Origin of the sequence: Idiomarina sp. ST20R2A10 (genome assembly GCF_051842345.1) — a bacterium.
Classification (GTDB): domain Bacteria; phylum Pseudomonadota; class Gammaproteobacteria; order Enterobacterales; family Alteromonadaceae; genus Idiomarina; species Idiomarina loihiensis.
Genome location: NZ_JBNIEY010000013.1, coordinates 1 through 57671 on the forward strand (window position 1 = coordinate 1; position 57671 = coordinate 57671).

General features: G+C 46.4%; 56 protein-coding genes, 1 tRNA gene and 1 riboswitch (1 of these 58 running past the window's edge). Of the genes, 37 read left to right on the top strand and 20 right to left on the bottom strand.

What is annotated here, in order from left to right:
• Positions 1-197: 197 nt before the first annotated feature.
• A complete protein-coding gene (locus ACP7H9_RS13290) occupies positions 198-539 on the bottom strand; it encodes a hypothetical protein (protein WP_166649039.1) in 342 nt (113 codons plus the stop codon).
• Between the two features lie 125 nt (positions 540-664).
• A riboswitch (yybP-ykoY riboswitch) is annotated at positions 665-802 on the top strand.
• Between the two features lie 38 nt (positions 803-840).
• On the opposite strand from ACP7H9_RS13290, the gene ACP7H9_RS13295 reads away from it, so the two are divergent.
• Positions 841-1398: a manganese efflux pump MntP gene (locus tag ACP7H9_RS13295; RefSeq protein WP_439222893.1), complete on the top strand. Its 558-nt coding sequence runs from the start codon at positions 841-843 to the stop codon at positions 1396-1398.
• 38 nt (positions 1399-1436) lie between these two features.
• Here the strand turns inward: ACP7H9_RS13295 and ACP7H9_RS13300 are convergent, their stop codons facing one another.
• Genes ACP7H9_RS13300 through ACP7H9_RS13320 form a run of 5 tightly spaced genes read right to left on the bottom strand, consistent with a single transcriptional unit; the run spans position 1437 to position 6074 of the window.
• Positions 1437-2822 carry an ATP-binding protein gene (locus ACP7H9_RS13300; RefSeq protein WP_110014391.1) on the bottom strand — a complete coding sequence of 462 codons (1386 nt, stop codon included), beginning with the start codon at positions 2820-2822 and terminating at the stop codon, positions 1437-1439.
• Positions 2819-3484, bottom strand: coding sequence for a response regulator (locus tag ACP7H9_RS13305; protein ID WP_110014390.1), 666 nt, complete (start codon positions 3482-3484; stop codon positions 2819-2821). Before ACP7H9_RS13305 ends, ACP7H9_RS13300 begins: the two co-directional genes overlap by 4 nt.
• Positions 3465-5048 (bottom strand): phosphoethanolamine transferase, encoded by a 1584-nt coding sequence (locus tag ACP7H9_RS13310; protein ID WP_110014389.1) that lies wholly within the window; start codon positions 5046-5048, stop codon positions 3465-3467. The genes ACP7H9_RS13305 and ACP7H9_RS13310 overlap by 20 nt, the downstream gene beginning before the upstream one ends.
• Positions 5029-5724 carry a phosphatase PAP2 family protein gene (locus ACP7H9_RS13315; RefSeq protein ID WP_110014388.1) on the bottom strand — a complete coding sequence of 232 codons (696 nt, stop codon included), beginning with the start codon at positions 5722-5724 and terminating at the stop codon, positions 5029-5031. The genes ACP7H9_RS13310 and ACP7H9_RS13315 overlap by 20 nt, the downstream gene beginning before the upstream one ends.
• Positions 5712-6074 carry a diacylglycerol kinase gene (locus ACP7H9_RS13320; RefSeq protein ID WP_110014387.1) on the bottom strand — a complete coding sequence of 121 codons (363 nt, stop codon included), beginning with the start codon at positions 6072-6074 and terminating at the stop codon, positions 5712-5714. The genes ACP7H9_RS13315 and ACP7H9_RS13320 overlap by 13 nt, the downstream gene beginning before the upstream one ends.
• A gap of 109 nt (positions 6075-6183) precedes the next feature.
• On the opposite strand from ACP7H9_RS13320, the gene ACP7H9_RS13325 reads away from it, so the two are divergent.
• The 6 genes from ACP7H9_RS13325 (at position 6184) to ACP7H9_RS13350 (ending at position 14828) form a co-directional block, all read left to right on the top strand.
• Positions 6184-8160 carry an LTA synthase family protein gene (locus ACP7H9_RS13325; protein WP_110014386.1) on the top strand — a complete coding sequence of 659 codons (1977 nt, stop codon included), beginning with the start codon at positions 6184-6186 and terminating at the stop codon, positions 8158-8160.
• Positions 8161-8240: 80 nt separating this feature from the next.
• Positions 8241-8741: a cytochrome b/b6 domain-containing protein gene (locus ACP7H9_RS13330; RefSeq protein ID WP_110014385.1), complete on the top strand. Its 501-nt coding sequence runs from the start codon at positions 8241-8243 to the stop codon at positions 8739-8741.
• A 475-nt stretch (positions 8742-9216) separates the two neighbouring features.
• The gene (locus tag ACP7H9_RS13335) at positions 9217-9777 is read left to right on the top strand and encodes a tyrosine-type recombinase/integrase (RefSeq protein ID WP_110014384.1); all 561 of its coding nucleotides are present in this window, start codon (positions 9217-9219) and stop codon (positions 9775-9777) included.
• A gap of 122 nt (positions 9778-9899) precedes the next feature.
• Positions 9900-10277, top strand: coding sequence for a hypothetical protein (locus ACP7H9_RS13340; protein WP_110014383.1), 378 nt, complete (start codon positions 9900-9902; stop codon positions 10275-10277).
• 2 nt (positions 10278-10279) lie between these two features.
• Positions 10280-10621 (top strand): LytR/AlgR family response regulator transcription factor, encoded by a 342-nt coding sequence (locus ACP7H9_RS13345; RefSeq protein ID WP_110014382.1) that lies wholly within the window; start codon positions 10280-10282, stop codon positions 10619-10621.
• Between the two features lie 517 nt (positions 10622-11138).
• The gene (locus ACP7H9_RS13350; RefSeq protein WP_439222894.1) at positions 11139-14828 is read left to right on the top strand and encodes an SIR2 family protein; all 3690 of its coding nucleotides are present in this window, start codon (positions 11139-11141) and stop codon (positions 14826-14828) included.
• 133 nt (positions 14829-14961) lie between these two features.
• On the opposite strand, the gene ACP7H9_RS13355 is transcribed toward ACP7H9_RS13350, so the two are convergent.
• Entirely contained in the window at positions 14962-15492 is a 531-nt protein-coding gene (locus ACP7H9_RS13355) for a hypothetical protein (protein ID WP_317503978.1), read from the bottom strand.
• A gap of 47 nt (positions 15493-15539) precedes the next feature.
• Positions 15540-15746 (bottom strand): AlpA family transcriptional regulator, encoded by a 207-nt coding sequence (locus ACP7H9_RS13360; protein ID WP_414019067.1) that lies wholly within the window; start codon positions 15744-15746, stop codon positions 15540-15542.
• Positions 15747-15876: 130 nt separating this feature from the next.
• On the opposite strand from ACP7H9_RS13360, the gene radC reads away from it, so the two are divergent.
• Positions 15877-16350, top strand: coding sequence for a RadC family protein (gene radC / locus ACP7H9_RS13365; protein ID WP_053953340.1), 474 nt, complete (start codon positions 15877-15879; stop codon positions 16348-16350).
• 88 nt (positions 16351-16438) lie between these two features.
• On the opposite strand, the gene ACP7H9_RS13370 is transcribed toward radC, so the two are convergent.
• Positions 16439-17110: a YagK/YfjJ domain-containing protein gene (locus ACP7H9_RS13370; RefSeq protein ID WP_166635839.1), complete on the bottom strand. Its 672-nt coding sequence runs from the start codon at positions 17108-17110 to the stop codon at positions 16439-16441.
• A gap of 57 nt (positions 17111-17167) precedes the next feature.
• On the opposite strand from ACP7H9_RS13370, the gene ACP7H9_RS13375 reads away from it, so the two are divergent.
• Positions 17168-17347, top strand: a complete 180-nt coding sequence (locus ACP7H9_RS13375; protein ID WP_133566303.1) for a hypothetical protein — start codon at positions 17168-17170, stop codon at positions 17345-17347.
• Between the two features lie 247 nt (positions 17348-17594).
• On the opposite strand, the gene ACP7H9_RS13380 is transcribed toward ACP7H9_RS13375, so the two are convergent.
• A complete protein-coding gene (locus tag ACP7H9_RS13380) occupies positions 17595-19085 on the bottom strand; it encodes a YfjI family protein (protein ID WP_110014355.1) in 1491 nt (496 codons plus the stop codon).
• Positions 19075-19317 carry an AlpA family phage regulatory protein gene (locus ACP7H9_RS13385; RefSeq protein ID WP_110014354.1) on the bottom strand — a complete coding sequence of 81 codons (243 nt, stop codon included), beginning with the start codon at positions 19315-19317 and terminating at the stop codon, positions 19075-19077. Before ACP7H9_RS13385 ends, ACP7H9_RS13380 begins: the two co-directional genes overlap by 11 nt.
• 77 nt (positions 19318-19394) lie before the next feature.
• Between ACP7H9_RS13385 and ACP7H9_RS13390 the strand changes: the two genes are divergently transcribed.
• Complete coding sequence (locus ACP7H9_RS13390; RefSeq protein ID WP_110014353.1) at positions 19395-20876, top strand: hypothetical protein; 1482 nt, start codon at positions 19395-19397, stop codon at positions 20874-20876.
• Between the two features lie 27 nt (positions 20877-20903).
• Here the strand turns inward: ACP7H9_RS13390 and ACP7H9_RS13395 are convergent, their stop codons facing one another.
• The 5 genes from ACP7H9_RS13395 to ACP7H9_RS13415 form a co-directional block, all read right to left on the bottom strand.
• Complete coding sequence (locus tag ACP7H9_RS13395; protein WP_166635837.1) at positions 20904-22145, bottom strand: integrase domain-containing protein; 1242 nt, start codon at positions 22143-22145, stop codon at positions 20904-20906.
• Between the two features lie 165 nt (positions 22146-22310).
• Positions 22311-22386 (bottom strand) — tRNA-Phe (locus tag ACP7H9_RS13400).
• A gap of 103 nt (positions 22387-22489) precedes the next feature.
• Positions 22490-24400 carry a biosynthetic arginine decarboxylase gene (gene speA / locus ACP7H9_RS13405; protein WP_011234464.1) on the bottom strand — a complete coding sequence of 637 codons (1911 nt, stop codon included), beginning with the start codon at positions 24398-24400 and terminating at the stop codon, positions 22490-22492.
• A gap of 1 nt (position 24401) precedes the next feature.
• Positions 24402-25316 (bottom strand): agmatinase, encoded by a 915-nt coding sequence (speB, locus tag ACP7H9_RS13410; protein WP_011234463.1) that lies wholly within the window; start codon positions 25314-25316, stop codon positions 24402-24404.
• A gap of 18 nt (positions 25317-25334) precedes the next feature.
• On the bottom strand, positions 25335-26369 hold the full coding sequence (locus ACP7H9_RS13415) for an ATP-dependent 6-phosphofructokinase (RefSeq protein WP_011234462.1): 1035 nt from the start codon (positions 26367-26369) through the stop codon (positions 25335-25337).
• Positions 26370-26440: 71 nt separating this feature from the next.
• On the opposite strand from ACP7H9_RS13415, the gene ACP7H9_RS13420 reads away from it, so the two are divergent.
• Complete coding sequence (locus tag ACP7H9_RS13420) at positions 26441-27511, top strand: Ldh family oxidoreductase (RefSeq protein WP_011234461.1); 1071 nt, start codon at positions 26441-26443, stop codon at positions 27509-27511.
• On the opposite strand, the gene pdxH is transcribed toward ACP7H9_RS13420, so the two are convergent.
• The 3 genes from pdxH to ACP7H9_RS13435 are packed head-to-tail and all read right to left on the bottom strand — an operon-like array spanning position 27492 to position 31378.
• The gene (pdxH, locus tag ACP7H9_RS13425; RefSeq protein ID WP_011234460.1) at positions 27492-28130 is read right to left on the bottom strand and encodes a pyridoxamine 5'-phosphate oxidase; all 639 of its coding nucleotides are present in this window, start codon (positions 28128-28130) and stop codon (positions 27492-27494) included. The two genes, ACP7H9_RS13420 and pdxH, sit on opposite strands and share 20 nt — an antisense overlap.
• A 17-nt stretch (positions 28131-28147) precedes the next feature.
• Positions 28148-29710, bottom strand: coding sequence for a response regulator (locus ACP7H9_RS13430; protein WP_011234459.1), 1563 nt, complete (start codon positions 29708-29710; stop codon positions 28148-28150).
• 15 nt (positions 29711-29725) lie between these two features.
• Entirely contained in the window at positions 29726-31378 is a 1653-nt protein-coding gene (locus ACP7H9_RS13435; RefSeq protein ID WP_011234458.1) for an amidohydrolase, read from the bottom strand.
• A gap of 201 nt (positions 31379-31579) precedes the next feature.
• Between ACP7H9_RS13435 and ACP7H9_RS13440 the strand changes: the two genes are divergently transcribed.
• From ACP7H9_RS13440 to glnB, 22 genes are all read left to right on the top strand, one after another.
• The gene (locus tag ACP7H9_RS13440; protein ID WP_011234457.1) at positions 31580-32203 is read left to right on the top strand and encodes a LuxR C-terminal-related transcriptional regulator; all 624 of its coding nucleotides are present in this window, start codon (positions 31580-31582) and stop codon (positions 32201-32203) included.
• 10 nt (positions 32204-32213) lie between these two features.
• Positions 32214-32741 (top strand): DUF1285 domain-containing protein, encoded by a 528-nt coding sequence (locus ACP7H9_RS13445; RefSeq protein WP_011234456.1) that lies wholly within the window; start codon positions 32214-32216, stop codon positions 32739-32741.
• A gap of 21 nt (positions 32742-32762) precedes the next feature.
• Positions 32763-34199, top strand: a complete 1437-nt coding sequence (locus ACP7H9_RS13450) for a sigma-54 dependent transcriptional regulator (protein WP_011234455.1) — start codon at positions 32763-32765, stop codon at positions 34197-34199.
• 119 nt (positions 34200-34318) lie between these two features.
• Positions 34319-35326 (top strand): sensor histidine kinase, encoded by a 1008-nt coding sequence (locus tag ACP7H9_RS13455; protein ID WP_011234454.1) that lies wholly within the window; start codon positions 34319-34321, stop codon positions 35324-35326.
• Positions 35319-36680: a sigma-54-dependent transcriptional regulator gene (locus ACP7H9_RS13460; RefSeq protein WP_439222895.1), complete on the top strand. Its 1362-nt coding sequence runs from the start codon at positions 35319-35321 to the stop codon at positions 36678-36680. The genes ACP7H9_RS13455 and ACP7H9_RS13460 overlap by 8 nt, the downstream gene beginning before the upstream one ends.
• A gap of 147 nt (positions 36681-36827) precedes the next feature.
• On the top strand, positions 36828-37160 hold the full coding sequence (gene fliE / locus ACP7H9_RS13465) for a flagellar hook-basal body complex protein FliE (protein WP_110014340.1): 333 nt from the start codon (positions 36828-36830) through the stop codon (positions 37158-37160).
• Positions 37161-37207: 47 nt separating this feature from the next.
• Positions 37208-38899, top strand: a complete 1692-nt coding sequence (gene fliF / locus ACP7H9_RS13470) for a flagellar basal-body MS-ring/collar protein FliF (protein ID WP_439222898.1) — start codon at positions 37208-37210, stop codon at positions 38897-38899.
• Positions 38892-39938 carry a flagellar motor switch protein FliG gene (fliG, locus tag ACP7H9_RS13475; protein WP_011234450.1) on the top strand — a complete coding sequence of 349 codons (1047 nt, stop codon included), beginning with the start codon at positions 38892-38894 and terminating at the stop codon, positions 39936-39938. Before fliF ends, fliG begins: the two co-directional genes overlap by 8 nt.
• Positions 39939-39952: 14 nt before the next feature.
• A complete protein-coding gene (gene fliH, locus ACP7H9_RS13480; RefSeq protein ID WP_114982350.1) occupies positions 39953-40702 on the top strand; it encodes a flagellar assembly protein FliH in 750 nt (249 codons plus the stop codon).
• 3 nt (positions 40703-40705) lie between these two features.
• The gene (gene fliI / locus ACP7H9_RS13485) at positions 40706-42055 is read left to right on the top strand and encodes a flagellar protein export ATPase FliI (RefSeq protein WP_110014337.1); all 1350 of its coding nucleotides are present in this window, start codon (positions 40706-40708) and stop codon (positions 42053-42055) included.
• A gap of 3 nt (positions 42056-42058) precedes the next feature.
• On the top strand, positions 42059-42502 hold the full coding sequence (gene fliJ / locus ACP7H9_RS13490; protein ID WP_114982349.1) for a flagellar export protein FliJ: 444 nt from the start codon (positions 42059-42061) through the stop codon (positions 42500-42502).
• Between the two features lie 124 nt (positions 42503-42626).
• Positions 42627-44393 (top strand): flagellar hook-length control protein FliK, encoded by a 1767-nt coding sequence (locus ACP7H9_RS13495; protein ID WP_439222896.1) that lies wholly within the window; start codon positions 42627-42629, stop codon positions 44391-44393.
• A 68-nt stretch (positions 44394-44461) separates the two neighbouring features.
• Entirely contained in the window at positions 44462-45004 is a 543-nt protein-coding gene (fliL, locus tag ACP7H9_RS13500; protein ID WP_439222897.1) for a flagellar basal body-associated protein FliL, read from the top strand.
• 16 nt (positions 45005-45020) lie between these two features.
• Positions 45021-46085, top strand: a complete 1065-nt coding sequence (fliM, locus tag ACP7H9_RS13505; RefSeq protein WP_016341320.1) for a flagellar motor switch protein FliM — start codon at positions 45021-45023, stop codon at positions 46083-46085.
• A 31-nt stretch (positions 46086-46116) separates the two neighbouring features.
• A complete protein-coding gene (fliN, locus tag ACP7H9_RS13510; RefSeq protein ID WP_011234443.1) occupies positions 46117-46572 on the top strand; it encodes a flagellar motor switch protein FliN in 456 nt (151 codons plus the stop codon).
• Positions 46547-46897, top strand: coding sequence for a flagellar biosynthetic protein FliO (fliO, locus tag ACP7H9_RS13515; RefSeq protein WP_227016386.1), 351 nt, complete (start codon positions 46547-46549; stop codon positions 46895-46897). Before fliN ends, fliO begins: the two co-directional genes overlap by 26 nt.
• On the top strand, positions 46894-47640 hold the full coding sequence (gene fliP, locus ACP7H9_RS13520) for a flagellar type III secretion system pore protein FliP (RefSeq protein WP_011234441.1): 747 nt from the start codon (positions 46894-46896) through the stop codon (positions 47638-47640). Before fliO ends, fliP begins: the two co-directional genes overlap by 4 nt.
• An 8-nt stretch (positions 47641-47648) precedes the next feature.
• The gene (fliQ, locus tag ACP7H9_RS13525; RefSeq protein WP_011234440.1) at positions 47649-47918 is read left to right on the top strand and encodes a flagellar biosynthesis protein FliQ; all 270 of its coding nucleotides are present in this window, start codon (positions 47649-47651) and stop codon (positions 47916-47918) included.
• Positions 47918-48703, top strand: a complete 786-nt coding sequence (gene fliR, locus ACP7H9_RS13530) for a flagellar biosynthetic protein FliR (RefSeq protein ID WP_011234439.1) — start codon at positions 47918-47920, stop codon at positions 48701-48703. The genes fliQ and fliR overlap by 1 nt, the downstream gene beginning before the upstream one ends.
• Before the next feature lie 30 nt (positions 48704-48733).
• The gene (flhB, locus tag ACP7H9_RS13535; protein WP_011234438.1) at positions 48734-49861 is read left to right on the top strand and encodes a flagellar biosynthesis protein FlhB; all 1128 of its coding nucleotides are present in this window, start codon (positions 48734-48736) and stop codon (positions 49859-49861) included.
• A gap of 115 nt (positions 49862-49976) precedes the next feature.
• The gene (locus tag ACP7H9_RS13540; protein WP_114982347.1) at positions 49977-51608 is read left to right on the top strand and encodes an NAD+ synthase; all 1632 of its coding nucleotides are present in this window, start codon (positions 49977-49979) and stop codon (positions 51606-51608) included.
• 11 nt (positions 51609-51619) lie between these two features.
• Positions 51620-51958 (top strand): nitrogen regulatory protein P-II, encoded by a 339-nt coding sequence (gene glnB / locus ACP7H9_RS13545; protein WP_011234436.1) that lies wholly within the window; start codon positions 51620-51622, stop codon positions 51956-51958.
• Between the two features lie 26 nt (positions 51959-51984).
• On the opposite strand, the gene ACP7H9_RS13550 is transcribed toward glnB, so the two are convergent.
• Positions 51985-52755, bottom strand: coding sequence for an outer membrane protein assembly factor BamD (locus ACP7H9_RS13550; protein WP_114982346.1), 771 nt, complete (start codon positions 52753-52755; stop codon positions 51985-51987).
• 111 nt (positions 52756-52866) lie between these two features.
• Between ACP7H9_RS13550 and rluD the strand changes: the two genes are divergently transcribed.
• The 4 genes from rluD to pssA form a co-directional block, all read left to right on the top strand.
• A complete protein-coding gene (rluD, locus tag ACP7H9_RS13555; protein WP_011234434.1) occupies positions 52867-53835 on the top strand; it encodes a 23S rRNA pseudouridine(1911/1915/1917) synthase RluD in 969 nt (322 codons plus the stop codon).
• The gene (gene pgeF / locus ACP7H9_RS13560; protein WP_114982345.1) at positions 53813-54526 is read left to right on the top strand and encodes a peptidoglycan editing factor PgeF; all 714 of its coding nucleotides are present in this window, start codon (positions 53813-53815) and stop codon (positions 54524-54526) included. The genes rluD and pgeF overlap by 23 nt, the downstream gene beginning before the upstream one ends.
• A gap of 72 nt (positions 54527-54598) precedes the next feature.
• Positions 54599-57172, top strand: a complete 2574-nt coding sequence (clpB, locus tag ACP7H9_RS13565) for an ATP-dependent chaperone ClpB (protein WP_114982344.1) — start codon at positions 54599-54601, stop codon at positions 57170-57172.
• An 88-nt stretch (positions 57173-57260) separates the two neighbouring features.
• Positions 57261-57671 carry the beginning of a CDP-diacylglycerol--serine O-phosphatidyltransferase gene (gene pssA, locus ACP7H9_RS13570; RefSeq protein ID WP_011234431.1) on the top strand. Its footprint extends 417 nt past the window's final position, so the window shows 411 of its 828 coding nt (coding positions 1-411); the start codon lies at positions 57261-57263; the stop codon falls past the right edge of the window.

The window sequence follows — 57671 nt, forward strand, 5'->3', positions numbered from 1 at the left end:
CTGGGGTGTTGCTGCACAGTTTGTTGCCATTGCTCGGGCAACTGTTGTGCATTGGCGTAGCTTGAACTTATTGCCAGGCTGGCGGCAACAAACAAGCGTTTGCTATGTGTCGAAAATGGACCCATAGAGAGACTCCTCGGTCATTTTACTGCGTTAATAATTCGAATTGATCCGCTGCGTTGCAACGTTTAAAACAGTTATGAGGAGATTGGAGGCCGAAATAGCGGTAAAGATAAAGGGTTAGAATAAACTTCAATATAACCAGAGCGAGACGTTTTGAAACGAGGGAGCGCCATAGCTTTTTCTGATTTCATTGCATAAAGATGGAATGAACCGTGGCAGTGACAGCAATGATGACAATCAAAACTGATATCGCCATTAAGAGGAAGCTCCTCCTTATCAATATGAGATTCGTCGTGCTCAAAGCTGAGGTGCTGTTCGGAGGAAGACTGGTGAGACTGGTGCACGTCTGCGACTGCCTGACTAATTTGAGTCAGAACCGCAAACAAAATCACTATGATAAACCCCAGTCTGAACATTATAGCCCTTGGTTTGTAAAGCTATTAAACGATAACGTAATTAATATGGGTTTACAAGAATCTACTTGAGTTCCCAATGTTAGAGGCTGAGCAAAGTTTGTGAAATCTTAGGTTGATTGGTAATATAGCTCATCTTTGGGGAGTAGCCTGTTTCCATAGTTGGAAGCGTTCGTGTCAACATAATTGGCCACATGCCATGGTGCGAACACCTCTCGGTTGGCGAGACCATCGATATATCCATGCTGAAGGTTGGGCGTGTGGGTATATCGTGGACTCAGAATGCACAGCCGGAGATAACTCAATGAACCTAATTGCTCTTCTTTTACTTGCTTTTTCTATGTCAACGGACGCTTTTTCTGCGGCTGTCGGTAAAGGGGCAAGTCTTAACCGTCCTCGTTTTTTCGAAGCACTAAGAATGGGCGTGATTTTCGGGACGATTGAAGCAATAACCCCTGTTATTGGTTGGTTGGTCGGTAAATCAGCAGCCTCTTATGTTGAAGTCTGGGATCATTGGGTAGCCTTCTTTTTATTGCTGGCCCTTGGTTTACATATGGTTTATGAAGGCTTTAGACCCGGCGGAGAAGAGGTAGACAAACCCTCCAGACAATCGTTTTTTAAAGTTTCTCTTACGGCGTTAGGCACCAGCATTGATGCCATGACAGTTGGTGTAGGCCTGGCCTTTATTGATGTGAATATTTGGCTTGCCGCGGTGCTTATCGGTTTAGCTACAACCCTTATGGTTACTTTGGGAGTGATGTTAGGGCGCTTTGTTGGAGCGGTAATAGGTCATTGGGCAGAAATGTTCGGCGGGATTACTTTAATTGGAGTGGGTTTTTGGATCTTGTTAAGCCACATATAAGAAAAGAGTTTATTAGGATAACGCTATAATTTCACTGTCTAATCTGAATTTGGTAGCTCTATCTGCACTTCAAACCCAGATGGCTGGATATTGTTAAATGATATCTTGCCATGGTGCAATTGTATTATTTTCGAGGTGATGGACAGCCCCAGACCAGAGCCGGCGATATTAGTGTGTTCGCGGAATCGATAAAAACGCTCTCCCATTTGTTCAGTTATTTCGGCGGGCACACCGCTGCCTTGATCTCTTATCTTGATAATAATGCTTGCCGATGTATCAACCGCTTCTATTTGTATAGTGGAGTCTGCCGGTGAAAATTTCATTGCGTTGGATAAGAGGTTGGTCAATGCGCTGACTATTAACGCGTTATTGCACGTTATTTTTATTGTGGGAACACCGATTTGCCATTGGTAGTCCTCGACTTGATTGATGGGTAGGCTATCAATCGCTAAGGAAACCAAGGTTTTAATTTCAATTTCATCAAAGTCGGCAGAATTATCCAAACTATCCAGTCGATTTAAACGCAAGAGTTGATTAACTAAATGCGACATCCGCTCTACGGCATGAAAAATAGCTTTACCGGACTGTTTAGAATCCTCCAGAGATTCAGCATGAATAATATTTTCCGCATGTACCTGAATGGCGCTTAACGGTGTGCGCAATTCATGTGACGCATCAGCAATAAAGCGCTTTTCCCGCTCTGAAAACATCTTAATTTGATGTAATAGTTTATTAATTGCCTGTTTTATCGGGATCAACTCTTTGGGCAGGTCGGACTCAATTGGAGACAGGTTATTTAACGCTCTGGCTCTTAAGTCTAAGGCAAATCTGTTAACGGGTTTCAGTACAAGATAAATAATGAAGAGTATAATTAGGCTGATAGGAACCCACATCAATAATAGCGGGTATAGTTGTTCTGAAGCCAGGTAGCCACTTAGCTCACTGCGTACATCCTGTCGTTGAAAAGTGCGCACCCAGATGCCTTTAGATTCTGAGAAATAACTGTAAATAAACCATGTTTGCGCATCATTCTCTAACGTATGGTAGCCAGCCTCTAAATTTTTAAGTGGTAGTACCCGGAGCTGATTGGTGAAAGCCAACAATTCACCATTGGCACTGTATATATGATAGCCGATTTTTGACTCGTACTTATGGCCGCTAGGGCCCCTCTCATTAGCGGGCTCGTCTTCACCGGTATCATCATAGTTTGATATCGGGATTCTTTTGGGTACTGAGTGAGTTTCCGGGGACGGTGTATAAAATGTTGCTAGCGACTTTGCGGTTTGTGCGAGTTGCGCATCAAAAACTTCATCCAATTCGTGCAGGATATCCCGATAACTGGTCCAGGCTGTAATCGCTAATACCGCAATTACAGCTAAGTTAATGCCAATAACCAATGAGCGGCGAAGCGACCAAAGTTTCATAATGATTCGTCTTTTAATCGATAGCCTAAACCCCGGATGGTGGTTATCAGGCTAGGATCCAGTTTCTTGCGCAAATGGTGAATGTGAACCTCTAACGAATTGCTTTCGTTATCACCATTCCAACCATAACATGCGCTCTCTAGTTGCTCTTTACTCACTATTCTGCCCATATGTAATGCTAATTGTTTAACTAACAACCATTCTAACCGGGTCAAATTGATGACTTTATTGCGGAAACGACATTGTTGTGATGCGATATCAACACTGAGCTCACCGCAGATTATAACATCGTTTAATTGCTGGTTTGCTTTTCGTACCTGAACCCGAATACGGGCTTCTAACTCACGCAGTTCAAATGGCTTTACAACGTAGTCATTGGCTCCCTCATTCAGTGCCAGCACCTTCGTATCAATGTCATCCCAAGCGGTGAGCACGACAATAGGAACTTGTTGGCCTGCCTTGCGGAGCTTTTTGATGAGGGATACCGCATTACCATCGGGTAGGCCGAGATCAAAGATTGCGAGTTCGAATTGGTCGGTTTTGAGAGCACTTTCCGCTTGTGACAGATTCATAGCTAGTTCGACAACATAACCCATACGGTTCAGGCCTTTAATGATACCTTCTGCCAAGGTTTTGTCATCTTCAAGGAGTAGTAGACGCATTCGCATATCTCTCGTTAATCTGCGTTAAATCAAGGTTTGCATTATAAAGTGACGTTTCTACATTAAAGTAACCCAATACAGTATGCGAGAAATTATCATGGCTAATATCGGCATCTGAATTATTTTTCGTCATTTCAAATGTCTTTGTAGGCCAGGTTATCCATGGAATATGACGCTGTTCTTTAGGGGCTAACCAGTTCGGTAAACCATGCAGGTAGATACCGTTATCACCTAGGGACTCACCGTGGTCGGATACATACATCATGCTGCTGTCCAGCTCGTTGTGGCTCCTCAACAACCTAATGACCTGACTGACGAGCCGGTCCGTTATCAATAAGCTGTTGTCGTAGGCATTTATAATTTCGTCTTTTGTGCAGTTCGTTAATTCCCGGCTTTTGCATTCCGGAAAAAATCGTTTGAGTTTTTCTGGTGAACGCTCGTAGTATGCTGGTCCGTGGCTGCCCATTTGGTGAAGTACAATGATTGAATCCTGAGTGATGTTTTGTAACCAGGATTTCAATTCATCAAGCATATCAAAGTCGTAGCAGCCCGTTTCTCCACACCTATTTTCATTCATTACAATGGTATTAATACGGTTACAGACGTCTTTGCACCCGGAGTTATTTTCAATCCAGGTCGCATTGATACCGGCGGTTTCTAAAACATCTAATACATTACTCGAACTTCTGGCGGCGTTGGAATAATTATCAGCCGTTAAAAAACTGAACATACAGGGAACAGAGACAGCCGTGGCTGTGCCGCATGACATAGCATCTTTGTAGCTCAAGAGTTGCTCTGATGTTGCCAGTTCCGAGAGCATGGGGGTTGTCGGCCGATCATAGCCATTGAGTGAGAAGTGATCGGCACGTGCCGTTTCGCCCAATACGACCACCATGATTCTTGGTTTTTCCGAGGCTTTAGTTTGCACTGCGTCCTGCCCCAAAGCGGTAAACTGAGCCGGCTTCTCGAGCTTTTGTCTTACAACTGAGACGCTCGCAGAGACGACATTGAAGGGTGCGATCCGATATTTTATATCCCGATGGTTACGAAATAAGGAGGCAAAGTCGTCATAACTTGTATAAGCAATACCAACCGCTAAAAAGCAGAAGCAGGCTGTTGCAACAAGACTCTGTTTAATCTGTGTTAGCGGTCTTGCTTTGGGGATTTTTATGTACACCAGCAATAAAGAAGGGACGATACCCAGTGCTATTAATGTGATAAAAAAACCGGTAGAAAGTTGGTCTCCTGCCTCTGCCGGATCGGTTTCTATGGTGTTGATAAGCATGTCGGGGTCAATAACAATGCCGTATTGCAACATATAAAATGAGGCTGGTGCAGCCACAATCATTAAAATAATCGCCAGTGGCTTGAACGCATTAACGAACCGGCTTAACGCTAGCACAAAGGCATAAAAACAGAGTGTGAATGCCATTAACTTAAACTGTGTGAATGGTTTTACACCGTAAGCCTCCAAAGCGCTTAACAATGGGCCGGAGTAGGCAAAGGTTAACCAGGTCGCAACGACCGTTAACAGTAGTGAAAAATTAAGGGTTAGTCGTTTCATGCTGTTCACCTATATGAAAAATGAATAACGCGATGCTCCAGCAAATAAAGGCTGTGGCGATATCGTCGACGAAGAAGTGGGCGCCACGCAGTTGTTGTGCAAAGCCGAGGATGAAGCCGACAAGAAGTGACAAAACGGCCGATGTCTTAGCAAGGTCGGGGCGGTTTTTACGCCAGAAAAAATAAAGTCCGATCCACGCAAAACCGATACTCGAATGCCCCGACGGAAAGCATCGTCCAGAGCTAAAGTGACTGTCACTTAACGACCACAAATTAACGTAGGGTTTAGTGCCGCCGTATAGACGCAGATCCCAGGGGCAGTCCATACCCAGAGTGGCCTTGAGGTAATTAACCAAGCCAAAAGACAGTAAAAGGGATAAGAGCAGCAGCACATAGCGACGCCGCTGAGAGTGATTTTTTCCCGGAAAAAACTGGACTAAGGTCAAGGCTAATAGCGAAATGACTGCGATTAGATTGAGGTTGCGCACACCTTCATGAAAAATAGTTTCAGTAACAAAGTGGTGTTTAAGTGACCACTGAAAACCCTCGAGTTGATAGAGTTTATTGGCAACTAAAAACTTGAGATCAAATAATTCTGCCGTTGTTAATACAGCAATAAAAATTAGTAGCGTAAACAGCCAACGTTGCCAGATCGTTGTCATTTTCAAAACGGCCATAATAGCGCTGCCCAAACGATGATGAACTGAAGGATGGCAAGGAATACGGCAGCCGACGCAATATCCTTCGCGCGCCCGCTAAGTTCGTGAAAGTCCTCACCGATGCGATCGACCACAGCTTCGACAGCGGAATTAAGCAATTCAGTAATGAGCAAGCCGGACAGAGACAAAAACATTATTAGTCGCTCTATTAGCGCCAGCGGTGCCAGAATTAAAATAGGCGCTAATAAAATGACCAGTACCACTTCTTGACGGAACGCCGCTTCAAAAAGCCATGCAGCCTTAAGCCCTTTTATGGAATACCGAGTTGCATGAAGTATTCGGATTATTCCGATTTTACCTGGTTTCATGATGATTCCTGTCACGATAAAAACTGCATCCTAAGCAACCAATATTAAGTTCAGCTTAAGGTTCCCCGTTTACTATCCAAACCATCATCAAAACTGGGTTGGATTGTTAATGCATAATGTTTATTTGCTAAAGAGAGGGGGAAGGTCGTTAGCGCACTATCGCACGCTGATTACCGGGTTTGGGCTTGGGTTAATTATTTTGAGTGTCAGCCGTCTACTGCTCTTTATCTGGCAGCATGAGCGCGTAACAGAGGCCGGAAATATTGGCTATCTGATGATGATGGGATTGAGGGCTGACGTTGTTCAGATGGGGTATCTGACACTGCCATTATTGTTATTGGCGCCGCTATTTCTAAACCGCTGGGGTGTCGGGCTTTGGCAGAAAATTCAGGGCATCTGGCTGATTGTTGCTATTACCTATATTGCGTTTATGGAGATATCAACGCCTGCCTTTATTATGCAGTACGATTTGCGGCCTAACCGTTTGTTTATTGAATATTTAGCATACCCCAAAGAAGTGTTTAGTACGCTCTGGGGCGGTTTTAAACCCTGGTTATTTTTAAGCGGTGTGGTTGTGATTGGCTTTTTATATGGGTTAACTAAATTAGCAAAGTGCTTGAATAGATCAACCGGCGTTGGGCACAAACACATTGTCAGTTCGCTGATTGTCTGGCCGGTATTGGTGATTCTTGTTTTTGCGGGGGTTCGTTCAACCCTGGCGCATCGGCCGGCTAACCCGGCCTTTTTCGCGGTGACCTCTGATGCATTGGTGAATAGTTTAATTATTAGTTCAGCTTATTCGGTGGAATACGCAATTTATAATATACGCCACGAGGGGAGTGCTGCCCGTGTTTATGGTAGTGCCTCAATCGAGCAAATACTCAATACCGCGAAAAAACAACCTCACTTAGTCGCGAAGACCTTTCCGTCAGAGCAATACCCAACGGTGCATTTTAATACCGCTTCCCGTAACTACGATAAACCGAAGAATATTGTTGTTATTCTGGAAGAAAGTCTGGGGGCTACTTTTGTTAAAGATTTAGGTGGCATTGGTGTGACGCCAAACCTTGAACAGTTGCGGCAGGAAGGTTGGTGGTTTAAGCAACTATACGCGACGGGAACGCGTTCGGTTCGTGGCATTGAAGCGGTCATTTCAAGCTTTTTACCGACACCTGCACGCAGCACGGTAAAACTCTCCTTGTCGCAGCAAAACTTTTACACAGCGGCTGATTTGCTGTCGCGTAAAGGCTATTTCACCGAGTTTATTTACGGTGGTGAAACACATTTTGACAATATGGGAACCTTTTTCATCGGCAACGGCTTTCAGTCAACACTGGGGCAAAGTGACATCACTAATCCACAATTTTTGGGTAGTTGGGGAGTAAGTGACGGCGATTTATTTAATACCGCGCATCAGCGCTTGGAAGAACTGGGAAAAGCCGGACAACCCTTCTTTAGTTTAGTTTTCACTTCTTCAAACCACGAGCCGTTTGAGTTTCCTGACAATGCAATTGAGCTTTATTCAAAGCCAAAAAATACGGTTGAGAATGCCGTGAAATACGCTGATTTTGCTTTGGGTCAGTTCATTGAAAAGGCTAAAAATAGTGACTATTGGGAGGATACAATTTTTCTGATTGTTGCTGACCATGATACGCGTGTCTACGGCAACGAATTAGTGCCCATTAATAAATTCCGTATACCCGGACTTATTTTGGGTGGGTCGATTCAACCCAGGGAAATCGACTCAATAGCCAGTCAAATTGATTTATTACCGACCGTTATATCGCTTGCGGGTATTTCTGCCTGGACCCCGGCAATAGGGCAGGATCTATCAGCAAAAGATGTACCACCCGCTAATCGTGCGATGATGCAGTTTGGTAGTAATTATGCGTGGATGACTAACGAGGGCGTGGCCATATTAACGCCGGGCGAGGATATGACGGGTCATTACGACGTTCAGAAAAACCGCTTTGTCGCAGATGATAAGACGAATAGCCAATTACACGAAGAGGCACTGGCACATGCGTTGTTGCCATCCTGGCTGTATCAAAATCGGGCTTACTTTGTGCCGGAAGGTCTCAACTAGAGTGCTTATTAGTCTGGTCGCTTAAGATTTTCTTAATAAAGGGTATTCATAATGATTCCTGACAATCAAAAGGGGGCTTTATGAATACCCACTACTCTGGCTTATCAAAGATTAATCACTGGTTCACGGTTATTCTTGTGACCGTTATGCTCACGCTCGGCTATATGATGCTTTTTGCTGCTGAAGAAAGTACCGAAGGTTTTTTAAAAGCAGTCCATATTAGCATCGGTTTTTTTGCGTTCTGGTTTTTGTTGTGGCGAACAACTTACCGCCTAAAACAGGGTTTTCCGAAAACACATTCGATGGATGTAAAAGGAATTATTGCGCGCGGTGTTCATTATCTTATTCTGTTGAGTTTGGTGGTATTAGTTATAACTGGTCCGCTTTATCTTTTTACTGAAAATGAAGCGGTAGTCGTGTTTAACTGGTTTAGCGTTCAGTTTGACTTAACGGCACTAAAAGTTATTCATGAACCTGCGGAAGAAGTACACAAACTGTTTGGCTTGTATCTACTGCCTGTTTTACTGGCGATACACATCTTGGCAGCTACTTTTGAATATCTGGTAAATTCTGAGCAATAATAATTTAAAAAAGGAGCATGTCGTTAGGCATGCCCACAGTCATCGAGTTTGACTGGTCAATCAATTGGCTAACACTTCCGTACCATTGATGCAGAAGTTTTTGAAATTAATTGGTTTGTAGTGGCATAGTTGATTTGGCTACCTAATTAATTAGGCCACTATAGCTTCATTTGAGTAAAGAGAAGTCGGTTCAACGTGAATGAATGCTTGGCTTAGAATATTTTTGTTTATGTAGTCAGCCAATTAAAGCTCCTTATTCGTTTAGCTAGAATTAGTAACGTTAGGAGTCCTTCTCGAATCAGCCTCTAAATATTTGAAACATACATCATCTCGTTGGGCGTAAAGCACAAGGAAAGACGATGTTCCCAAAATGCAATAACGGGAACAAGCAAACTCACTAAAAACGGGCTATTTCCCCCTTTATACCCTCTTAAGTACTCAAAATCACGTTTTACAGCAAAAAAGGAACTCGATCATGGCCGAAGTACAAGCGGTTAAAGATCTGGATACCGTGAAGCTCATTAGCTACCTTCTCAAACGAACCTACGGTCAGCAAATTGCCGACGTCTGGGATATCGGCTTGAACCTGGCGTTACGGATTTCAGATTTACTGTCTATCAAGTTTGAAAACATAAACGATGAGCGTCTGACCCTGGTTGAAGGGAAGACGTCGAAACAAGCAACGATTAAATTGAACGACAAAGCACGGTCGATTATTGCTCGCATTAAAGAGGAGCATCCAGATCATACTTACCTATTTCAATCCTATCGAAACCAATGGTCTAAAGGCTTGGACGAGGCCCCGATTAGCCGCCGTTACGTTTCGCGGGCGTTCGCGGCGATTGGAGAGGAGGTTGGCATTAAACTTGGAACTCATTCAATGCGAAAGACCCGAGGCTATCACCTTTATAAGAACACAAACGACATCGCCAGGGTAATGAAGATGCTACGTCATAGCTCTGAGGCTGTGACGCTGCGTTATATTGGCATTACTCAGGAGGATGTTGACCGTGACTTTGCTGAATTAGAGCTATAGGGGCTGAGGGCCCCTATTTTTTGTGTCGTCCATCCGAAGTACCAATCAAGCGAGATTAAAACCTATATCACCTAATGGCAGTTACGGCTGCAGTTAATTAACTGTCAATTAGGAGAACATTTATGTCGAATGTAACGGTGGTTCATACCAAGTCGGAACTAGAGCTAGCCATCGAAAGGCGGGATAAAACAATTGCTGTAAAAAGCGCGTCACTGGCTGATGATGTGAAAACGGTTAAGTCAGCCTCATCTGGAGCTTTTGCTTTAGCTATTGGCTCTGCAGGCGTCTTTGCTACCAATTTCTGGAATCCGCTGGGCTGGGGCTCAGGTATTATCGGAACGCTATCTACAGGGTCGCTGATCACTGCAATTATCGCGATTGGTCTCAGCTCGACATTGCTATTCGCTATCTACAACGATTACTCGATTAAGGGGCGAACATCGATTCAGCTGGCTGGTGGTAACAGCATTGATGCGGATTTGGTCATGGAGAGGGACTAACTATGGCTAGCATGAAACGAAACATTATTGGCGTTAAAATGCGACCAGGTGAGGTTCGCTTTGTTGCTGTTGCGTCGATTGAACGTGTGGAAGCGTTTGGTAATTACGTAAAGATCTACTTTGGCAACGAGCGAGTGCTGCATCGAGCAACGCTATCTGACATGGAGGAATTACTGGACGATAGATTCATTCGCATCCATCGCAGTCACATCGTAAAGCGAGACCAATTGAGAAAGCTCTTATCAGAGTTAGGTCGATACCAGGAAGTGGAATTAGCTGATGAGACCGTGCTTCCGTTGGGAAGTCATTATAAGCGCCAGCTGATGCTCGATATTGGTTTGTAAGGGATAGGCTCAGGGTAGGTTAACCCTGGGCTTATTTTTTGTCTTAGGGGCTCCTTTAACAGCGCCATCACGCATGATAGGGACATTTGCTGGCGCCTCGATACCAAACTTGACTTGACCATCCTTTAGCTTTTTCGGATGTCTACCGTTATATGGTTGCCTATTGTGAGTTTCACGAACCCCATGCGGCTTAGAATGGGTACTGTGAAGTCCTTTTCCATCAAGTTAAGCTAACTGCAGCTAGGTTAAGCTTAGGACCAATATTTCTTGCGATTGCTGCATGCAAGTCTATAGTGACATGATGAGAAAGCTCTAGAATTCATGTCTTTAGTACATGATTTATGTCGTTCTATGAAACTTTGGCTAAATATAGAGCAGGTGACTTACTTAGAAAATGGAATATTAGTAGATGCGCTTTTTTTCGGAAGGACCCAACATTCCCGACTTGTTGCTGGAGAGACGAGATCGGGGGCAAGTAGTTTTTTTGTGCGGGGCCGGAGTCTCTCTAAGCGCTGGCATGCCAGACTTTTACAATCTTGCAAAGTATGTGATGGATTTTTTCGATCCGCCTAAAGGGTCGGCTGTAGAGTCAGAGTTTAGACCATGGATAGAGGAAAATGAGAGCGGAAGCAAACGCTCAAAAACTCCTCTCGACCAGATTTTTCATCTTCTTCATCAGGAATATGGTCGGGATGAAGTTAATGAGTTGGTTGCTGAGCGGTTATGGAACTATCGAGTAGATGGAGCGAAAAGTACAGAACATAGTGTAATTGCTAGAATTTCGTCGGACCAAGAGGGTAAGCCTCAAATCGTCACTACTAACTTTGATCTCTTGTTTGAGAAATCAGTTAACGACGGAGAACTAGAGATCTATCAACCTCCTGCCTTTCCTGACATAAGTCTTGGTGTTCCGCTAACAGGGATCATCTATTTACATGGACGACTTCAAGATCCGAAGACTGAGAACCATCCATATATCCTTAGTAGTGCAGACTTCGGGCGAGCATATTTATCAGAGGGTTGGGCTACAAATTTCATTCGCTCGCTGCTTAAAAGCTACACAGTTGTATTAATAGGTTATCAAGCCGAAGATCCACCGGTGAAGTATCTCCTCCAGGGGTTAAATCACGATGGGCGGTCGGATAGATCAAATCTTTATGCTTTTGATAAAGGAAAACCTGAAGATATTGAAGCTAAATGGAGAGATAGAGGCATTACCCCTATAGCTTGCAAAGATTATCCTAGTCTTTGGGAAAGTCTCACAGCATGGGCAGAACGAGCAGAAAACCAACGGCAATGGAGAGCCAATGTTATTGATACAGCAAGGAAAGGACCTCGTAAGCTGTTTGCCCACGAGCGAGGTCAGGTTACACATTTAGTACGCACGACACCAGGGGCTAGACTGTTTGCCATGGCAGAGCCTTCGCCGCCGCCAGAATGGCTGTGCGTTTTTGATGCTCTGTGTCGCGTGGCCAAAGAAAGCAGGAGGTACGGCGAAGGCGCTGAAAAGTTTGACCCTTTTGAAGAATATGGATTGGATGATGACCCTCCTAGATCTTCGGAGTTAGATAAGCAATCGAATTGGGAGCATGACCATATTTTCGAGTGGCGACGAGGCGACACCAATCCCACCAATGGCCATAGACTTGGAGGCCGTCAAATTGCAGGTTTAGAAAGTATGCCCCCAAGGCTAGCCCATCTTTCCAATTGGCTTGCGAAGCATATAGATAGCCCTATTGTTGCGTGGTGGGCCGCCCGTCAACAAGGACTTCACCCGCGACTTGAGAATATTATTAAGAGAGAGTTGCGAGGAAATCATGAGCTTCATCCTGAGGCGCGTCGTAGTTGGAATCTTATTCTCGAATATCAATCCGATAGCCGAAACTTTTGTTGGAATAGTGACTGGTATGAAATTAAAGATAGAATTGAGAATGAGGGTTGGACTCAAAGTGTGCTAAGAGATTTCGAAACCGCAACAGCACCAGTATTATTCTTACAACGACCTCTAGGCATTGGAGCTTCGAAGCCTCCGTCAGGAGACTGGGAAGAAACTAGTACACAGGAAGTTGCTCGCTTTGAGGTAAAGTTTCCTGATAGGTATGAGTTGAAGCTACCTGATGAAACTTTGGAGCCAGTCCTGCGTATTGTTGAGTCACATCTTCGTCGAAGTGAAGGGCTTTTATTGGATGTGCAGGCAATCTATTTTTTAGTTCCTACATGTTACCCAGAGCGAAAAGTCGACGTTGAAGAAAACGACATTCATGCAATGTTTAATTGGTACGTTGAATTATTTGTTCGAATGATCTCATACGATCCAAAAAAGGCCAAAGCATATGTAACTACTTGGCCCATTGATGAGAGTTTTTACTTCAGAAAGCTCAGACTTTTCGCACTTAACCACGCAGAGTTATTTGGGGCTGAAGAGGTTGTCGACAGTTTAATGGCGCTTTCGCAGGAAAGCTTTTGGGATCACGATGCACGTAGAGAGCTGTTATTTCTACTTAGAGACAGATGGGAAGGATTTTCGGTTAAGAGCAGACAGATATTAGCTGAGCGCTTACTTGACGGACCAGACGAGTCAGATGAAGAATATCCGACTCTCAGTAAGGAAATAGCGTGTCGCTATTCGCGCTGGCTTACTCTACAAGGTAAAGAGCTGTCAAAGAGTCAAACATCGCGTTTAGACAATATGCTTTCAGAGCTACCTCGATGGAATGATGGCTTGGCGGGGAGTTTTGTTGAAGAATCTGTTAGTTCCGTTAGAAGTATAGGTACGGATGAAGCGCCTGATACAGTTATAGAATTACCAGTTACACAAGTAGTAGAGAGTGCACAGGCTGTATATGAACGAGATTTTGACAGCGACACAGAAAGACGCCCTTTTACTGGTTTAGTGAAAGTTAATCCACGGAAGGCACTTGCCTCTCTGTCACACATGAGCCGACGGAATAAGTATCCCCAAGCTTTTTGGTCTACTTTAATTAGTGATTGGCCAGACGAAACCACCCCTCGGCTATTCTGTGTATTCCTTCACAGGTTAAGTAACTTACCTTATAACGCTATTCGTGAGTTAAGAAACCCCGTCGGGCGATGGATTCAAAAAAAGCTAACTATGGCTTTTCAATTTGATGAAGCACTCGCATGGAGTACCTTTGATCATCTGGTTTCTGGGCTAATCTCTGAAGAAGGGCAGGCTACACGCAGTGGGTTAGGAGAAGTTCGTAGAGGTGGTGAAGTTATTGAAAAATCAAGGCGAACTATTGAGCATGCTATAAACGGCCCCGTTGGCCAAGTGATGGAAGGGTTACTTAATACACTGAACTCGTTGAAGCTAAAGCAAGGGGTAGGAATACCAGAAGAACTCAAATTTCGAATTGAGCATTTAACTTCCGCACCTGGGGAGGGTGAAGATCACGCTGTTGCAGTTTTAACTCGGCAGATATGCTGGCTGCACTATCTAGATCCTGAATGGGTTAAGGAGCGGGTCATTCCTTGGTTTAGTTTTGAGCATAATTTATCAGAGCCCGCGTGGAATGGATATTTGTCTGCAGCAAAGCTTCCACCTTATGAAATTGGGGTTTTGCTTAAGCCCTTAGTGCTGAAACTATTTCCAAGAATTTATCAATGGAGTTGGGCTCAACATTTTTCAACTGTAGCAGCTCAGATTGTGGTTGAACTTTCAATATTTCGAAGTGGAAAACAGGATGGGTTGAACGGCAAGGAAGCTCGTATTTGTCTGCGTAATATGGACGAAAAAAACCGTCAAGATGCAATATTTCGGCTACGTTTGATAGGTAAGCGTGAAGAGAGCGGTTGGTCTGAACACGTTATTCCTTTCGTCAATACAGTTTGGCCAAGAGAGCGTGAGCTTAGAACATCCAAACTAGTATCGTCGTGGGTGTCTTTGTTAGACGATACTGACGACAAATTTCCTGAAGTACTCAGCTCAGTTCGAAAGTTTTTAGTACCGGTAGAAAGCGGAAATCATTGGCTTCATTCCTTTAGTAGGGGCATTAGGGGAAAAGAGCCTCTTACAATAAAGTATCCTGCTGATGTATTAAATTTACTCGATGTGATTGTTCCTAATAATCCGAAAGGTGTTCCGTATGAACTGGCCCAAATACTTGACATCATTGAAAATACAGATGCAAACCTTGTAAGTGATCGAGTTTTTTTAAGGTTGACTAGCTTGATTGAACAAACTTAGGCTAGAGAATGTATTCCGCTTTAATTAGACTATCTAAGCTCCGGTTTTATCCAGTTTTTTAGGTCAAATGTTAGATTTGGTCTAAACTCTTTTCAGCTCATAACCGTTAACCTTTCCTTTTGCTTCCGCATGGCTAGGTAGGCTTCTCACTAACTACATTAAATGTTTCAGATAATCTCGCCCCAATATCCATTAGCTCGTTGCAGTTTCGTGGGTCACACATGGCCCGAGCCGCTAAATTATTTTGTAAGTCGCTACGGCAGTAGTCGTTATTTTTAGCGGCGATATCATTAAGATATTTATTAAACATGTGCGCCGCGAACTTATCGGGCTTTGTCCATGTGTCGCGCATCATGTTGAATAGTGACTGGTTATCGCATTTCATAGCTATGCCATAACGGTTTAGATGCAACATGCATATTAGAAATGCGGTCTCAGCAGCTTTGTCTGGCTTTTGGGACCAGTTACTTTGCGCCAGCTGCACACCATACTCGGCGGCAACCTGAAAGACAGTTTCAAGGTTTGCTTCAAAACCTGCATACGTTCGACTGACTATGATACAGATTTTAATTAGAGCAGAAGTGTTAACTTCTGCTTCAATGTTACCGTGGAAAGCATAATGTGCTTTAACAATGTCGTCCGACGTGAGAAAGACAAGTTCCATAGTGATTCATCCGTTAGTTAATAGTTGTATTTGTAAGCGGTGATTCCTCAATACCGCAGGGGAGAAACGCTGTTGGTCCGCTCATGGTCAATGCGGTCCATCATCCATTCATCGATTTCAGAATCTATCCAGGCAACGTTTCTGCCGAGTACATGAACAGGCTTGGGGAATTTGCCTTCCCCAATCAGTTTGTAAATTGAGGTGCGCCCCAGCCCGACGCGTTCTTTAACCTCGTTTAATCGTAGAAACCTCATTAGCTTCTCCATTTCTTTGTGTCATAGGATTAGTAAGAACTGAGATGAATTAACGCGAACGACGAATCAATCAAATCTCAGGCCTATATCACGCATGTGCATTGAAGAATCGAAAACATGGAGACACAAAATGCACGAGCAAAACGCTGAGTATGTAACGAATGGGCCGATGACTGAGGTTGATGTGTTGAATAAAGCGTCTGAGATCTTGGAGACGAAGTTTTTGAAGGGGGAGGGCTTTACCAGCCCATCGGCCGCAAAAGACTTTCTTAGGTACAAGCTGGCGCATCAAAAACGTGAGGTGTTCGCAATACTGCTGATGGATTCACAGCACCGGCTGATTGAGTATAAGGAGTTGTTCTTTGGGACGATTAACGCCGCCCCGGTGTATCCCCGCGAAGTGATGAAGGAAGTGCTTCAGCAAAACGCTGCAGCCATCATCCTGGCGCACAACCATCCATCGGGGGTGACTGAGCCATCGGAAGCTGACAAGCGTGTGACGACGCGTATCAAGGACGCGCTCAATCACATAGACGTCCCCGTGCTTGACCACATTGTAGTAGGCCAAGACACGGTTTCGTTTGCTGAAAGGGGATTGTTGTAGTTGTAATGCCGCTAGGCGCGTAGAAGAGGTTTTCCCTGGGCCTCTTCTGCGTTGCTTGGTGCCTTATGTTGGCGCTTTATTTTTTGCCTTATTTACGACTTGTGGTGAACGCAGGGCGACCACGTTGATAAAGCGTTGTACTCTCCTTGCATAAGTAGCTGTAATGCCTAAAAGCCTCTCGAGTTTCCTGACTGAATGAATTAAACGGGCCTTTTAAGCGACGGTATGACGGCGTTGACCCATGAATTAAATACTCAGTAGGGCCAGCGTTAACGCCTCCCGTGCTATACCAGGCATCTCTAATGATTTTCCCCAGCTCTGAGTTATCACCAGGTCCCAAGTTGCCTACCTGCCTGAAGACATCGTTGTTGACGAAAAGAACAACATGGTAATGCTCGTATGGTGATTGTATGTTTTGCTCAGCTTTACGGGCATATCGGACAGTGCAATGATGCGCAGAGCCTTTAAGTAACCTTTCTCTGTCATACTTAGCCTTAATTCTCCGGTTAACAGCTCTGATGAAATGCTCCATTGGCGGCTCAAGATGCAAAGGCATACCGGCTACAGGCACTTTCAAATCAAAGCGAACCGCTAACGTCCGTGAATGCTCATTCAGCGCTCTTTCCATCGTGTCATGCAGACCACTTAAATCTTCCTTAATATATGGCGCGTGTTGAGACCATAGCGGAAAGCCTTTGTACGAAGTGTCGTAATACAGTGTTTGGTTATGGTTCATTGGGTTGCGTGTTGGTCTGTTCATAATTAGCTCCATGATCATTGAATACTCATAACTGATCTGATCCTGTAATAGTTAACCATGAGTCAGACGGTAAGCTTGGGGGCTTACCTATCACTGGCTAAGCATTGGTTACTAGACGTACCAATGAATGATGTACACAGTGGTAGTTATAAGTATTACTATTACCGAGAAAACACCTGTCGGCATTCGCTGCACTTTTGGATCTCAAGTGACAGCGTTCTCGACGATTTTGACTAATCTCCGTTGTTCGGAAGTTAGTATTTGATTGGCAAAAAAATTGCCGGTTGGGCAATGCTACGAGGCTGATCAATTCCTCGTAGCGAGTGCCATTATCGAACCGATTTCAAATCGAAATGGTCGAAAACCCTGATACACCTGATATCCGTATCAACCGTATCGGCTTTTTAAGAGTTTCAGCGCTGAAAAGTACTCAGTTTTATGATGTCGTTTATTTTTCCTCCATAGCTATTCAAGCTTTCGACGGTCAAAGACTGCCTTTATACTTGTTGTAGAATCGGTTCCACATATGCGGGTCGTGAGCAAAGGTAGGCTGTAAATCGAGATATACTAATCCAGTAGTTGGGTCATTACATACTCTCAGCTCTCCCCATACTTGTAGTAACTCCACAGCCTGCGTGAGCGCTCTTAGATTTCTGAGACGGCTTGGGCCACTGCGTCTAATTGCCGCTTTTGATATGTACCGTTCACCATTTTCTCGCTTGGTTTGGCAATATTCTTGAAGAGCAAATGCATCTTTCAAGTAATTAGGATAAGTCTGGAAACACCTCAGATAAGTGTCGGAAAAGTGAAACGCAATCCTTTCCGCATCTTGGAGAATCCCTAAGCTTATTTTTTCGTCTTTCCCATGCTCAAAATAGGATAGCAATGCGGCAATGCGGCTGATGTTTTCAAGCAGCTTATTACCGTGATCTTTTGCATATTGAAAACGTCCGTTGACTTGCAAGCCAAGCTCAATTTCGTTGTAAAGGTCTTGAGCATAGGCTTTTGCTTCGTCAGAAAACTCGATAACATGCCGAGTTTGGTTGGTCGTGAAATTCTCAGCCAGTATTTCTTCCATTCTCTCAACGTAACGTTCGTAACCCTCCTTAGATTCGACCCTAAATGGGTCTAAAAATCGCGTTCCTTGAGTCGTTAGTGGGTTGCAAAAAAGGAATCGCCCCAAGAAACCAATACCTACTGCTTCGACTCCCTTCTTATGAAGAAACGTCTCAATCGCGCTTGGCTGTATTAAAATAGAGAGTGTTAGTCTCGTATTGTCGAGAATAAAGCTCTCTGATGTTTTACGGTTAACAGTAAACGACTCTCCTGACCATTGGCTGTTTAAAAAAGCGAGATCTCTGGCTATCGGGCCGCCAAAAACTGTACCTCCTTCGTTAGAGACCATCGCTGCGTTACCATTGCCTTTACTCATGTCAGACTGAACTGATTCAGGCGTACCGTCTTCGAAAATAAATTGTGATTTGATTGGTTCTTTAGGTTTTTTACGTTGTAAAGCCAAGAGTTCTGCTTCTGCGCTTTCTATTGCCTCCTTTTTGCCCGTCTTCATAGCTTGACTAAGTTTTTTCTTTATCAGCTTCTTTTTGTCATTAAAAATCTCTAGTTCAAGTTCATAAACTTCCTGCTTTTCTGCGTATTTCTTTGCCTCTTTTCTTTCAAAGTCAATAATGGGTTTGAACACTTTAGTCGCTACACCTGTTTTTCTCTCTCCAGATTCAGCGATGACGCATAAAAATAGCGACGTTGGTCCTGAGCCTCCATATATTCTCTCAACATCAACCTGCCCTTGTGCTGCTGTGGAAATAGCGCCTAATACCGCCTGTAAAATTAGCTCGCTTGGAGCTTGTACAGTAGAGGTCAGCGAGTTCACTACACCTTGTGTAATTGGACTATGGAATAACCCATTACTAAGATCTCTGTTTGGTTTTGATAAGTTTGGTACACCTTTAGTTAACATTTCTTTTCTCCTTACGTGCGTTGATCCAGTCAATGACTTCTTGCTCGATGTAACGAACCGACCGCTCTCCTAGGCTAATCGGCTTAGGGTAAGTGGGATCGTAGCTTTTCGAGTTTTTATCCAACTTCGCAAAGTGGTACGATTTCGAAATTGACAATAAATTAAGCACCTCCTGTAGTCTTAAAACTTTCCCTGGAATATTTGTAACGTTCGCTGTCATATAGGCCTCCATAAATGGGCTTGATTGAAAACAGAGAGAATTACAACGTATGCAAGGAAAATATTACATAACGTACTTTTGGGAGATTTATGGAAAATGATTTAAGGAAGACTTTGCATGATCAAGAGGTCGCATTTCACATAGAGACAAATGAAAAGGATGAAGCGTTTAACTTCGATGAGAATACGAAAGAGTGGAAGGAATTTGAAACCAAACGGTTTTATTTGAACTGGTGGAGGTATCAGTATTCTCACAGACACTTTAGGGCAGAGGTTTTAAGGAACGAAGATCTCGCTGAGGACGTGGATGAACTACTAATTTATCTACCATGCCTTTTTGAAGGATTATCCAAACAGTGGAAGGGGGCGAATAGAAATAGTCAAAAGTATTTAACAGCTTTTTTCGAGTTTACAAATTGTCTGGTTTACTCCTTCCACAAGCAGGTCGAGAACGATGGTTTTTGTGATCCAAAGTACGAGTCTCTCGTGCTTAAGCACGGAAATCCGCTAGAAAAGATTAATAATCAGTTTGATATAGAAAAAATTGAATTCCTTCACGATTGGACCGTGGAGTATGGTTTTCTAATTGTGCCGCTTTTGGGGAAGACCGACGCAAGCGCAAGCTGGGAGGCATTTGTGACAAAAACGCCAGAAAAGGTATTCGGGAAAACTGCACCGTGTCTTTACACTTATCCAAAGTTTAATGAAAGCATGGGGGGAGTGAAAATATCGACATCTCAAAATCGGTATGAGTGCCCCAACGACTGTGATATAGCGGTCTATTATCATAAAGGGGATGTAATAGATCATTTGAGAAAAAAAGTGAAGGAATACTTTCAGAACTTACCTTCGAGTGGCAGGGGGGTTAAGTCTGTTGGGACGAAGAGTGACTATGATGTCGCGGTTTACGTAAATAGCAATAAGTGTACGCCGAGTTACGTAATGGGAAGGTTAGAAGAGCAGATCCTCTGGTTGAGTGCTTCCCGGGACTCAAACCGCATTTGGTACCCTGGGTGTCTGTCTGATGAAAAGTCTGAGAAGAAATCCAAGTCACGCGCTAGAAGGTTATTAGAAGGAGCCAAAAAAGCCGAGAAGCTGACAAAAAGTTGGGCAAAAGTAGATTCTAATAATACTAGAAGAGCCATCGCGTTAGCTTTGTGGGATTCAAAAAATATAGACGGGAACCACAAAAAGCTTCACTCACTTATTCTAGAAAAAATAGAAGAACTTCGCTGCAAGCACCCAAAAAAGCTCTCTTCTTACTACACTCATTTTAATACCAAATATCGAAAGCCCACCGAGCCAGCGAAGAAAACGAAGAAGCATGATGCAGCAGCGAGGCTCAGTGATCAGGAAATCAAGCAGCTAAACGACGAGAACAAGAGAAACTACCAAGGAGAAAAAGCGTATCGAGTTCAGTTGATGGGGGATGGTTTTTCCGCACGGCTCGATATAAAGAAAGATATGGATGACGACTATAAATTGACGGAGTTTTGCATAAGGCATGGGGACTACTTTTTGCGCGAGGAAAGGTTGAACTCACGTGAGCAAGAAAAAGTTAAAAGAAAATGAGTTTAATCGTACTAATTGTATCTCCCTCTAATTATTAGAAGGAGAACTGTTAGCTTGACTCATACTTCGGTTTCCGTAAGCAGCTTTCTCAATATGCTCAGACCACCATTCCATCATTTCTCTGCGCTGCTTCATGTAGGTAGCGCGGTTGTATGCTCCACGAATTTTGTCTTTGTCGATATGCGCCAGCGCAACTTCAATCACGTCTTTATCAAAGCCCTGTTCATTAAGTGTAGTACTGGCTAGGGCTCTGAGGCCATGGGCAACAAGACGTCCCTCGAAACCCATGCGTTTGAGAGCCATGTTAGCGGTTTCTTTGTTGGCATGCTTAAGGGGAGCCCTATCGGAAGGAAATATGAACTCTCTGTGGCCACTCAGTGGCTGCATAAACTCGAGTAGCGCCAATGACTGCTTGGTTAAAGGTACTTCATGAGGCCGTCCCATTTTCATTCTCTCGGAAGGAATGGCCCATATTGCATTGTCAAAGTCGATTTCTTGCCAACGGGCCTGCACGGCTTCACCTGGGCGGACCATGGTATGCAGTTGCCATTCAATCAAGCACCGAGTCACGTATTTGATGTTGGCAAAGTTTAAAGCCCGCATGAGCTCCGGTAACTCATCAGGGGTCAGTGTTGGCATATTCTTAACCCTAGATGAGGGTATCATCTGATTAATGCCTGTCAGTGGATTATGTTGGACGATACCAACATTGACTGCAAACGACATGACGTTATTCATCCGCCGGGCGACTTTACGCGCCATTTCAAAGCTGTTTCTTTTGGTGAGGGCCTGAATGACTTCTATGGCTTTGGGGGCGGTTAACTGCTCGATAGGAATTGAGCCAACTCTCGGGAATACATCATTTTCGAGTGAGCGCCAGATTTTGTTGGCAGTGTCGGGTTTAACCTTTGTTCGGTGCACTTCTATCCAACGTTCAGCAACTGCTTTAAATGTATTGCTGGCGGCAGCCCGTTTTTTTTCAATTTGTTGGTCACGGTGAGCTATGGGATCAATATCTTTGGCTAGTAATTCCCGATTCTGCTGGCGCTTTTCTCTCGCCAATTTTAATGAAAGATCTGGGTAGTTACCTAACGTTAGATTTTTTCGACGCTGAGTAAAAGGCTCTGAATAATTAAAGATCCAAACTTTTTTGCCAGAAGGTTTGACTCGCAAGAACAGACCTTGGCCATCAGCTAGGTTATATTCTTTATCTTTTTTTTCTGCCGCATCGATTTTCTTAGGAGTAAGCGGCTGGGGGATTTTAGGCATTTTTGTAACACACCTTAAGTACATTTCGTTCCGTGTTACATAACAGTGTACAAAAAGTTGTGGATAGTAAGAAACTAAAAAGGACTTCAAAAGACCTTAATCCAGCTAAAGCTATTGATTAATAAGGGATTAAAGTACAAATAAGGACCACTAAGGAGGGGGAAGTGGTGCCCGGAGGCGGAATCGAACCACCGACACGAGGATTTTCAATCCTCTGCTCTACCGACTGAGCTATCCGGGCAACGAGGCGTATTAAACGTTTTTTTCAGTTTCGAGTCAACCGCTTTTTGTACCTTTTCTACTGTTTGCTCAGTAATTGCACATTAAGCGGTTGTTTCGGTGGATTATTCAACACGTAAATAGGTACTGCCGGCTAAACAGTGCTCGTAAAAGTTTGTCCAGCGGACACCTTCGCGTGGCGCCAGTGAACCTTTTCTCACCTGACGGTCAATTTGTTTTTTCACGGTTTTGGCCATGTACTCGGTATTATATTGCATGGTTTGCAGTACTTTTTCAGCCGATGTGCCCGGCACTACTTCTTCAATATAAAAGTCGCCCGGTTCGTCGTCGTGACAGTACACATGAACTTCGGTTAAGCGGCCAAACAGGTTATGCATATCACCCATAACGTCCTGATAAGCGCCGGTCAGGAATAAACCAACATGATAATCTTCGCCTTTGCGCAGGTTATGCATGGGAATATGGTCGCTAATATCGGTGCCTTCAATGTACTTGCTGAGTTTACCGTCACTATCGCAGGTAATATCGACAATTGAGCAGCGTACTTCTGGCTGTTCGTTCAGCCGCGAAATAGGAACGACTGGAAGCACTTGGCCAATGGCCCAGGTATCTGCCGCTGACTGGAACACCGAAAAGTTACACAGGTACTGGCTGGCGAGCATGTCTTCCAGCTCTTCCAGTTCCTGCATTACATAGGTGTCTTTATCCAGCGAATGGTGGATATCTGCCAGTATCTGCCAGTACATGGTATCCAGTTTGGCCATTTCATTCAGCGATAAAATACCCAGTTTAAAAGCTTCATAGGCATTTTGTTTATAACCGGCCGCGTCGTTGTAACGCTCCTGCGGGTGGAACTGGTCGCCAGAGCTGTGCAGTTCGCGCATATTTTTAACCAAAATGTGTTCGTCACTGCTGGCGCTGATATCGTATTGCGTGCCCGCGGGTTTCATTTCGCCCACAATGTTAGTAACTACACAGCTATGATGCGCAGTCATAGCGCGGCCGCTTTCGCTGACTAAGTTAGGGTGGGGGACTTTTTCCAGATCACAAATTTGCTTCACGCCCCAGACAACGTCAGCAACGTACTCTTCTGTTGAATAGTTACGCGAAGAGTCGTTGGTGGTACTTGTGCCGTCGTAATCAATGCCTAAACCGCCACCAATATCGAGGTACTCTAAAGGCATGCCCTCCAGTACTAATTTGGCATACAGCCGAGCGCCTTCGTTGACGGCTTCTTTAATTTTACGAATATCGGACAGTTGGCTGCCAATATGGAAGTGCAGTAGCTTAGCGCAATGCAGCATGTCTTCTTCACGCAGGCGCTCAATAACATTCAGAATTTCGGCAATGCTCAGGCCGAACTTAGCTCTGTCACCACTGGAGCCAGCCCATTTTCCGGAGCTTTTTACCATCATTTTTGAGCGCAGACCTATCATGGGTTTAACACCCATTTGTTTGGCCAGCGGAATCAGCATTTCCAGCTCGCTGAACTTCTCAATTACGATAATCATCTTACGCTTAAGTTGGCGGCCAAGTAGCGCCAGAGTCAGATAATCTTTGTCTTTGTATCCATTAAGAATGGTCAGAGCTTCAGGGTTATCGTTGTACGCCATTACCGCCATTAACTCTGGCTTAGAGCCCGCTTCCAGACCGTAATTGTAAGGTTCGCCGGCGTCCATAATTTCTTCGACCACTTCCCGCATCTGGTTAACTTTAATCGGGAATACGCCGCAATACTGCCCCTGGTAGTTGGCTTCTTCTATCTGTTTACCAAAGGTTTCGTTAATAATTTCAACCTGCGAGCGCAGAATATCGTGAAAGCGAATAACAGCCGGGAACTGAATGCCTTCCGAAATAATCTCATCCACCACTTCTTTCATATCAATGGTCACGTCGGGTAAGCGGTGGTTCGGCCGAATTTGAATGTTGCCGTTTTCGCCGATAGAAAAGTATCCCGCGCCCCAGCGGTTAACACCATAGAGCTCTTCTGCTTGATCAATATTCCAGTCTGACATCTCAGGCTCCCGACTGTTGTAATACGAGTAATAATTCGCGCACAATTTTAGCGGCGAATACGTCAGAATTTCCGGTTGGGTCTATTTGTGGAGACAACTCAACGACGTCGGCACCGACCAGGTTTTTTTTGCGCAATAGTTTCATCAAGCTGACAAAGGAATGGAAATCCTCGCCGCCGGGTTCAGGGGTTCCTGTGCCCGGTAAAAAAGAAGGATCGAAGTAGTCCAAATCTAACGTCAGATAAACCGGGCGGTCTTTGGCAATGGCTTCCACACTGTCGAGAAAGTCTTTGCGTGAACTGCGAATGGTTTTGTGTTCTTTCATCCACTGATATTCATCGCGCGTGCCAGAGCGGATACCGTACTGTATCAACTCATGGCCAGGACCAAAGTGGTCGACTGAACGACGAATAATAGACGCATGTGAATAATGGTAGCCGAGGAAACCGTCACGTAAATCAGCGTGCGCATCCAGATGCAGCAAAACCATATCGGGGTATTGTTTTAAATATTTAACGATAGGCGCATAGGAAATAGAATGCTCGCCACCCAAGGTCAGCAGTTTAATCTGCTCTTTTGCTAAATCAAGCGAGTCAAAAATAGCATTAAAGTCGTGAACCGCATGGTGCCACTGCTTTTCTTCGTCGTCATCAAAACCCAATCGCAGGTTGCCTAAGTCGTAGAAGGTTTGGTCTTCTAAGTCAGCATCAAGATACGGCGAGTATGACTCGATGTCTTCAGAAACGGCACGTAAACCGTCAGGCCCTTCGCGGGTGCCTTTACGAAAACAGGCGGTACCATCAAAACCAAACCCCAGAATATGGGTATGTCCCGGGTGTATATCGGTGCTGTATTGCGAACCGAAAAATGGGCGGCTCGGGTCGTTTAATGGCACAGGTAGTGGCGTTAGGGGCATTATCGTTACAGACCTCTCTTACTGAGTCGATTTATTGCGATCTTTTTTGATCGGGTTAAACAGACTTTGTTGAATGTTGATGAGCTCTTCACTGAGCTTTTTACGTTTTGTCCAGGTGTCAATTAATGGTGTTTCGCTGAGCTCATTCGCTGTAACACCGGCCATAACCGCTGTTTTTCCCTGGCGAACGAGTTCAACCGCATGCACACCCAGCCGCGTTCCTAAAATACGATCCATTGCCGTAGGGCGTCCACCGCGCTGAACGTGCCCAAGTAAACAGGGACGACAAGGTAAGTTAAGACGATCCTCTAACTGTTCCGCAAGTCGAACTGCACCACCGGGCCATTGGTTTTCGCATAACACCATCACGTAGCTTGAGTCGCCGCGAACACGCTGTACCGATTCAATGTGCTTAACCAGCGCATCAACCGTTAATGGTTTATCCTTTTGCAGCTCTGGCAGAATCATTCGCTCGGCACCACAGGCCATAGCGCTGCTAATACCGATATAACCGGCGTTGCGCCCCATAACTTCGACAATAAAGACACGATCCATGGCCTCGGCGGTATCGCGGATTTTATCCAGCGCATCCATGGCGGTTTCTACTGCTGTGTCATAGCCAATAGTGTTATCGGTGCCAAAGAGATCATTATCGATGGTGCCGGGTATGCCTATAATAGGACCTTTCCAGAAATTAGCCAGATGCTCAGCGCCACGGAACGAGCCGTCGCCGCCAATAACGATAAAGGCGTCAATTTGGTGTGCGTCTAAATTCGTTGCGGCTTCCCGTCCACCTTCTTCACTTTTAAAACGCTCGCTGCGGGCGCTTTTAATAATGGTGCCGGAATATTGTAAAATGTGCTCAACGTCTTCGCGGTCAAGTTTTACAAAGTCGTTAGTCAGCAGGCCTTCATAGCCATGACGAAATCCCATGACTTCTATGCCATAGTTTTCAGCAGCGAGAACCACAGCACGGAGTGCGGCGTTCATACCGGGGGCATCGCCACCACTGGTTATAATGGCAATGCGGTTTATTGTGTTAACAGATGACACAATCTCTACTCCTTGATAATGTCTTATGCGTAGCTTAAACGACCTGCATGCCGTGACCAAGAGGAAATTTCATGAGCACTGATGTTGTACGTTTTGATTATTCAGAATTATCGGACTGGGCGCGAACTTGTCTGACCGAGGCGGGGGCTTCGGGGGAGGTCGCGCGCAATGTAAGTTATTACCTGTTGGAAGGCGATTTACTGGGGTTTAGTACCCATGGTTTAATTCGGCTGTTGAACAACTGCCAGTGGCTGCGCGACGGCAAAAGCCTGGCAAAAGGCCAGCCGGTAGTACTTCGAGAGCGCGCTGCGGTTGCTAACTGGGATGCACAGTTTCTGCCCGGACCTTACGTGGTACCGCAGGCTATTGATGCGGCTTGCAAAATGGCGAAGCAAGCCGGTACCGGCACCGTGGTTGTACGCCGGAGCCAGCATGTTGCGGCGCTCGCGGCTTATTTAAGCATTGCTACAGATCAGGGCTTGGTGGTGAGTTTAATGTGCTCGACTCCCGGACAGCGCGCGGTAGCGCCTTTTGGGGGCAAAGAAGCCGTGTTTTCACCTAACCCCTTCGCGGTTGGTGTACCCAGTTCGAATAATCCATTGTTGTTTGATATCAGTTTTTCTATGACGGCAGCAGGCAAAGTGCGTCAGGCTAAAGCGAACGGTACCCGATTGCCTTATAAAGCGTTGATAAAGCCTGACGGTGAATGGACGGATGATCCATTAACCTTCTTTGAGTCACCGGGCAGTTCAATAGCGCCGTTGGGGGGTGAGCAACTGGGTTATAAAGGCTACGGCCTCACGTTGTTCAGTGAAATTTGGTCTATGGCATTAAGTCAGTACGGTCGTAGACAGGGCAGTGACGATGGTGATGCTAACTCGATATGGGTACAAGTGATTGATCCCGAAGCCTTTGGTGAAAAACAAAAATTTTTACAGCAGGTGGATGACTTATTGGCCGACAGCCGTAAAAGCGCCCCTGCGGTTCCTGAGCAACCGGTGCGTATTCCGGGGGAAGGGGCACAGAAGCGCAAGCGCGAGCAGCTGCAACAGGGGGTTTCCTACAGCAGCGCTACTTTAAAAGTTTTGCAGCACTGCGCCGAGTTCTGTGGTGTCGATTTGCCTAAGGCTGTAAACGGGTAATACGCCAGTTTTCCCGGTCTTTGCTGTACTGGTAGCGGTCATGCAAACGGTGTTGACCGCCTTGCCAGAATTCAAATTGCTTAGGGTGAACACAGTAGCCGCCCCAGCTTTGAGGGCGCGGAACTTCGGTGTTCTCATAGTCTTTCAGTAGTGACTGATAGTGACTTTCCAGCACGTCGCGGCTTTCTACCGGGCGGCTTTGTTGTGACGCGAGCGCCGCAACCTGACTCTCTTTCGGACGTGAGTGAAAGTATCGGTCGTTGTCGTCATCATCAAGTGGCACTGCGCTGCCAATAATACTAATTTGCCGCTCTAAGGGTAGCCAGGCAAAGTGCAGAGCAACTTGAGGGTTCTCGCTTATGTCCTGGCCTTTGTGGCTGTTTTTGTTGGTATAGAACCGAAAGCCGGTATGGTCGTAACCTTTAAGCAGCACGATACGCTGGCTGGGCATGTGTTCAGCATCCACCGTAGCCAGTGTCATGGCGGTAGGGTCACTTAATAAGTTGCTGTCTATGGCCTGCTGCATCCACTTTTCAAATTGCTTTACCGGGTCGGCTTCCAGTTGCTCACGGTGCAGGCTACCTAAGCCATATTCCCGACGCATTGCTTGTAAATCCATGACCTCTCCTTAATGGACTAATGGCGCGTATCCTGTTTTTTGTCCAGGAAGCGCTGACGTATTTTTTCCATCGCATCCAGATTATCCAGCATAAGTCCCACCAGCTCTGGATCAAAGAACTTACCACTGTGCTGTAACAAATAATCTGCGGCATCCTCAGATTCTTTTGCATCACGATAATTGCGCTGCGTTCGCAGGGCGTCAAAGTGACTGGTAATACTCAGAATTCGGGCGTTAAGGTCAATTGCCTTTGCCGATTTCTGACTGGGAAAGCCGGAACCATTCCAACGTTCATGAATATCCTGCGCAATAAGAGCCGCGACTTTAGCTACTGCTGAGTCCGTTTGGCGTAAATAGTCGTGGCCCTGAATGACTTTTTGCATAATTTCTTCATATTCGTGGATACTCAATACGTCGGCACGTTGAGCTAACTCCATTTGCACCGAGACTTTACCGATATCATAAACAGATGCAGCTTGTTTTAACGCTTCGGCCTGCTCTTGCGTTGCGCCTGAGAATATCGCCAGCTGGCCAGCCATTTCGGCAGAACGTTTAACATGGTGGCTAATTTCATCAATAGAATGTTTTTCAATGGCTTCACCAACGCTATACAGCAGTTCCCGTTGTGCTTCCCGCTCGTTTTCTGTGGCTTGCAGGTTATCTATAGCAATGGAGCTATTATTCACAAAAAGCCCGAGCAGATTTTGATCCAGCTCAGATAAGTCCCTGACACCACGAATAAAAAGTAAGTACTGGCGCGAGCTGCTGGTTTTGTAAAGGCCGTAGTAATTACCGTCGACAATACGAAAATCAACATTTTGCGGGCTTTGCTGCATAGGGCGGACAATATCCCAGTCAATTTCGCCGTGTACGGGTTGCCCTACAGCCTCTTCATATTCGCCTGTGCCGCCAATAATTTCAAATGGGTCGTCAGTGTCCGAGCTGGCGGTCAGCGCATCAATGCGGCAATACATGGCGTCATCAGACAGGGTAATTAACGCGACAAGTTGCTCCAGGATGCCCTGACATAAGGCTTGCATCGAGCGGGCAGAAAACACTTCTGCCGACGCATTAATGACTTTTTCCAGTCCGCGTTTGTTGCGCTCAATGGCGTTTAAGTCGCGATAAGCTCGCAAACAGGAATACATCAAAGTAACTAGCTTACGGTATGTCAGCTCGGTTTTTTCTTTATAGTCATCAATATCATAACGGGCAATGACATCTTCTTCGGGAGCCTGCCCTGGCTGGCCGGTTCGCAGAACGATGCGTATTAGCCGGTTTTTCCGGGTTTCGCGTACCCATTGGGCAACATCGAGCCCGGCATGATCGGTTTCCATTACTACGTCCAGCAGCATCATGGCGATATTGGTGTTGTCCTGTAAAAACGCGATAGCATCTTTGCCGGAATAAACCGAGTGAAACTTCAGCGGACGACCGTCGAGTTTAAATTCACCTAACGCCATTTTGGTAATGGTGTGTATCTCTTCGTCGTCATCGACAATGAGGATATTATACGGTTCCGATACTTCTTCTTCCGCTATATCAGGCTCGTCATCAGAAAACAGAAAGTCATCGTTCATACTTATGCGTCCCTATTAATAAACTCGCTCGCCCGCTACGTAAGTTTGTTCAACCTGAGTTCGCCAGATATCACTGGCATCGACGGCAAAAGGGTCTTGTTCTACGACAATAAAGTCAGCCCATTTACCGGGTTCCAGCGAGCCCAGAGATTTTTCCTGCCAGGCACTGTAAGCGGCATCTATGGTAAAAGAGCGCAGCGCTTGCTGCAGGCTCATTTTCTCTTCAGCATACCAACCTCCGGCTGGCATATCATTACGATCTTGTCGGGTAACCGCCGCGTGCAGCCCGTAAAACGGATTAGCCAGTTCTACCGGGAAGTCCGAACCGGCAGCAATAACGGTGCCCTGATCCAGCAGTGTTTGCCAGGCATAAGCTCCTTCCATCCGTGCCGCGCCTAGACGATCCTCTGCCATATTCTTGTCACTGGTGGCGTGCGTCGGCTGCATGGAAGCTACCAAATTGAGTTGATTAAAACGTTTCAGGTCGTCCGGGTGTACAATTTGTGCATGTTCTATGCGATTACGTAAGTTACGGCCACCGAGTTCATTATAAACTTCTGCGAGGTTATCCAGTACAACGCGATTTGCCCGGTCACCAATAGCGTGAGTATTTATCTGGAAGCCATGAGGGATGATAAGCTCGTACAGGTCACGAATTTTTTCTTCTGAAGTGACCATCAGGCCATGGTTCCCATGGTCGTCACTGTAGTCTTCCAGCAAAGCCGCACCACGGCTCCCTAAAGCGCCGTCAGCGTATATTTTAACGCTACGAATGGTCAGTTTCTGGTCGACACTTTCGTATGGACCTTCTGCCAAAAGTTGCGCCAGTTTAGGCTCGGTAGCGGCTATCATGCCATAGACTCTGAGGGGCATACGGCCCTGATTGTGCAACCCCTTGTAAACGGAAATTTCGTCGGCATTAATACCGGCGTCATGGACACTGGTAATGCCCAGCTTAATTAAATGCTCAAAGGCGAGTTCGTAAGCTGCACGTTGCTGCTGAAGCGATGGTTCAGGAATAACATCCTCTACTAATTGCATTGCATTATCGACCAGCACACCGGTGGGGTTGCCTTGCTCGTCACGAACAATTTCACCGCCTTCCGGGGCGACAGTGTCCTTGTCTATTCCTGCACGGCGCAAGGCTTCGCTGTTTGCCCAGCCTGCGTGGGCGTCTACGCGCATTAACCAAACCGGACGGTCATTGACCACTTCATCCAGATGGGCTGCACTGGGGAATACCTTTTGTTGCCATTGCTCCTGATTCCAGCCTCGGCCTGTTATCCATTCCATTTCGGGTTGTTCGCCAGCATAGGCATGTACTTTTTTGACCGCTGCAGAAACGGAGTCGGTGTCGCGTAAATCCACCTGCAATAAGCTGGTGCCCAGACTCTGAATGTGTCCATGGGCATCAGTTAACCCCGGAAGAACGGTTTTTCCCTGCATATCAACGGTTTGTTCAGTGTCAGTAAAACGCTCAGCAAGTGCGTTACCACCAATGGCCTGAATTTTTCCATTTTCAACCAGCATGGTCGAAAATTGCTGCAATACCGCTTGTTCGCCAGCGGGGCTGGTAAGGGTGTAGCCTTTCATATTGGTATACAAGGTGTCGGCAATAGCTGAAGCCGATAAGCTAAGGCCTATAAACAGGCAGATAATACGTCGCATAACAAGAAAACTCCGTAGAAAATAACTTGGGCAACACTATAGCGTTTTTACTGTACAAGCGACTAGGCGTTCTCTGACTTTTTTGTTAATGAAGTTAACATTGGCTCTTTAAAAATTTGCATTGTCCGTAAAAAACTTGCTGTCTGTTATATTTTCGGTATGCTAAAAGTTAATTGAATAAGCGTTATTTTGGATCTCAAGATGAAAGTTCTAATTATTGACCCGCAGTTTTTTATGCGTGCTGGTCTTATACAAATTCTCACAAACTATGCGAATCAGCCTTCGATATACGAAGCTGAGTCGTTCGAAATTGCTGAGAACTATTTATCAGCCGATGATTATGATTTGATTTTTTTAGAAATGGATTTACCGGATGCCGAAATTCGACCTGCGCTGCAACGTCTGAAAAAAGTGGCTCCACGTACGCACATTGTGCTGTTTACGCGCCCGCGCTCAATTTCGGAAGTTCGCCAGGTACTGGCTGCCGGAGTGCGTAGCTACTTGCCAAAAGACAGTTCGGCTGAACAGGCTAAACTGGCAATTCGGGCTTTGCTGAATGGCGACCGTCACATTCCTGATGACCCTCATTTGAATGAACCAAGAGACAAGTCCAGTGGAGCCGAGAGCTTTTTGTCACCGCGTCAGCTGGAAATAATGCAACTGCTGGCTCAGGGCCTTTCAAATAAAGAAATTGCAAACATTCTGGGCATTACTGAAGGCACTATTCGTGTGCATTTATCGGCAATATTCAAAGCCATTAAAGTATCGAATCGTACTGAAGCGACGCTTTGGTATCTACTGAGACAGAAAAAGTTGGTCGACTAAGTTTCGATTTATGTCACTTAACCGATTGATTTCTGAACTAGAAAAACATCAACATGCACCAACCGAGTTGTGGGATCCGCCGTATTGTGGTGAGATCCCTATTCATATTGCCTCAAATGGCGACTGGTTTTATCAGGGGAGCCAGATAAAGCGCTCCGCATTGGTAAAATTATTTGCGTCTGTTTTAGTGGTTGAAGACGGTGAGTATTTTTTAGTAACACCTGCCGAAAAAGTTAAGATTACGGTTGAAGATACGCCCTTTGTTATCGTTGACTGGCGTCAATTAGAAGAGAATGGTCAGCAATTATTACTGTTAACCACCAACATCGGTGATACTCTGGTATTAAGCTCTGAACATGCGCTCACAATGAAAAACGGTGTGCCCTACATTGTGATGCAAAGAGGATTGACAGCGAGAGTACATCGCAATGTATTCTATCAGTGGGTTTCACACGCAGAGTCGCGGACTGTCGATGGACAAGAACAGTGGTATCTGTCCAGTGCAGGTGAAACGTTTGTGTTAGGAAATGTGAAATAGGACGTTGCGGTAAACTCGTCTATGACAAAAACAAGAATAGTCTACCTGGTTGAACAGCAGCCAGAGCGTCGTCAGCATTTTGAAACGGTATTAACCTTTATTGGTGAAACCGTTGAAGTCATATCTCCTTCAGACACTCTAAAGCTTTGTGCTGCCGATGCGCTCTGTGTGATTGCCGGTAATGGTATCGAGAATCTGCATAAATTAGCCGGCGATGCGCCGCACCTGCCTTTTATTTGTGCTACTGACGACCAGAGTAACGCTTTACAGAAAGCGAATGTCATAGGTCCTCTGGAAAAGTCTTTCGATTACTCCAGCTTGTCGAACATGCTGCATTACTGTCAGGCTTACCACCAGCAAATGCCGGCTAAAGCGGCAAGAAAGCGGCATCCGGGCGGTGGTAAACTGGAGCAAACCTTAGTTGGTAACGGCCGTACAATGAAACATGTACGTCAGCTGATAGAGCAGGTAGCTGTGACCGACGCGAATGTCCTGATTCTGGGTGAATCCGGAACGGGTAAAGAAGTTGTGGCCCGCGGTATTCATGATTTGTCAGGTCGCAGTAATGGACCCTTTGTGCCGGTAAATTGCGGTGCAATTCCGGGCGACTTGTTAGAAAGTGAGTTGTTCGGGCATGAAAAAGGCGCTTTTACCGGTGCCATAGGTGCGCGCAAAGGTCGTTTTGAACTGGCTCAGGGTGGCACCTTGTTTCTGGATGAAATAGGCGATATGCCATTGCCCATGCAGGTAAAACTGTTGCGAGTTTTACAAGAGCGCACCTTCGAACGCGTGGGGGGTAGTAAAAGTATTATTGCCGATGTACGAGTGGTGGCGGCGACTCACCGCGAGCTGGAACAGATGATCATTGACGGCAAATTCCGTGAAGATTTGTATTACCGTTTAAACGTTTTCCCTATTGAAGTTCCGGCTCTGCGCGAACGTCAGGAAGACGTGCCTTTGCTGCTGCAGGAACTGACCCAGCGTTTTAAAAAAGAACGGGGCGTTGGGGTGCGTTTTACTGAGCGAGCTTTAGAGTCGTTGTCTTATCATCGCTGGCCGGGCAATGTAAGAGAGTTGACTAACCTGATAGAACGTTTGACCATTATGCACCCCGACAGCCTGGTTGACGTGCCCGATTTACCGCCTAAGTATCAGCATGTGGAGCACGATGCACCAACCCCGGATTACCCTGAAGAAATGCTGGAGCGTGAGGCGCTGAGTGCGATTTTCAGCGAGTCAGAGGAAGAACTTGATGACGAGACGAATAGTGCTATTGACTCTGAATTGCCCGATGACGGCGTTAATCTGAAAGATATGCTAACCGAAATAGAAACGGGGATGATAGCTCAGGCATTAGCCAAATCTGACTGGGTCGTTGCTAAAGCGGCCGATTTACTCAGTATGCGCCGCACAACCTTAGTTGAGAAAATGAAAAAGTACGGTATCCAGAAAGATTAAACTCAAAGTGTCAGTCTTTTGACAATCCTGTAACAACGTAACTAACTGAAAATAAAGAATATTATACTGGCATCTATTTTGCATTACCTTCTCCATAGTTGTTAATTGGAGATGTCAGTATGGCCACCTACCATCAAATTATTGATGCCATGCCTAACGCTGTTATTTTACTGGACAGTCATGGGGTCGTGGATTATTGCAATGACAATGCCACGAGCCTTTTAGGACACCCTCTGAAAAAGTTTTTATGGCGGGAACTGGTTAGTGAACTGTTTGCTCCCAAAGCGGATGACTGGCACGAAGTGTCTCTGCGTAACGGGCGCCGGGTTCGTTTAGATACTTCGGTTGTGAACGAAAAACCGGGACAGCTTATTGTCCTGACAGACTTAACTGAGACCAGGCGTCTGCAAAATCGTATCAGTCATTTACAGCGCTTGTCTTCGATGGGAAAAATGGTGGCTTCGCTGGCACATCAGATAAGAACGCCACTCTCTGCCGCTATCCTTTATGCGCAAAACCTAAAGCAGGGCAAGATTTCAGCGGCTAAACAACAGCGTTTCTCCGACAAACTACTTTCCCGCCTGCATTCGCTGGAACAGCAGGTCAATGACATGCTGTTGTTTGCCAAAAGTGGTGAGCAACCCATGCTGGAAGAACTCAGTACCAATAGCTTGATCCAGCAGGTGTTAATGAATACAGAGAGTTATGCCGAGCAGCATCAGGTGAAAATTAATTGTAATGATCCAAACTTGGGTGTGGTGTTGCGAGCCAATCAGACCGCATTAGTTGGGGCAATACAGAATTTGGTTAACAACGCAGTTGATGCTAGCCAGCCCGGACAGGAAGTGTTGTTGAAAACCGATGTTGATGGCGGTAGCTGGAAAGTTTCTGTTATCGATTCCGGCTGCGGCATTCCGGCCGAAAAGCAAGACAGTGTATTCACCCCATTTTTTACTGAAAAGTCTAATGGAACCGGCTTAGGTCTGGCGGTTGTCCAAACCGTGATAAAAGCGCATAACGGCTTAATTGACTGGGAGAGTCAACCAGATAAAGGCTGCCGCTTTACCTTATCACTGCCGGTGTATGAATGGTCAGAGAATAAAATGAAAGAGGTACGTTATGGTTGAGCGACAGGTATTGGTTGTTGAAGATGACGTATCGCTGCGTGAAGCAATTATCGATACACTGGAACTGGCTGACTGTCAGTGCCTTGAAGCAGCCAACGGCGAAGAAGCTTTGCTTATTTTGAAAAAGGAATCGGTGGCACTGGTTATCAGTGATGTGCAAATGCCGGGAATTGATGGCTTACAACTTCTGCGCAGCATGAATAATCAGCAATACGATATTCCGGTTATTATGATGACGGCCTTTGCCAAGGTGGATGACGCAGTTGTTGCTATGCGCGAAGGCGCCGTCGATTATCTGACTAAGCCGTTCTCAATTGAAAAGCTACAAACACTGGTTCAGCGTTATCTGCCTGATGGCGCAATTAACGATATTGAACCGGTAGCAGAAGAAGATTCCAGCCAGGCAGTACTGGCTATGGCACGAAAAGTCGCGGCCAGTGAAGCGAGCGTTATGGTCACCGGACCAAGTGGCACCGGTAAAGAAGTGCTGGCGCGTTATATTCACCAGCATTCTGACCGTTCAGACGGGCCTTTTATTGCAATTAACTGCGCAGCTATACCGGAAAACATGCTGGAATCGATGTTGTTTGGTTATGAGAAAGGCGCCTTTACCGGCGCCAATCAGTCATCGCCAGGGAAGTTTGAGCTGGCGCAGGGCGGTACTCTGTTGCTGGATGAAGTTACTGAAATGGCCATGCACTTACAGGCTAAGCTGTTAAGGGTGATTCAGGAGCGTCAGGTCGAACGTTTGGGGTCACGTAAAACCATACAGTTGGATGTCCGATTAATAGCAACTTCTAACCGAGATTTACAGCAAGCGGTGCGCGAAGGGTTATTACGTGAAGATTTAATGTACCGGCTAAACGTGTTTCCACTGCACTGGAAGTCTTTACGTGAACGGCCTGCGGACATTGTTCCTCTGGCAGAGAACTTATTGCAGCGACATAAACAACGTTCCGGTATTAAAACGCCCGTCAATTTCGCCGCCGCAGCAGTTCAACAGTTAATGCGCTATTCCTGGCCGGGCAACGTTCGGGAGCTGGAAAATGTAGTGCAAAGAGCTCTGGTATTACATCGCGATGGAGAAATTCAGCCACAGGATCTTATGTTGGAACTGAACGACGCGGTGGAAACCGCTAGCGTGTTTCCTGAACAAATAGAGACGCCTGAAGATAAGTCGGAAAACCTCGATGAGTCGCTTTTCCATCAGGAATACCAAATTATCAAAGATGCGTTGCAACGTCATCAGGGAAAACGCCAACCTGTCGCCGATGAGCTTGGTATTAGTCCACGGACTTTGCGCTACAAGCTGGCGAAAATACGAGAGCAGGGGCTGACTCTGACCGGCTCATAATACGGTCTTGAAATACCTCCTCCATTACCATTAGCCCTGTTTATCAGGGCTTTTCTTTGTATCTTACCGATGCGACCAAAAGTTGGCATTCTGTTTGCATGACTAACCTTAAATAAAGTCAGTGATGAATTTTTGACGGGGTTAATTATGAAAGTGGAAGCAAACGCACTTTATCAACAGTTACAATCGATGGCCACGCAGGCTTCCCAGCGTGATCAGCCTACGAATGTGAACGCCCTGCAAGGCAATACCGCTCAGGCTGATTTTTCCAATATGCTGAAAAGCGCAATGGATAACGTTAACGAACTGCAGCAAACCTCAGGTGATTTAAAAACTCGCATGGAACTCGGTGACCCGAATGTCACTTTGGAGCAAACCATGATTGCCAGCCAAAAGGCCGGTATCGCGTTTGAGGCAACGGTTCAGGTGCGCAACAAAGTTGTTGATGCGTACAAAGAAATAATGTCAATGCCGGTATAACCGCTGCATCATTGGAGATATAAGTCGTGGCTGAATCAACAGATTTAATGGTACAAGATACTGATTTACCTGATAACAACAGTTCAGGTAATGATGACGGCGGTGAGAAAACCGGCATTATGACGATGCTGGGCAACTTTGACATGCTGCGTCAGGTCATTGTCGTGCTGGCGCTGGCCATCTGTGTTGCTATTGCTGTTTTTATTATGCTGTGGGCACAAGAGTCAACTTATCGTCCATTAGGTCAGTTAGAAACGGAGGAGTTGATCAGCACCCTCGACTACATGGATGCAAACGGTATTGAATACCAGGTGGAAGGTAATACGGTTTCAGTACCTGAAGAAAACTACGATACTATTAAGTTGCAGCTGACCCGTGCTGGTGTTGATTACGGTAATTCGACCAATAACGGCTCTGAAATTTTAATGAGCGAACCGGGCTTTGGTGTTAGTCAAAGACTGGAGCGTGAGCGTCTTATTCATTCCCGCGAAGTTCAGTTAGCGCGTGCTATTGAAGAAATCAAAAAGGTTTCTGCCGCCCGAGTCTTGCTTGCTGTACCTAAAGAAAATGTGTTTGCCCGTCGCGAAAAACAACCCAAAGCATCGGTTATGCTGAATGTGCGCGGTGGCACCTCGTTAAGCGAAGAAGAAGTGGCCTCTATTGTTGATATGGTTGCCTCGTCGGTGACCGGACTCAGTACTGAGCATGTAACGGTCACTGACCAGGCCGGACGTCTGCTTAACTCTGGTTCGCAAAGTGCACTGGCGGCTAAAAGTTCGCGTGAGTATCAAATTGAACAAAAACGTGAAGAGGCCTACTTAGAAAAAATAGACAGTATTTTGATCCCAGTGCTGGGCTACGACAACTATACCGCACAGGTTGACGTGACCATGGACTTTACTCAGCGTGAAGAAACTCAGCGTCAATTTAACCCTGATATGCCGGCTATTCGCAGTGAAATGACGGTTGAAAATCGCTCTGTCGGTAGCGCCATTGGTGGTATTCCCGGAGCACTCACAAATCAACCTCCTTTAGAGTCTGACATTCCGGAAGAAGCCGGAGCAGGAACAGCAGGTGGTGGTGCTAATGGCAGCAGTCACCGTGAAGCAACCCGTAATTATGAGCTTGATAATTCAGTCACTTATACACGCAGTCAAACAGGTACTATTAAGCGCCTGAGTGTTTCTGTAGCGGTTAACCATGAAGCAATAACCAATGAAGCGGGCGAGGGCGAAACGCAATCGCGTAGCGCTGAAGAAATCGCAAATATTCGCCGTTTGCTGCAAGGTGGCTTAGGCTTTGATATTAACCGTGGCGACAGCATCGAAGTCGTATCGGTACCGTTCGCGCAGTTGCCTGACTTAGGTGCCGGCGAGACGCCAGTGTGGGAAGAGCCATGGTTCTGGCGAGCTTTCCGTCTGGTGATGGGCGCACTAGTTATTATGGTATTGATTCTGGCGGTGGTTCGTCCAATGCTGAAGAAACTGATGAATCCGGAATCGGGTGTGGAAGATGATGCCGATGCATTTTCCGATGAGGAATCGATGGGCGATGAAACCATTGATCTGTTATCCTCACAGTTTGATGAGAGCGCAGTTGGGTTTGGGGCTGATGGTAGCCTGCAACTACCGGACTTGCACAAAGATGAAGACTTGTTAAAAGCGGTTCGCGCGTTGGTTGCCAACGAGCCTGAGCTGTCCTCACAAGTGGTTAAAGCGTGGTTGAACGAAGATGCCTGATCAAGATACTAGAACTAAGCGCGGTAAGGTTGAGTTTGATGTCGACACTTTAGAAGGTGTTGAAAAAGCGGCTATTTTACTGCTTAGCTTATCGGAAGAAGATGCGGCTCAGATTCTGAAACACCTGGAACCTAAACAGGTGCAGAAAGTGGGTATGGCAATGGCGAGCCTGGAAGATTTTAACCAGGACAAAGTAAACGCTGTGCACCATTTATTCCTGGAAGACATTCAGAAGTTCACCAATATTGGCTTCAAGAGTGAGGAGTTTGTGCGTAAGGCACTGACCTCCGCACTAGGTGAGGACAAAGCCGGTAACCTGATTGAACAGATTGTCATGGGCGGCGGCTCGAAAGGTCTTGATTCACTGAAGTGGATGGACTCTAAACAGGTAGCCACTATTATCCGTAACGAACACCCGCAGATCCAGACCATTGTCCTGTCTTACCTTGACCCCGAGCAAAGTGCAGAAATTATGGCGCAGTTCCCGGACAAAGTACGTCTGGACTTAATGATGCGAATAGCCAACTTAGAGGAAGTTCAGCCAGCAGCCTTGCAGGAACTGAACGAAATTATGGAAAAACAATTTGCCGGTCAGGCTGGTGCTCAGGCGGCGAAGATGGGCGGCCTGAAAGCGGCAGCCAATATCATGAACTATCTGGATACCAACATCGAAGGTCAGTTGATGGACTCCATCCGCGAGCAGGACGAAGAGATGAGTCAGAGTATTCAGGACCTGATGTTTGTGTTCGAAAACCTGGTGGAAGTCGACGACCGTGGTATTCAGGCCTTGCTGCGTGAAGTGGAAGGTGAAACTTTGCAAAAAGCGATGAAAGGGGCGGACGACGCGGTTCAGGAGAAAATATTCAAGAACATGTCGAAACGTGCCGGCGATATGCTGCGTGATGACCTTGAAGCTATGGGGCCGATTCGTATTAGTGATGTAGAGGCCGCGCAGAAAGATATTCTGGCAGCGGCGCGCCGTTTAGCTGACGCAGGTGAAATTATGCTTGGCGGCGGTGGCGGTGACGAATTCCTATAAGGGTTTAACGCATAATGACGGATGATAAAGACGCAACCCAGCTTTGGGATTTACCTGACATGACCTCGGAAGAGCTTAAGCAGGGCTCTCAGGTAAATGCGTTAAACAAACCCCGGCGCTGGCAATATGAGCCGCCGGAAGCGGACAATGAACAGGAAGAAGAGCTTAAGCCTCTGACCGCAGAACAATTGGAAGAAATTCGCCAGGCCGCACGCGAAGAAGGCCATAAAGAAGGTTTTGACGAAGGCCGCAATGAAGGCCTTAAGAAAGGCTATGACGAAGGTTACGAAGCTGGTAAAAAAGACGGTTTTGAAGCCGGTGAACAGCAGGGTGTTGAAGCTGGTAAAGAGGCCATGCAGGAGCAACAGCAGCAGTTAAGAGTTTTGCTGCAGAGTTTGTCTCATCCGAATGAACGTATCACCGAAGCGGTGCAGGACGAGCTTATTGACATGGTCACTGAGCTGACTCGGGTCATCTGTCTGGATGTCGCTGTTAATTCAAAAGAGCTCATCGTCAAAGCCGTGCGTGAAGCTATTGCGGTCTTACCGGTTACTGATCAGCGAGTCATTATTCACCTGAATGAAGAAGACTTAGCTATTTTGCAAAGCACATTCAGCGAAGATGAACTGAAAGAGAAAGGCTGGCTGCTAAATAAAGACGATTTACTGGAACGCGGCGGTTGCCGGGTTACCACAGAAAGCTCCACCATAGATTACACCCTGACCAGCCGTATGGAAGATGTGTTCTCCAAATTAAAAGGTTAACCCATGAGCGCTTCTGAGCAGTTAGTGAAACAACTACGCAAAAAACGTGAGCGTATCCAAAAGCCATCAGTGGCTGTGTCGGGATATCTTACCCGCGTCGTCGGTTTAATGTTTGAGGCCGTTGGCTGTCGCGCTCCTGTGGGGTCAAGCGTAGCTGTGGAGGCTGACAGCGGAGATATTGAAGCCGAAGTGGTGGGTTTTGAAGGCAACATCAGTTACTTAATGCCTACCGAAGACGCCCATGGCGTTATTCCCGGAGCCAGAGTACGCCCACTAAACCGCAAGAATCAATTGCCGCTGGGTATGGAGCTGCTGGGTCGTGTTATTGATGCTCGTGGCGAGCCCCTTGATGATAAAGGCCCCATTTTTTCTGACGGAAAAACCTACCGAAGCAAACCCATGAACCCGCTGAACCGACGTCAGGTGAAGCAGCCGCTGGACGTTGGCGTAACGGCTATTAATGCCTGCTTAACCGTGGGGCAGGGGCAGCGAATGGGGCTGTTTGCTGGTAGTGGCGTGGGTAAAAGTGTGCTGTTGGGCATGATGACTCGCGGTACCACGGCGGATGTGATTGTAGTTGGCCTGATAGGCGAACGTGGCCGGGAAGTAAAAGAATTTATAGAAGAAATACTTGGTGAGGAAGGCCGTGAAAAAGCGGTTGTAATAGCAGCGCCTGCTGACCAGTCGCCGCTTATTCGTTTACGTGGTTGTGAAACAGCCTCTCAGGTTGCCGAATATTTTCGTGACCAGGGTCTGAATGTGTTGCTGTTAATGGATTCACTGACTCGTTACGCCATGGCGCAACGGGAAATTGCCCTTGCTGTGGGTGAACCACCGGCAACCAAAGGTTATCCGCCTTCTGTTTTCGCTAAGTTACCAGCATTGGTCGAGAGAGCAGGGAATGGCGGCGACGGACAAGGTTCTGTGACCGCGTTTTATACGGTTCTGACTGAAGGTGATGACTTACAGGACCCCATTGCGGACTCCGCGAGAGCAATACTGGACGGACATATTGTACTGAACCGGGAACTGGCCGACAGCGGTCATTATCCGGCAATAGATATTGAAGCTTCTATTAGCCGGGTTATGCCACAGGTTGTTTCGGAAGAGCATATGCAACAGGCGATTAAAGTTAGACAGTGGTACTCAAGTTACCGTCGCAATCGCGACTTGATTTCCATTGGCGCATACACCCGCGGAAGTGACCCGGCTATCGATCAGGCTATTGCAATGCAGCCGCGAGTAAGTATGTTTTTGCAACAGAAAATGCGGGAAGTTGTGAACTATGATGAAAGCTTGTTGCTCCTTAATCAGCTAGTCAATCCGAAGCAGAAACAGTCAGCGAGCATGTAATTTATGGCTGAGTTGGCACAATTGGAAATGTTGCTGGAGCTGGAACAGAGGCGCGAAGATAAAGCCGCTCAGGATTTCTCTCAGGTGCAGCAACAGGTTCAGGAGCAACAGATGCGCCTGGACGGTATGTCAAAATATCGACTCGACTACTTAAATCAGTTGCAGCATCGCGGGCAAAGCGGGATTGCCTCAATTCAGGTAGGGCAGTATCACGCATTTGTCGGTAAGTTAGATGAAGGTGTTGAACAGTTGCATCACGATATTATTAAGTTGCAGCAAGTGTTACAACAGCGCAAAGATCGTTGGCTGGCGCAGCGTCGCAAGCGCGAGTCGATAGATTTTTTAATAAAAGAAAAGCGCAAGCGTGAGCAAGTAGCCGAAGCCAGAAAAGAACAAAATAATCTGGACGATTTTAGCAGTCAGCGTTTTATTCGCGCCAGAAAATAGTTGGAACGAAATTTGCTTAGATACTTGCTAGATATTGTTTGCTCAGCTATTGAAAATAGCGCAAGCGCATTGCGGAGTATTATTAAGCAAGGCGTCAATAAGCACTTAATTCAGGACTAAAACTATGCAACAGCTGCTTAATCTAACCGAATCTGCCGACAACTTTGCACGTGTTGGTAAAGGTAACGACCTATCATTGAAGAGCGCCGATGGCGATAGCGGTGAGTTCTCGCGGCTGATGCTAAAGCAAAATAGTGGCGATAAAGAGCTGCAACAACTGGCCGCTAAAATTGAAGCCTACCAGAAAGCCGGTAACGACGGTGAAGGTGAGGTTGAAGGCAAAGACGTTGAGCGCAAAAATGCCGGTGAGCCGGTAACCCGAAATTTATGGGAACTGTTGCAGCAAATGAAGCAGGAAAGTGCTGAGGTTAGCTCTGAAGGCGAAACTGCGGTGAGTGACGAGATAGATCTTGCTGCGGGCGATGGCGAACTAAAAATGACAGATGAGCAACTGGCTGAAATGCTGGAAGCTTTAATGGCTAAGCTGGATTCTGCGGGTGAAGGAGAGGGTGACGCTGTTATGACGGATGCCGAGCGGCAGAAGTTTGCCGATGAGCTGCTGGCCGGCATGACCGATAGTGATAAACAGGCATTACAGGCAAAGCTTCAACAACTGATACAGGCGGCAGAACAGGGTGAAGGTGCTGAAAGTGCGGTTGAGGATGCCGGGAAATTCATTGTTAACTTGCTTGAACCCCTTTTACCCAAAGCCGATGCTGATAAGTTATTAGTGGGTAATGAAAAAGCCTTAACTCAGGCTTTGAATGAGGCTGCAGAGCGAGTACTGTCTCAATTGTCTGCATCTGCGGATAAAAACACAGGCAAGCCGCAAAGTGCTGAAGAATTAACAAATTTGCTTAAGCAACTGGAGCAGCAAGTTTCTGCGCAACAAGCGAAGGGCGAAAGTAGCGAGTTAAGTTTAGCGGAGCAGAAGAAACTGCAGCAGTTTACTGCCGAATTGCGCAAGATTTTAGCCAGCCAGAATGGCGGCGCAGATAAGCCTCAGGCTTTGACTCAGGAACAGTCGGCTAAAGCTGAGCAATTATTGGCTGAAGTAAGGCTATTATTAAAAGGCCGTACAGGACTGAGTGAAAAGTCGGTAGAGGGTAAGGCGTCAGAGTCGGTTATTACAGCAACAGACGTTAAAGCCGGTAAAGAAAAAGCTGGTTCTGGCGATATTGGTGCTAAAAGCGATGACGGCAAGCAAACGACTAAAGCTGCTTCTGTGAATACAGCTGTTGAAGCAGAAACAAAGGTAGCCGATGCGGGTCAGCAGGGACAAGTCTTTCGGAATAACACCGACGCTTTAGTTGACGCCAGTGCGGCCCGGGCAATTCAGGGGCAAATGGTGTCAACCGCGCAGGGAACTGTAGCTGCGAATGAATCCAGTCAGGCTAATACTTTGCAGGCATTGCAACGTCCATTAGACTTGCAGCAAACGGAAGCGTCGCAAAAATTGCAGGAACGCATCAATATTATGATGAGCAGGAATATCCAGCGTGCGGATATTCGTCTGGATCCGCCGGAACTTGGTAGTGTTCACATTCGAGTTAACATGAGCGGTGAGCAGGCGTCAGTCCAGTTTCAGGCCCAGACACAACAGGCTCGAGATGCGTTAGAGACGACCATGCCGCGATTACGCGAAATGCTGGAACAGCAAGGCATCAATTTAGCTGATACTCAGGTTGGAGAGCAAAGCAAAGAAGGCGGGCGCACCGCTGGCGGGCAAGCCGGAGGATCTCATGATGCGGAAGACTGGGCTGTTGAGGGTGAAATAGCTTTAGAAGAAGGCCGGGTGCTTGCTGACGGACAAGTCGATTTCTATGTTTGAAACGGTATATCTAAAGCGGCTATCAAGCTATAGTAGCTGTCGGTGGACGGTAATACAGGAACTTGAGCATGGCAGAAGATAAAGACAACAACGATACGGAACAAACTGAAGAGCAGGCCGGTGGTAAGAAGAAAAAACTGATTATCTTCGGTGGTATCGGTATTGTTTTAATTATTACCGTAGTCCTGGTGTTGTGGCTATTCGGTGGCTCGTCTGAGGGTGAATCAGCTGCTGCCGAAAATGGTATGAGCAGCGCAGCGGCACCGTCATCATCGCCACGCCCGGAAATTGGCAATGCACTTTATGTTGGTATGCCCCGGCCTTTCGTTTTCATTGTCCCGGGTGACTCACGTGAGCGAACAGTACAAATTAAAGCGCAGTTAATGGTGCGCGGCGAAGAGAGTGAAGAACTGGCGAAAAAGCATATTCCGTTAATTGAAGGCACGCTGCATGAGGTGTTTTCCTCAACCACGGCTGACAGGTTAAAAACAGCCGAGGGTAAAGGTCAGTTACGTGAACTGGCTTTGACTGAAGTTCGTTCTGCGCTCGAAGAAGTAACCGGGAAACCGGTTGTTGAACAGGTTTTATTTACCAGCTTGGTAATGCAATAAGTGAGCTATTATGGCTGTGAGTGACTTACTATCTCAAGACGAAATTGACGCGCTTTTACATGGTGTTGATGACGTTGAAGAAGAGGACACAGAGAAAGAATCTGCCTCTGCGGATGCGCTCGACTATGACTTTTCATCGCAAGATAGAATTGTTCGTGGACGTATGCCAACGCTGGAAATTGTTAATGAGCGTTTTGCCCGTCATATGCGGGTCAGCTTATTCAACATGATGCGCCGCACCGCCGAAGTGTCTATTAACGGTGTCCAGATGATTAAATTTGGTGAGTACGTGCATACCTTGTTCGTACCGACCAGTTTAAACATGGTGCGTTTCCGTCCGCTTAAAGGAACGGCACTAATCACTATGGAGGCACGTTTAGTCTTTATTCTGGTCGATAACTTTTTCGGTGGCGATGGTCGCTATCATGCAAAAATTGAAGGCCGTGAATTTACGCCGACTGAGCGCCGCATCATTCAAATGTTGCTGAAGCTGGTATTTGAAGATTACAAAGAAGCCTGGGCTCCTGTCATGGACGTGGGCTTTGAGTATTTAGACTCGGAAGTTAACCCGGCCATGGCGAACATTGTTAGCCCAACCGAAGTTATCGTTATTAGTTCGTTTCATATTGAGCTAGATGGTGGCGGGGGAGATTTCCACATTGCATTGCCTTACTCCATGCTGGAGCCCATTCGCGAGCTGTTGGATGCCGGTGTGCAGTCGGATAAAGAAGACACCGATATGCGCTGGAGTAAAGCGTTACGTGACGAGATTATGGATGTTCCGGTGGAAATGATTGCCAAACTGGCGCAAACCGAAATGTCGTTACGTGAGGTGATGGATTTGCGCGAAGGCGATGTTATTCCGCTTGAGTTGCCAGACGACTTAACCGTACTAATTGAAGATTTACCGACTTTCCATGCGAAAATGGGGCGTTCAAGAGACAATGTCGCTTTGAAAATTTCAGAGAAGATTAAACGCCCTGAAACCGTGAAGTCGGATATTCATATGTTGACTCGTGGAGGCCGCCGAATTGGTGGTGATGCCGAGTTACAACAGTTAGAAGAAGATATTGATTTATAATAATTGCTGCTTGAGAAAGTGAGGTTGCAACATGAGTAACGATGATAAAGATATGGATGACTGGGAAGCAGCAATGGCTGAACAGGAAGCTGCTGAAGATGAAGAAAGTGGCGAATCAGGAGCCGGTGAAGGCGCAGGAAAGTCGTCCAGTCATTCTGGTATGGATAACGTGCAGACCGCTGAACTCGAAGAACTGAGTGAAGATAAGCCGGTAACCGAGGAAGAAAAGCGCAAGCTCGACGCCATTCTCGATATTCCTGTTACCATTTCTATGGAAGTGGGTCGTAGCCAAATTAGCATTCGTAATTTGCTGCAATTGAACCAGGGCTCTGTGGTGGAACTGGAACGTGTTGCCGGTGAACCACTGGATGTACTGGTTAACGGCACCTTGATTGCGCATGGCGAGGTGGTTGTTGTTAATGATAAATTCGGGATACGCTTAACCGATGTTATTAGTCAGATTGAACGTATTCGTAAGCTTCGCTAGCTTGGTGCTGTTGCCCTCTGCTGCCAAGGCGGAAGAGAAAGCTGGCATTATTTCAGGCAATGACATAGGCGCCATGGTTTTGGCGCTTTTTGCCGTTTTAGCGGTGATTGTGGTTTTAGCCTCGCTGTTAAAACGCTTTAACCTCAAGTTTCAGGGCGCATCTGGTCTGAAAGTACTGAGTAGCGTGTCTTTAGGGCCCAAAGAACGGCTGGTCATTGTGGATGTTGGGGGGCAGAAATTGTTACTTGGTGTCACTCAGCAACGCATAGAATGCCTGAAAGAGTTGCCAGGCGATATCAACCTGGAAGGAAAACAAGAACAATGAACCGCTGGTTGCTGCTTTGTATTTTAGCCGTGTTGTGTTTGCTGCCTGAGCAGGCTTTCGCCTGGCAGGATCTTACTGCGGTTACGGTAAAAACAAACCCCGATGGTAGTGAAGAGTACTCTGTAACGCTGCAAATTTTGGCGATAATGACGGCGCTGACCTTCATTCCCGCTATGGTCATTATGATGACCTCATTTACCCGAATTATTATCGTTTTAGCTATTCTGCGTCAGGCCATCGGTCTGCAACAGTCGCCTTCTAATCAGGTGCTACTGGGTATTGCGCTGTTTTTAAGCTTTTTCATCATGACGCCGGTTTTAAACGAAATAAATGACAAAGCGTTACAACCCTACTTAAATGAAGAGATACAGTCGATGGAGGCGGTCGACAGAGCAAAAGCGCCGATAAAAGCCTTTATGCTGGCGCAAACACGCTTAACCGATTTAGAAACCTTTGTCGAAATATCAGGAACCGAGGGCGTGCAAGAGCCGGAGGACGTGCCTATGTCGGTGCTTATTCCGTCCTTTATAACTTCCGAGCTAAAAACCGCCTTTCAAATAGGCTTCATGCTGTTTATTCCGTTTTTGATTATTGATTTGGTGGTCGCCAGCGTTCTCATGGCCATGGGTATGATGATGCTGTCGCCCATGATCGTATCGCTGCCGTTTAAACTCATGTTGTTCGTGCTGGTTGATGGCTGGAGTTTAACCATGAGTACCCTGGCCGGAAGTTTCGGGGTTTAGGAGGCAATATGTCACCGGAAATGTTTCTCGACATTTTTCAGGAAGCTTTGAAAACCATAGTGATTATGGTGGCTTTTATAATTATTCCCGGACTTTTGGTGGGTCTGGTCGTTGCGGTTTTCCAGGCAGCTACCTCTATCAACGAGCAAACCTTAAGCTTTCTGCCTCGCCTACTTGTCACTCTTGCCGTTATTGGTCTTGGTGGACACTTCCTGACTGAAACCGTAATGGACTTCACTATCGAGATGTTTAACCGGATACCTGAAGTGGTCGGCTAATGGATCTGGTGACTTCTGTTCTGCTTGAGTGGTTGGAACAACACCTGTGGCCGCTAACACGGGTGTCATCAATGATCATGAGTATGGCACTGTTTTCCGGCACCATAGTGAACTCCCGCGTCAAAATCTTTTTATCTCTTGCCATTATTATGGCCGTTTCACCTGCTTTGCCGGAAATTAATGCGGGCGTTGAAATGATGTCGGTAGGCGGTTTCTTAGTTACAGCACAGCAAGTCGTTATTGGGGTTGCCTTAGGGTTGCTTTCCATTTTGTTCCTGCAAACATTTGTTCTGGGTGGCCAAATTATTGCCATGCAAATTGGTTTGGGTTTCGCCTCTATGGTTGACCCCACCAACGGCCAGCAAGTGCCGGTTATTGCACAGTTCTTTTTAATGTTAGCCAGTCTGGTTTTTCTCGCGTTCGACGGGCATTTATTAATGATTCATATGGTTGTTGCCAGTTTTGACGCAATACCTGTGGGTATGACCGGGTTGGATGCCGACGCTTTATTTGCGGTTGCGGAGTGGGGCGTTTACATGTTCTCGGCGGCCTTAACGGCGATGCTTTCGGGGGTCATTGCGTTGCTGCTAATTAACTTAAGCTTTGGGGTTATGACCCGGGCGGCTCCACAGCTGAACATTTTTGCTATTGGTTTTCCTATTACTATGGTCAGTGGATTAGTGGTTGTGTGGCTAACCATGGGCGGCTTTATTTTTCACTTCGAAAACCAATGGGCGCGGGTTGTACAAACCATGTGCGAGATATTGGGTAGTCAATGTGCTTAAATCGACTTTCTCTGACAAAGGGCAGTAAGCATGGCTGAGACTGATCAGGAACGTACAGAAGACCCCACGGAGCGACGAAAACAGCAGGCCCGCGACAAAGGCCAAATTGCTCGCTCCAAAGAAATGGGAACCGGCTTTGTACTGGTGAGTGCGGCAGTTTCGTTTTTCTGGTTCGGCGGTGCTTTGTACCAGGGCGTGCGTAACGTTTTTGAAATTATGTTTACGCTTGACCGACAGCACGCGTTTGACACCAGCAAAATGTATGAAGCCTTTGCCATTGCCTTTGGTGAAATTCTCTGGCCAATACTGACCATTTTTGCCTTTATTGTGGTGTTTACCTTTCTGGGGAACAGCTGGTTGGGTGGCATTAACTTTTCCGCTCAGGCAATGGCACCTAAATTTAACCGGATGAATCCGCTTAATGGATTTAAACGGATGTTTGGTGTTCAGGCATTGGTGGAGCTGATAAAAGCCATAGCTAAGTTTATGGTGGTAGCCGTTTCTGCATACTTTCTGCTTAAGTGGAAATTTGTCGACATTCTGCAAATGTCTATGGGGCAGATGCCGACCATGATTGAAAACGCGCTGGACACCTTACTATGGATGTTCCTGTTGTTGTGTTTGTCGATATTTCTTATTGTCGTTATTGATGCTCCCTTCCAGGTATGGAAACACAATAAAGACTTAAAAATGAGTAAGCAGGAAGTCAAAGACGAACACAAAGACACGGAAGGGAGTCCGGAAGTTAAAGGGCGTATTCGTCGCTTACAAATGGAAATGGCAAATCGCCGAATGATGCAGGAAGTGCCTAAGGCCGACGTTGTTGTAACTAACCCTACCCACTATGCTGTCGCTTTAAAATATGACGACGGCGGCGTACAGGCTCCGGTTCTTCTTGCAAAAGGAACCGATGAAACTGCTGCAAAAATTCGTGAAATTGCTCTGGAATATGAAATTCCGCTGGTTGCTTCGCCGGGGCTTGCCCGCTCAATTTACCATACCACCGAGCTGGAAAAAGAAATTCCGAAAGGGCTGTTCGTGGCCGTGGCACAGATTCTTGCGTACGTATATCAATTACGAATGTTTAAGAAAGGGCAGGCTAAACGTCCGAAAAAACCACCTATGGATAAAGATATTCCGGACGATTTACGTTACTAACCAGCCTGATTACAACGTCATTCGACTTGCATAATTTGCGCGTTAAGACGGGCTGCTATATCATTCGCCACCATTCGTGCCGATATCGGCAGTGGCAAATTTGGACTAAGCAGTTATGGCTAAACTTTCTTTGTGCCTGGCACAGCTGGACTTTACAGTTGGTGCCATTCACAACAACACCGCCCTAATTTTAAAAACGCTGCGTGAGCAGGGCGAGCAACACGACATTATTGTGTTCCCTGAGCTGGCTATTACCGGTTATCCGCCGGAAGACTTATTATTCCGCGATGACCTACATCAGGCAGTGGATAATGCGGTAGAACAAATCAGCGCAGCGGCTTCAGATTGTGTGGTTATTGTCGGCCATCCGCAGGCCGTTGGCGGAGAGTTGTTCAACGCTATGTCCGTGCTACACCGGGGCGAATGCCTGCACCGCTACTTTAAACAGCGCCTGCCCAATTACGGTGTTTTTGATGAACAACGTTACTTTATTCCGGGCCATCAGAGTCAGGTGTTTGAATGGCAGGGCGTGCGCATTGGCTTACAAATTTGTGAAGACTTGTGGCATCCGCAACCCTTACAACAATTATTGGATGATGACATTGATCTGGTGCTTTCAATTAATGCTTCTCCGTACGAGTTAAACAAACACGAACAGCGCTTAGGTGTGTTGAAACAGCGTGTGGCAGAAGCCGGTAAACCCATTTTGTATTTGAATAATTGTGGTGCGCAGGATGAGCTGGTGTTTGATGGCCATTCACTGGTTTTAGATGCAGAAGGTGAGCTGGTTGCCGAACTACCGCACTGTGAAATGACCACGGCAAGCGTAACTTACGAAGACAAAGGTATCCGTTGTGTCGGTTTTGAGCCTAAGGCTGAACAAAACGACTTGGCTCATGTATACGACGCTCTGGTGTTGGCGGTGCGTGACTATGTGACCAAGAATGGTTTTTCTGGTGTGGCATTAGGCTTGTCAGGTGGAATCGATTCCGCATTAACTTTGGCGATAGCAAGCGACGCTCTGGGAGCCGATAAGGTTCATGCTGTTATGATGCCGTTTCGTTATACTTCAGATATGAGTCTGGAAGATGCAGAGAAGCAAGCTGATACCTTAGGTGTTCGCTACGACGTTGTGCCAATTGAGCCCATGTTTAATGAGTTTATGACTCAGTTGGGACCGTTATTCGGAGAGACCGAAACCGATACCACCGAAGAAAACCTGCAGTCCCGCTGTCGCGGTGTATTACTTATGGCTTTATCCAATAAAACCGGTTCGCTGGTGTTGGCTACTGGCAACAAAAGTGAAATGGCGGTGGGTTATGCAACCTTATATGGTGATATGTGTGGCGGTTTTGCGCCTATTAAAGACATTCCTAAGTTGCTGGTTTATCAATTGGCCGAGTTTCGTAATACTCGGGGTGCCTGCATACCTCAAAGGGTTATAGACAGACCGCCTTCTGCTGAACTCGCACCCGATCAAGTGGATTCTGATTCGCTACCAGACTATAGCGATTTAGATCGCATTCTGGCATTGTATGTAGAGAGAGACTGGTCGGTAACCGATATTATCGCGGCCGGATTTGTAGAGGAAGACGTGCGCCGGGTGGTTCGCCTGGTTGATCTAAATGAATACAAGCGTCGCCAATCTGCAGTTGGGCCTAAAGTGACACCTCGTAACTTTGGTAAAGATCGTCGTTACCCTATTACCAGTCACTATCGCCATGAATTACAGCGACAAGGTCAATAGGATAAATACTGATGAAAAAAGTTGAAGCCATTATTAAGCCGTTTAAGTTGGACGACGTGCGCGAAGCGCTGTCTGAAGTCGGCATTGCCGGTATGACTGTGTCAGAGGTAAAAGGCTTTGGTCGTCAGAAAGGCCATACCGAACTTTATCGTGGCGCGGAGTACATGGTCGATTTTCTACCAAAAGTAAAACTGGAAGTTGTGGTTGCGGATAGTGAAGTTGAGCGTTGTATTGAAGCCATTATGGAAACCGCTCAAACCGGAAAAATTGGTGATGGGAAAATTTTTATCACTGAGATTGAACGTGTTATTCGTATTCGTACCGGAGAGGAAAACGAAGACGCGGTATAAGCTACCGCGTCATTCTTTGTAATAACCTAGCGGGCTGAGACTAACTGATTCTCAGGAAAGTTTGCTCTCAGCACCTTCATCGCGTCTTCACGTAGTTCAGGCAGTTCCAGTTGATCATAACTTTCTACCATTATAGCTAAGGCATTTTCGACTTCCGGTGTGTCTGAAAAATGCTCTAATACATACCGACCACGGTTAGCTGCGGCTAAGTAAGCCTGACGCTCCATATAATATTGAGCGATAGCCAGTTCTTTTTTAGCCAAACGACTTTTCAATGCAATTAAACGCTTTTTCGCATCTGCTGCATATTCGCTTTTCGGATACTTGCGAACTAACTCAGCAAAATCTTTAAATGCCGCCTGGGCCATAGACGAGTCACGGTCAGAGCGGTCAACGCCAGCCAGATTATGTATGGCATTGTGCTCAGCACGCTGATTAACCAACCCGCGCATATAGAGTGCGTAATCGACATCTTTATGATTTGGGTTCAGGCTGATGAAGCGATCGATTGCGGCTAAGGCTTCGTCTGTATTATCGAGTTTGTAATGCAGATAAATAAGGTCTAGCTGAATTTGATGAGCAAAAGGGCCAAAAGGGTAACGCTTGTTCAGGCTGGACAATTGTTCCTGCGCCAAATTCAAATTACCATTAGCCATACTCTCCTGAGCCTGCTCATACATGGCTTCGACTTGTGTTTTTGCAACTTGTTCTTCTTCCGACTGGCTTGAACAACCCGCTAACATTAATCCCAGAACCGATGATAAAACGAGGCTTCGGCTTAACTTATTACTTAACATATTATGAAGGATTCCCTTTATTTTTTTGGCGCTGCACCGGCAAACCGTTACACTAGCATATTCTTGCATTCTAACGCAGCCGTAAAGGCTTTGACAGTCGAAACCCAATATATGAACAAAAGCATTGAATTAGAAGCCATTGTTACCGAGTCTCTGGCTGGAAAAAGATTAGACCAGGCACTTGCAGAGTTGTTCCCTGACTACTCAAGGTCTCGCTTAAAAAGCTGGATAACTGATGGAAAAGTGACCATTGATACAAAAGTCATCGAAAAACCGCGAGAAAAAGTGGTCGCCGGTGCTTTAGTTGCAGTGGACGCAGAAATTGAAGGGGAAGAGCGGCACGCAGCACAGCCGGTGGAACTGGATATTGTTTATGAAGATGACGATATTCTGGTTATTAATAAGCCTGCGGGCTTAGTTGTCCATCCCGGAGCAGGAGCGCCTGACAGAACCTTGCTGAACGGTTTGTTGCATTACGATCCGCAGCTCGATTTAGTGCCGCGGGCTGGTATTATTCACCGTTTAGATAAAGACACAACAGGACTGATGGTTGTTGCGCGTAATGTGCCCGCACAGACGCAGCTAGTCTCAATGATGCAGGATCGCGATATTACTCGCGAATATGAAGCAGTGTGTAATGGTGTGATGACAGCCGGCGGCATGGTTGACCAACCTATCGGTCGTCATCCGACAAAACGTACGCATATGGCGGTGGTGCAGTCGGGGAAACCGGCAGTCACGCATTATCGTGTGTTAGATCGCTACCGTGCGCATACATTACTTCGTCTGCGTTTAGAGTCCGGCCGAACTCACCAGATTCGCGTGCATATGGCGCATATTCGCCACCCCTTAGTCGGTGACTTGACCTACGGCGGCCGACCGCGTCCGCCCAAACAGGCTGAAGATCGTTTATTGCAGACGTTGCGAGGGTTTAACCGCCAGGCGCTGCATGCGGCATCGTTGGGCTTACATCATCCAATTACCGGCGACTGGCTGGAGTTTAATGTTCCACGGCCAACCGATTTTCAATATTTAATTGAAGAACTGCGCGTTGATCATGAACGTTTCAAGTCAGCATGACGGCATTATAGTTCCTGACTGGGAGCTGCCGTCGAATGTTCACGCGGCAGTGACCACCAGAGCTTTTGGGAACCTGGCCGCGCATGTCGGAGATGACCCCGCTGCGGTTCTTCTGCGTCGCCGACAATTGCAGCGCTCACTCAAATTACCAACCGCGGTTACCTGGCTGCAGCAACAACATACCAATAAGGTTTTGAGTTGGCCTTTTAAGTCTGCTGTTGCGGATGCTGTCTATAGCGACGATCCCCAGAGTGTCTGTGCGGTTTTAACCGCAGACTGTTTGCCTATTCTTTGCTGTTCGGACGACGGAAAGGAAATTGCAGCAGTGCACGCAGGTTGGCGAGGTTTAGCCAGCGGGGTATTACAAAATGCTCTGGCAAGCTTTAAAAGCCCTGCGGCTAACATTCGCATTTGGATAGGACCGTCTATCGGCGCTTCGGCTTTTGAAGTAGGTGATGACGTAAGAGATGTGTTCGTTGCACGGCATTCATCTAATGCGGAATATTTTATTTCTCACTCCGGTAAATGGTTAGCCGATTTAGCCTCAATTGCAGCGGACGAGTGTTTGCGCGCGGGCGTTGAGGATATAACCAAAAGCAGCGAATGTACTGTTCGTAATAACCGAAGCTGGTACTCGTGGCGCAAGGAGAAAGCTGCAGCTAGATTTGCGTCAATTATTTGGCGAAATTAATTTTAGTCACTTGAAAATGCGCAAAAAGTACCCACATTTAACTTAACGAAAGAATTAAGTGAGGAAGTACCAATGCGACACGATAAATTTACCAGTAAGTTTCAGATGGCAATTGCCGATGCTCAGTCAATTGCTCTGGGACGTGACCATCAATTCATAGAACCCGTCCATTTAATGCAGGCACTGTTGGATCAAAACGGTGGCTCAGTGCGCCCTTTATTTACCATGCTGGGTGTGGACATTCCCCAGTTCAGAGCGAACTTGTCGAAAGCCCTGGATGCCTTACCTCAGGTTGAGGGCACCGGCGGTGACGTTCAGTTATCGCAGAACACAGCTCAACTTTTAAACCTGTGCGATAAATACGCGCAAATAAGAAATGATTCTTATATCTCGTCTGAACTGTTTTTGCTGGCTGCGGCAGAAGACAAAGGCAAGCTGGGCGATATTTTCCGTCAGCAGGGCATAAAACGTGATGCGTTGGAAAAAGCCATTAACGACATTCGTGATGGCGAAAAAGTGGATGACCCTAATGCCGAAGACAAACGTCAGGCGCTGGACAAGTACACCATTGATTTAACTGAACGTGCGGAGCAGGGCAAGCTTGATCCTGTTATTGGCCGTGATGAAGAAATTCGCCGGACTATTCAGGTATTGCAGCGCCGTACTAAAAACAACCCGGTACTTATTGGTGACCCCGGTGTCGGTAAAACCGCCATTGTTGAAGGGTTAGCTCAGCGTATTGTTAACGGCGAAGTGCCTGAGGGTTTAAAGCATAAACGAGTATTGTCTCTGGATTTAGGGGCTTTATTAGCGGGAGCGAAATTCCGCGGCGAGTTTGAAGAACGACTCAAAGCTGTATTGACTGAGCTTTCTAAAGAAGAAGGTCGCATCATTTTGTTTATTGACGAAATGCACACCATGGTCGGTGCTGGTAAAGCGGACGGTGCGATGGATGCCGGCAACATGTTGAAGCCAGCCCTGGCTCGCGGCGAGCTGCACTGTGTCGGCGCTACTACATTGGATGAATATCGTCAGTATATTGAAAAAGATGCGGCGCTGGAACGACGCTTCCAGAAAGTTCTGGTGGAAGAGCCAAACGTGGAAGACACCATTGCTATTTTGCGTGGTTTGAAAGAGCGCTACGAACTGCACCATTCGGTGGAAATTACCGATCCGGCGATTGTTGCGGCGGCGTCTTTATCGCATCGTTATATCAGTGATCGCAAACTGCCGGATAAGGCCATCGACTTAATTGACGAGGCGGCATCAAGTATTCGTATGCAAATTGACTCTAAGCCGGAGGATCTTGATCGTCTGGAGCGTCGAATTATTCAGTTAAAACTTGAACGTCAGGCGTTGCAGAAAGAAAAAGATGATGCCAGCAAAAAACGCTTGGAAATTCTGCACGACGAGCTAGACGAGCAAGAACGTAAATATGAAGAACTGGAAGAAGTCTGGAATACAGAAAAAGCGGCAGTACAAGGTACTCAACATATTAAAGCGCAGCTAGAGCAGGCTCGCACGGATATGGATATTGCCCGCCGTGCCGGTGACTTAAACCGGATGTCAGAACTTCAGTATGGCCGGATTCCTGAACTGGAGCGACAACTGGATTTAGCCTTGCAAGCCGAAATGCAGGATATGAGTTTGCTCAAAAACCGTGTTACCGAAGAAGAAATTGCTGACGTATTGTCACGCTGGACTGGGATTCCGGTTAATAGAATGCTCGAAGGCGAGCGCGAAAAGCTGTTGCAGATGGAAGAGCAAATCCACAGTCGGGTAGTGGGTCAAAATGAAGCCGTAGATGCGGTTTCCAATGCCATTCGCCGTTCACGCGCGGGGCTTGGGGATCCAAACCGTCCTATTGGTTCATTCTTATTCCTTGGTCCAACCGGTGTGGGTAAAACAGAATTATCTAAGGCTTTAGCGAACTTCATGTTTGATACTGACCATGCGATGGTACGTATTGATATGTCCGAGTTCATGGAGAAGCATTCGGTTGCTCGTCTGGTTGGTGCGCCTCCTGGCTATGTTGGCTATGAAGAAGGTGGCTATTTAACCGAAGCTGTACGGCGTAAACCTTATTCGGTGATTTTGTTGGACGAAATAGAGAAGGCTCACCCCGATGTCTTTAATATCTTATTACAGGTATTGGACGATGGCCGCTTAACCGATGGTCAGGGACGTACGGTCGATTTCAAAAATACCGTTATTATCATGACCTCTAACCTGGGTTCTGATTTAATTCAGGAGCATGCCAAAGAGCATACTTATGAGCAGATGAAGGCCGAGGTTATGGAAGTGCTGGCGCATCATTTCCGTCCTGAGTTCATTAACCGTGTGGACGAAACCGTTGTTTTCCATCCTCTTGGGGAAAGTGAAATTAGATCTATTGCGCAGTTCCAGTTGCAGCTCCTTTATAAGCGCCTGGAAGACAAAGACTATCAGTTAGAACTGGATGATAAGGCTTTATCTCATCTGGCAAGAACGGGATTTGATCCGGTATTTGGCGCGCGGCCTCTGAAACGTGCTATTCAACACGAGTTGGAGAATCCTTTAGCGCAAAAAATCTTGTCAGGGGAACTTGAGCCTGCTAAACCGATCAAAGTAAGTGTTGAAAATGAGCGGTTAGTGATCACGCAATAACCACACAGGGCTTCGGGCATTTCCTGTTCGAAGCCCTAATGTGATAACCTGACTACTTTCTATTTAGTGACTAAAGAGTGTTTTATACATGAGTAATGACAGCTCAAATACCAATGGTAAGAGCCGCGGTATCTATTTACTGCCAAACTTGTTTACGACTGCAGGCTTGTTTTCAGGCTTTTATGCCATAGTCGCGTCAATGAACGATCGCTTTATTGAAGCGGCAGTCGCAATTTTTATTGCAATGGTTTTTGATGGGCTGGACGGCCGGGTTGCAAGAATGACCAATACCGAAAGTGACTTCGGGGCTGAATTCGACAGTATGGCCGATATCGTCTCCTTTGGTATGGCACCGGCCTTGGTCATGTATAACTATGCCTTGGCTGATCTCGGAAAAATAGGTTGGTTAGCAGCCTTTATTTTTGTGGCTGGTGGTGCATTACGGCTGGCGCGGTTTAATACTAACCTCGGCTCCTCCGATAAAAACTTCTTTCAGGGT

Coding starts and splice junctions, on each gene's coding strand:
- ACP7H9_RS13290 (WP_166649039.1), bottom strand. CDS start 539: ATGTTCAGACTGGGGTTTATCATAGTGATTTTGTTTGCGGTTCTGACT.
- ACP7H9_RS13295 (WP_439222893.1), top strand. CDS start 841: ATGAACCTAATTGCTCTTCTTTTACTTGCTTTTTCTATGTCAACGGAC.
- ACP7H9_RS13300 (WP_110014391.1), bottom strand. CDS start 2,822: ATGAAACTTTGGTCGCTTCGCCGCTCATTGGTTATTGGCATTAACTTA.
- ACP7H9_RS13305 (WP_110014390.1), bottom strand. CDS start 3,484: ATGCGTCTACTACTCCTTGAAGATGACAAAACCTTGGCAGAAGGTATC.
- ACP7H9_RS13310 (WP_110014389.1), bottom strand. CDS start 5,048: ATGAAACGACTAACCCTTAATTTTTCACTACTGTTAACGGTCGTTGCG.
- ACP7H9_RS13315 (WP_110014388.1), bottom strand. CDS start 5,724: ATGGCCGTTTTGAAAATGACAACGATCTGGCAACGTTGGCTGTTTACG.
- ACP7H9_RS13320 (WP_110014387.1), bottom strand. CDS start 6,074: ATGAAACCAGGTAAAATCGGAATAATCCGAATACTTCATGCAACTCGG.
- ACP7H9_RS13325 (WP_110014386.1), top strand. CDS start 6,184: ATGCATAATGTTTATTTGCTAAAGAGAGGGGGAAGGTCGTTAGCGCAC.
- ACP7H9_RS13330 (WP_110014385.1), top strand. CDS start 8,241: ATGAATACCCACTACTCTGGCTTATCAAAGATTAATCACTGGTTCACG.
- ACP7H9_RS13335 (WP_110014384.1), top strand. CDS start 9,217: ATGGCCGAAGTACAAGCGGTTAAAGATCTGGATACCGTGAAGCTCATT.
- ACP7H9_RS13340 (WP_110014383.1), top strand. CDS start 9,900: ATGTCGAATGTAACGGTGGTTCATACCAAGTCGGAACTAGAGCTAGCC.
- ACP7H9_RS13345 (WP_110014382.1), top strand. CDS start 10,280: ATGGCTAGCATGAAACGAAACATTATTGGCGTTAAAATGCGACCAGGT.
- ACP7H9_RS13350 (WP_439222894.1), top strand. CDS start 11,139: ATGCCAGACTTTTACAATCTTGCAAAGTATGTGATGGATTTTTTCGAT.
- ACP7H9_RS13355 (WP_317503978.1), bottom strand. CDS start 15,492: ATGGAACTTGTCTTTCTCACGTCGGACGACATTGTTAAAGCACATTAT.
- ACP7H9_RS13360 (WP_414019067.1), bottom strand. CDS start 15,746: ATGAGGTTTCTACGATTAAACGAGGTTAAAGAACGCGTCGGGCTGGGG.
- radC (WP_053953340.1), top strand. CDS start 15,877: ATGCACGAGCAAAACGCTGAGTATGTAACGAATGGGCCGATGACTGAG.
- ACP7H9_RS13370 (WP_166635839.1), bottom strand. CDS start 17,110: ATGAACAGACCAACACGCAACCCAATGAACCATAACCAAACACTGTAT.
- ACP7H9_RS13375 (WP_133566303.1), top strand. CDS start 17,168: ATGAGTCAGACGGTAAGCTTGGGGGCTTACCTATCACTGGCTAAGCAT.
- ACP7H9_RS13380 (WP_110014355.1), bottom strand. CDS start 19,085: ATGTTAACTAAAGGTGTACCAAACTTATCAAAACCAAACAGAGATCTT.
- ACP7H9_RS13385 (WP_110014354.1), bottom strand. CDS start 19,317: ATGGAGGCCTATATGACAGCGAACGTTACAAATATTCCAGGGAAAGTT.
- ACP7H9_RS13390 (WP_110014353.1), top strand. CDS start 19,395: ATGGAAAATGATTTAAGGAAGACTTTGCATGATCAAGAGGTCGCATTT.
- ACP7H9_RS13395 (WP_166635837.1), bottom strand. CDS start 22,145: ATGCCTAAAATCCCCCAGCCGCTTACTCCTAAGAAAATCGATGCGGCA.
- speA (WP_011234464.1), bottom strand. CDS start 24,400: ATGTCAGACTGGAATATTGATCAAGCAGAAGAGCTCTATGGTGTTAAC.
- speB (WP_011234463.1), bottom strand. CDS start 25,316: ATGCCCCTAACGCCACTACCTGTGCCATTAAACGACCCGAGCCGCCCA.
- ACP7H9_RS13420 (WP_011234461.1), top strand. CDS start 26,441: ATGAGCACTGATGTTGTACGTTTTGATTATTCAGAATTATCGGACTGG.
- pdxH (WP_011234460.1), bottom strand. CDS start 28,130: ATGGATTTACAAGCAATGCGTCGGGAATATGGCTTAGGTAGCCTGCAC.
- ACP7H9_RS13430 (WP_011234459.1), bottom strand. CDS start 29,710: ATGAACGATGACTTTCTGTTTTCTGATGACGAGCCTGATATAGCGGAA.
- ACP7H9_RS13435 (WP_011234458.1), bottom strand. CDS start 31,378: ATGCGACGTATTATCTGCCTGTTTATAGGCCTTAGCTTATCGGCTTCA.
- ACP7H9_RS13440 (WP_011234457.1), top strand. CDS start 31,580: ATGAAAGTTCTAATTATTGACCCGCAGTTTTTTATGCGTGCTGGTCTT.
- ACP7H9_RS13445 (WP_011234456.1), top strand. CDS start 32,214: ATGTCACTTAACCGATTGATTTCTGAACTAGAAAAACATCAACATGCA.
- ACP7H9_RS13450 (WP_011234455.1), top strand. CDS start 32,763: ATGACAAAAACAAGAATAGTCTACCTGGTTGAACAGCAGCCAGAGCGT.
- ACP7H9_RS13455 (WP_011234454.1), top strand. CDS start 34,319: ATGGCCACCTACCATCAAATTATTGATGCCATGCCTAACGCTGTTATT.
- ACP7H9_RS13460 (WP_439222895.1), top strand. CDS start 35,319: ATGGTTGAGCGACAGGTATTGGTTGTTGAAGATGACGTATCGCTGCGT.
- fliE (WP_110014340.1), top strand. CDS start 36,828: ATGAAAGTGGAAGCAAACGCACTTTATCAACAGTTACAATCGATGGCC.
- fliF (WP_439222898.1), top strand. CDS start 37,208: ATGGTACAAGATACTGATTTACCTGATAACAACAGTTCAGGTAATGAT.
- fliG (WP_011234450.1), top strand. CDS start 38,892: ATGCCTGATCAAGATACTAGAACTAAGCGCGGTAAGGTTGAGTTTGAT.
- fliH (WP_114982350.1), top strand. CDS start 39,953: ATGACGGATGATAAAGACGCAACCCAGCTTTGGGATTTACCTGACATG.
- fliI (WP_110014337.1), top strand. CDS start 40,706: ATGAGCGCTTCTGAGCAGTTAGTGAAACAACTACGCAAAAAACGTGAG.
- fliJ (WP_114982349.1), top strand. CDS start 42,059: ATGGCTGAGTTGGCACAATTGGAAATGTTGCTGGAGCTGGAACAGAGG.
- ACP7H9_RS13495 (WP_439222896.1), top strand. CDS start 42,627: ATGCAACAGCTGCTTAATCTAACCGAATCTGCCGACAACTTTGCACGT.
- fliL (WP_439222897.1), top strand. CDS start 44,462: ATGGCAGAAGATAAAGACAACAACGATACGGAACAAACTGAAGAGCAG.
- fliN (WP_011234443.1), top strand. CDS start 46,117: ATGAGTAACGATGATAAAGATATGGATGACTGGGAAGCAGCAATGGCT.
- fliP (WP_011234441.1), top strand. CDS start 46,894: ATGAACCGCTGGTTGCTGCTTTGTATTTTAGCCGTGTTGTGTTTGCTG.
- fliQ (WP_011234440.1), top strand. CDS start 47,649: ATGTCACCGGAAATGTTTCTCGACATTTTTCAGGAAGCTTTGAAAACC.
- fliR (WP_011234439.1), top strand. CDS start 47,918: ATGGATCTGGTGACTTCTGTTCTGCTTGAGTGGTTGGAACAACACCTG.
- flhB (WP_011234438.1), top strand. CDS start 48,734: ATGGCTGAGACTGATCAGGAACGTACAGAAGACCCCACGGAGCGACGA.
- ACP7H9_RS13540 (WP_114982347.1), top strand. CDS start 49,977: ATGGCTAAACTTTCTTTGTGCCTGGCACAGCTGGACTTTACAGTTGGT.
- glnB (WP_011234436.1), top strand. CDS start 51,620: ATGAAAAAAGTTGAAGCCATTATTAAGCCGTTTAAGTTGGACGACGTG.
- ACP7H9_RS13550 (WP_114982346.1), bottom strand. CDS start 52,755: ATGTTAAGTAATAAGTTAAGCCGAAGCCTCGTTTTATCATCGGTTCTG.
- rluD (WP_011234434.1), top strand. CDS start 52,867: ATGAACAAAAGCATTGAATTAGAAGCCATTGTTACCGAGTCTCTGGCT.
- pgeF (WP_114982345.1), top strand. CDS start 53,813: ATGAACGTTTCAAGTCAGCATGACGGCATTATAGTTCCTGACTGGGAG.
- clpB (WP_114982344.1), top strand. CDS start 54,599: ATGCGACACGATAAATTTACCAGTAAGTTTCAGATGGCAATTGCCGAT.